General features: G+C 62.5%; 44 protein-coding genes. 28 read left to right on the plus strand and 16 right to left on the minus strand.

Annotation, left to right across the window (positions count from 1 at the left end; translation table 11 throughout):
• The first annotated feature begins 379 nt into the window (after window positions 1–379).
• Complete coding sequence (locus IAE38_RS17005) at window positions 380–2,491, plus strand: putative bifunctional diguanylate cyclase/phosphodiesterase (RefSeq protein WP_201163224.1); 2,112 nt, start codon at window positions 380–382, stop codon at window positions 2,489–2,491.
• 14 nt (window positions 2,492–2,505) lie between these two features.
• Here IAE38_RS17005 and IAE38_RS17010 read toward each other — a convergent pair whose 3' ends face one another.
• Complete coding sequence (locus IAE38_RS17010) at window positions 2,506–3,330, minus strand: aldo/keto reductase (protein WP_201218382.1); 825 nt, start codon at window positions 3,328–3,330, stop codon at window positions 2,506–2,508.
• Between the two features lie 246 nt (window positions 3,331–3,576).
• Here IAE38_RS17010 and IAE38_RS17015 point away from each other — a divergent pair, with 246 nt between their 5' ends.
• Window positions 3,577–4,455, plus strand: a complete 879-nt coding sequence (locus IAE38_RS17015; RefSeq protein ID WP_201218383.1) for a DMT family transporter — start codon at window positions 3,577–3,579, stop codon at window positions 4,453–4,455.
• 110 nt (window positions 4,456–4,565) lie between these two features.
• Window positions 4,566–6,824 (plus strand): catalase/peroxidase HPI, encoded by a 2,259-nt coding sequence (gene katG, locus IAE38_RS17020; protein ID WP_201218384.1) that lies wholly within the window; start codon window positions 4,566–4,568, stop codon window positions 6,822–6,824.
• Window positions 6,825–6,860: 36 nt separating this feature from the next.
• Here the strand turns inward: katG and IAE38_RS17025 are convergent, their stop codons facing one another.
• On the minus strand, window positions 6,861–9,053 hold the full coding sequence (locus tag IAE38_RS17025; protein WP_201163220.1) for a TonB-dependent siderophore receptor: 2,193 nt from the start codon (window positions 9,051–9,053) through the stop codon (window positions 6,861–6,863).
• Between the two features lie 195 nt (window positions 9,054–9,248).
• On the opposite strand from IAE38_RS17025, the gene pssA reads away from it, so the two are divergent.
• The 4 genes from pssA to IAE38_RS17045 all read left to right on the plus strand — a co-directional run bounded on the left by pssA (window position 9,249) and on the right by IAE38_RS17045 (window position 14,986).
• Window positions 9,249–10,577 (plus strand): CDP-diacylglycerol--serine O-phosphatidyltransferase, encoded by a 1,329-nt coding sequence (gene pssA, locus IAE38_RS17030; protein WP_201218385.1) that lies wholly within the window; start codon window positions 9,249–9,251, stop codon window positions 10,575–10,577.
• 102 nt (window positions 10,578–10,679) lie between these two features.
• A complete protein-coding gene (locus IAE38_RS17035; protein ID WP_201218386.1) occupies window positions 10,680–13,226 on the plus strand; it encodes a bifunctional diguanylate cyclase/phosphodiesterase in 2,547 nt (848 codons plus the stop codon).
• A gap of 126 nt (window positions 13,227–13,352) precedes the next feature.
• Window positions 13,353–14,489 carry a GGDEF domain-containing protein gene (locus IAE38_RS17040; RefSeq protein ID WP_236404130.1) on the plus strand — a complete coding sequence of 379 codons (1,137 nt, stop codon included), beginning with the start codon at window positions 13,353–13,355 and terminating at the stop codon, window positions 14,487–14,489.
• A gap of 209 nt (window positions 14,490–14,698) precedes the next feature.
• Window positions 14,699–14,986, plus strand: a complete 288-nt coding sequence (locus IAE38_RS17045) for a hypothetical protein (protein WP_201163216.1) — start codon at window positions 14,699–14,701, stop codon at window positions 14,984–14,986.
• A gap of 47 nt (window positions 14,987–15,033) precedes the next feature.
• On the opposite strand, the gene IAE38_RS17050 is transcribed toward IAE38_RS17045, so the two are convergent.
• Both IAE38_RS17050 and IAE38_RS17055 read right to left on the minus strand, forming a co-directional pair.
• Window positions 15,034–16,191: a mechanosensitive ion channel family protein gene (locus tag IAE38_RS17050; protein ID WP_201218388.1), complete on the minus strand. Its 1,158-nt coding sequence runs from the start codon at window positions 16,189–16,191 to the stop codon at window positions 15,034–15,036.
• Between the two features lie 128 nt (window positions 16,192–16,319).
• Entirely contained in the window at window positions 16,320–17,870 is a 1,551-nt protein-coding gene (locus IAE38_RS17055) for a sensor histidine kinase (RefSeq protein ID WP_201218389.1), read from the minus strand.
• A 285-nt stretch (window positions 17,871–18,155) separates the two neighbouring features.
• Between IAE38_RS17055 and IAE38_RS17060 the strand changes: the two genes are divergently transcribed.
• Window positions 18,156–18,380 (plus strand): hypothetical protein, encoded by a 225-nt coding sequence (locus IAE38_RS17060; RefSeq protein WP_201163213.1) that lies wholly within the window; start codon window positions 18,156–18,158, stop codon window positions 18,378–18,380.
• 58 nt (window positions 18,381–18,438) lie between these two features.
• Window positions 18,439–19,548 (plus strand): Gfo/Idh/MocA family protein, encoded by a 1,110-nt coding sequence (locus IAE38_RS17065; RefSeq protein WP_201218391.1) that lies wholly within the window; start codon window positions 18,439–18,441, stop codon window positions 19,546–19,548.
• Between the two features lie 41 nt (window positions 19,549–19,589).
• Here IAE38_RS17065 and IAE38_RS17070 read toward each other — a convergent pair whose 3' ends face one another.
• Window positions 19,590–21,341 (minus strand): glycoside hydrolase family 15 protein, encoded by a 1,752-nt coding sequence (locus IAE38_RS17070; RefSeq protein WP_236404138.1) that lies wholly within the window; start codon window positions 21,339–21,341, stop codon window positions 19,590–19,592.
• Between the two features lie 228 nt (window positions 21,342–21,569).
• Here IAE38_RS17070 and IAE38_RS17075 point away from each other — a divergent pair, with 228 nt between their 5' ends.
• On the plus strand, window positions 21,570–21,854 hold the full coding sequence (locus tag IAE38_RS17075; protein ID WP_201218392.1) for a DUF6555 family protein: 285 nt from the start codon (window positions 21,570–21,572) through the stop codon (window positions 21,852–21,854).
• A gap of 26 nt (window positions 21,855–21,880) precedes the next feature.
• On the opposite strand, the gene IAE38_RS17080 is transcribed toward IAE38_RS17075, so the two are convergent.
• Both IAE38_RS17080 and IAE38_RS17085 read right to left on the minus strand, forming a co-directional pair.
• Window positions 21,881–22,210 (minus strand): hypothetical protein, encoded by a 330-nt coding sequence (locus IAE38_RS17080; RefSeq protein WP_201218393.1) that lies wholly within the window; start codon window positions 22,208–22,210, stop codon window positions 21,881–21,883.
• 30 nt (window positions 22,211–22,240) lie between these two features.
• Window positions 22,241–23,527 (minus strand): MFS transporter, encoded by a 1,287-nt coding sequence (locus IAE38_RS17085; protein ID WP_201163210.1) that lies wholly within the window; start codon window positions 23,525–23,527, stop codon window positions 22,241–22,243.
• A gap of 335 nt (window positions 23,528–23,862) precedes the next feature.
• Between IAE38_RS17085 and IAE38_RS17090 the strand changes: the two genes are divergently transcribed.
• The 4 genes from IAE38_RS17090 to IAE38_RS17105 all read left to right on the plus strand — a co-directional run bounded on the left by IAE38_RS17090 (window position 23,863) and on the right by IAE38_RS17105 (window position 26,971).
• Window positions 23,863–24,096: a PLDc N-terminal domain-containing protein gene (locus IAE38_RS17090; RefSeq protein ID WP_201218394.1), complete on the plus strand. Its 234-nt coding sequence runs from the start codon at window positions 23,863–23,865 to the stop codon at window positions 24,094–24,096.
• 9 nt (window positions 24,097–24,105) lie between these two features.
• A complete protein-coding gene (locus IAE38_RS17095) occupies window positions 24,106–24,276 on the plus strand; it encodes a hypothetical protein (protein ID WP_201163208.1) in 171 nt (56 codons plus the stop codon).
• 30 nt (window positions 24,277–24,306) lie between these two features.
• Window positions 24,307–24,831 carry a hypothetical protein gene (locus tag IAE38_RS17100; protein ID WP_201163207.1) on the plus strand — a complete coding sequence of 175 codons (525 nt, stop codon included), beginning with the start codon at window positions 24,307–24,309 and terminating at the stop codon, window positions 24,829–24,831.
• A 109-nt stretch (window positions 24,832–24,940) separates the two neighbouring features.
• Complete coding sequence (locus IAE38_RS17105; protein WP_201218396.1) at window positions 24,941–26,971, plus strand: hybrid sensor histidine kinase/response regulator; 2,031 nt, start codon at window positions 24,941–24,943, stop codon at window positions 26,969–26,971.
• Window positions 26,972–27,023: 52 nt separating this feature from the next.
• Here IAE38_RS17105 and IAE38_RS17110 read toward each other — a convergent pair whose 3' ends face one another.
• The 3 genes from IAE38_RS17110 to IAE38_RS17120 form a co-directional block, all read right to left on the minus strand.
• Window positions 27,024–28,229, minus strand: coding sequence for a zinc-dependent alcohol dehydrogenase (locus IAE38_RS17110; RefSeq protein ID WP_201218397.1), 1,206 nt, complete (start codon window positions 28,227–28,229; stop codon window positions 27,024–27,026).
• Window positions 28,230–28,311: 82 nt separating this feature from the next.
• Window positions 28,312–29,490: a PAS domain-containing sensor histidine kinase gene (locus IAE38_RS17115; protein ID WP_201163204.1), complete on the minus strand. Its 1,179-nt coding sequence runs from the start codon at window positions 29,488–29,490 to the stop codon at window positions 28,312–28,314.
• Window positions 29,487–30,296: an alpha/beta fold hydrolase gene (locus IAE38_RS17120; RefSeq protein ID WP_201163203.1), complete on the minus strand. Its 810-nt coding sequence runs from the start codon at window positions 30,294–30,296 to the stop codon at window positions 29,487–29,489. The genes IAE38_RS17115 and IAE38_RS17120 overlap by 4 nt, the downstream gene beginning before the upstream one ends.
• A gap of 198 nt (window positions 30,297–30,494) precedes the next feature.
• Here IAE38_RS17120 and IAE38_RS17125 point away from each other — a divergent pair, with 198 nt between their 5' ends.
• Complete coding sequence (locus IAE38_RS17125) at window positions 30,495–32,093, plus strand: histidine kinase famiy protein (protein WP_201218398.1); 1,599 nt, start codon at window positions 30,495–30,497, stop codon at window positions 32,091–32,093.
• Between the two features lie 41 nt (window positions 32,094–32,134).
• On the opposite strand, the gene IAE38_RS17130 is transcribed toward IAE38_RS17125, so the two are convergent.
• A complete protein-coding gene (locus IAE38_RS17130) occupies window positions 32,135–32,542 on the minus strand; it encodes a response regulator (protein WP_201163201.1) in 408 nt (135 codons plus the stop codon).
• 163 nt (window positions 32,543–32,705) lie between these two features.
• Window positions 32,706–33,401 carry a type 1 glutamine amidotransferase domain-containing protein gene (locus IAE38_RS17135; RefSeq protein ID WP_201218399.1) on the minus strand — a complete coding sequence of 232 codons (696 nt, stop codon included), beginning with the start codon at window positions 33,399–33,401 and terminating at the stop codon, window positions 32,706–32,708.
• Window positions 33,402–33,597: 196 nt separating this feature from the next.
• On the opposite strand from IAE38_RS17135, the gene pstS reads away from it, so the two are divergent.
• The 9 genes from pstS (at window position 33,598) to nahK (ending at window position 44,092) form a co-directional block, all read left to right on the plus strand.
• On the plus strand, window positions 33,598–34,629 hold the full coding sequence (pstS, locus tag IAE38_RS17140) for a phosphate ABC transporter substrate-binding protein PstS (protein WP_201163199.1): 1,032 nt from the start codon (window positions 33,598–33,600) through the stop codon (window positions 34,627–34,629).
• 66 nt (window positions 34,630–34,695) lie between these two features.
• Window positions 34,696–35,661 carry a phosphate ABC transporter permease subunit PstC gene (gene pstC, locus IAE38_RS17145; protein ID WP_201218400.1) on the plus strand — a complete coding sequence of 322 codons (966 nt, stop codon included), beginning with the start codon at window positions 34,696–34,698 and terminating at the stop codon, window positions 35,659–35,661.
• A complete protein-coding gene (pstA, locus tag IAE38_RS17150; RefSeq protein WP_028634299.1) occupies window positions 35,661–36,554 on the plus strand; it encodes a phosphate ABC transporter permease PstA in 894 nt (297 codons plus the stop codon). Before pstC ends, pstA begins: the two co-directional genes overlap by 1 nt.
• A gap of 75 nt (window positions 36,555–36,629) precedes the next feature.
• Entirely contained in the window at window positions 36,630–37,391 is a 762-nt protein-coding gene (pstB, locus tag IAE38_RS17155) for a phosphate ABC transporter ATP-binding protein PstB (RefSeq protein WP_042141089.1), read from the plus strand.
• A gap of 93 nt (window positions 37,392–37,484) precedes the next feature.
• Window positions 37,485–38,177, plus strand: coding sequence for a hypothetical protein (locus IAE38_RS17160; protein WP_028634297.1), 693 nt, complete (start codon window positions 37,485–37,487; stop codon window positions 38,175–38,177).
• A complete protein-coding gene (locus IAE38_RS17165; RefSeq protein WP_201218401.1) occupies window positions 38,177–38,776 on the plus strand; it encodes a hypothetical protein in 600 nt (199 codons plus the stop codon). Before IAE38_RS17160 ends, IAE38_RS17165 begins: the two co-directional genes overlap by 1 nt.
• Window positions 38,777–39,038: 262 nt before the next feature.
• Complete coding sequence (locus tag IAE38_RS17170) at window positions 39,039–40,223, plus strand: porin (protein ID WP_201218402.1); 1,185 nt, start codon at window positions 39,039–39,041, stop codon at window positions 40,221–40,223.
• 127 nt (window positions 40,224–40,350) lie between these two features.
• Window positions 40,351–41,514 carry a nitric oxide-sensing protein NosP gene (gene nosP, locus IAE38_RS17175; RefSeq protein ID WP_201218403.1) on the plus strand — a complete coding sequence of 388 codons (1,164 nt, stop codon included), beginning with the start codon at window positions 40,351–40,353 and terminating at the stop codon, window positions 41,512–41,514.
• Window positions 41,444–44,092 (plus strand): hybrid sensor histidine kinase/response regulator NahK/ErcS', encoded by a 2,649-nt coding sequence (gene nahK / locus IAE38_RS17180; RefSeq protein WP_236404132.1) that lies wholly within the window; start codon window positions 41,444–41,446, stop codon window positions 44,090–44,092. The genes nosP and nahK overlap by 71 nt, the downstream gene beginning before the upstream one ends.
• Here nahK and IAE38_RS17185 read toward each other — a convergent pair.
• Window positions 44,089–44,754 carry a response regulator transcription factor gene (locus IAE38_RS17185; RefSeq protein WP_028634292.1) on the minus strand — a complete coding sequence of 222 codons (666 nt, stop codon included), beginning with the start codon at window positions 44,752–44,754 and terminating at the stop codon, window positions 44,089–44,091. The genes nahK and IAE38_RS17185 overlap by 4 nt on opposite strands.
• A 58-nt stretch (window positions 44,755–44,812) precedes the next feature.
• On the minus strand, window positions 44,813–45,373 hold the full coding sequence (locus tag IAE38_RS17190) for a PQQ-dependent catabolism-associated CXXCW motif protein (protein ID WP_201218405.1): 561 nt from the start codon (window positions 45,371–45,373) through the stop codon (window positions 44,813–44,815).
• 150 nt (window positions 45,374–45,523) lie between these two features.
• Here IAE38_RS17190 and IAE38_RS17195 point away from each other — a divergent pair, with 150 nt between their 5' ends.
• The gene (locus IAE38_RS17195; protein ID WP_028634290.1) at window positions 45,524–46,162 is read left to right on the plus strand and encodes a response regulator; all 639 of its coding nucleotides are present in this window, start codon (window positions 45,524–45,526) and stop codon (window positions 46,160–46,162) included.
• 6 nt (window positions 46,163–46,168) lie between these two features.
• Here the strand turns inward: IAE38_RS17195 and IAE38_RS17200 are convergent, their stop codons facing one another.
• Window positions 46,169–46,828, minus strand: a complete 660-nt coding sequence (locus IAE38_RS17200) for a pentapeptide repeat-containing protein (RefSeq protein ID WP_201163194.1) — start codon at window positions 46,826–46,828, stop codon at window positions 46,169–46,171.
• A 61-nt stretch (window positions 46,829–46,889) separates the two neighbouring features.
• The gene (gene exaA / locus IAE38_RS17205; RefSeq protein WP_033728068.1) at window positions 46,890–48,785 is read right to left on the minus strand and encodes a quinoprotein ethanol dehydrogenase; all 1,896 of its coding nucleotides are present in this window, start codon (window positions 48,783–48,785) and stop codon (window positions 46,890–46,892) included.
• Between the two features lie 252 nt (window positions 48,786–49,037).
• On the opposite strand from exaA, the gene pedF reads away from it, so the two are divergent.
• The 3 genes from pedF (at window position 49,038) to IAE38_RS17220 (ending at window position 51,245) form a co-directional block, all read left to right on the plus strand.
• A complete protein-coding gene (gene pedF / locus IAE38_RS17210; protein WP_201218407.1) occupies window positions 49,038–49,499 on the plus strand; it encodes a cytochrome c-550 PedF in 462 nt (153 codons plus the stop codon).
• Between the two features lie 62 nt (window positions 49,500–49,561).
• The gene (locus IAE38_RS17215; RefSeq protein ID WP_236404141.1) at window positions 49,562–50,272 is read left to right on the plus strand and encodes a quinoprotein dehydrogenase-associated SoxYZ-like carrier; all 711 of its coding nucleotides are present in this window, start codon (window positions 49,562–49,564) and stop codon (window positions 50,270–50,272) included.
• Between the two features lie 37 nt (window positions 50,273–50,309).
• Window positions 50,310–51,245: a quinoprotein relay system zinc metallohydrolase 1 gene (locus IAE38_RS17220; protein ID WP_201218409.1), complete on the plus strand. Its 936-nt coding sequence runs from the start codon at window positions 50,310–50,312 to the stop codon at window positions 51,243–51,245.
• Window positions 51,246–51,422: the final 177 nt, after the last annotated feature.

Raw genomic sequence — 51,422 nt, forward strand, 5'->3', positions numbered from 1 at the left:
ACGGGAGCGGGCGGCTTTGGTTACTTTGGCCAAGACCAAAGTAACCCGCCGTAAGGGCGGAAAGGTGACTAAGCGCAACTTGCGCGAATGAATAGTTGCGCGGTGTCCGCGCCTACACTGAATAAGTTCACAACTCAGCGTTCAAGGCGGAAAACTTTTTGTCGTGGCTATACGGACCGGACACAGGGTGGACACGTGTACGGGGAAATGATTGACACGGTCAGGCCCCCACCGCCACTCAACGCAACCCGCCGCTGGGCAGGCCAAATGGCCACCACCCTTCACAAAACCTTCATTAACGGCATAATGCCATCATTGATCAAAGGCCGGCCCCAGCCGCCAGTCAACGCTCGCCCTCCCCAGGCCCAGGTAAAAACCCATGCCGCTAGCCGCAAGCCCCGACGCCATGTACCGGCTGCTGATCCAGAGCGTGGTCGACTACGCCATCTACATGCTCACACCCGAGGGCCTGGTCGCCAATTGGAACCCCGGCGCGCAGCGCGCCAAAGGGTATAGCGCCGATGAGATCGTCGGCCAGCATTACTCAGTGTTCTACACCGAAGCCGAACGCAGTGCCGGCGCACCCACGCATAACCTGGCGCAGGCCCGCAGCACCGGGCGTTTCGAAGAAACCGGGCTGCGCCTGCGCAAGGACGGCAGCGCCTTCCGGGCGCATGTGGTCATCGACGCGGTGTATGACGATGAAGGCAACCTCGTCGGGTTTGCCAAGGTCACCCGCGACATTACCGAGCGCTACCAGCAAGAGCAGGCGTTGCTGCAGGCCAAGGAGCTGGCCGAGCAATACAGCCAAGAGATGGCCAGGCTCTCGCAGTTTCTTGACTCGGTCATCGCCAATATCCCCGCCAGTGTCATGGTGCTGGGGCTGGAGAGCCAGCGCATTCTGCTGGCCAACCAACAGGCCCTGCGCCTGTTCGCCGGGCCGCAACAGCCCATGGTTGGGCAGTTGCCAGCAGACTGCCTGGCACCTGGTGCTGCGGCCTATGTACAGCAACAGCTGGCACGTGGTGCCCGCAGCACCAAAGGGCATGCGGCCGAGACCCGGGTTGACACCGCCTGTGGCCCACGCATGTTGCGCAGCCGTACCCTGCTTAGTCAGAACCGGGAAGGGCAGGCCGACTACGTGCTGTTCGTGGCCGAAGACGCCACCGAGCAGCTGGCAGCCCATGCCCAGATTCACCATATGGCTCATCATGATGCGCTGACCGGGCTGCCCAACCGCACCCTGTTCAGCCAACGGCTGGGCCAGGCACTGCTGCGCGGTGCCGAGGCGGGTAAGCTGACGGCTGCCCTGTGCCTGGATCTGGACCACTTCAAGAACATCAACGACTCGCTGGGCCATGCCTTTGGCGACAAACTGCTGCGGGTCTTGAGCAAGCGCCTGCGCCGAGAGTTGCGCGAGCGCGACACCCTGGCGCGCCTGGGGGGTGATGAGTTCGCCATCGTGCTCACCGGCTTGGATAGCCGTGAGGCCGCTCACAATACTGCCCGGCGCCTGATCAATGCGATCACGCCGCCGTTTCAGATCGAAGGGCACCAGTTCAGTGTGGGGGTGAGCATCGGCGTTGCCATCGCGCCAGATGATCACCAGCACGCCGACCAGTTGCTCGGCTATGCCGACATGGCGCTGTACGAGGCCAAGCGCAACGGGCGTAACCGCTACGAGTGTTTCGCCGTGCAGCTGGATGTCGCGGCGCGCCAGCGCCGCCTGGTGGAAACCGACCTGCGCACGGCCTTGCACCTGGGCCAGTTGCAGCTGCACTACCAACCCGTGGTAGATCAGCTGACCAGCAGCGTGACAGGCTACGAGGCATTGCTGCGCTGGTTGCACCCAACGCGCGGCATGGTGATGCCAATGGACTTCATACCCATTGCCGAAGAAACCGGGCTGATCCATGAGCTGGGCACACGGGCGCTGAACCTGGCCTGCCAGGAAGCAGTGCGCTGGGACAGCGAGCAGACGGTATCGGTGAACCTGTCGCCCGTGCAGTTCAAGAACGCCAACCTGGTGCACACTGTGGCGTTGGCGCTGGCGGACTCAGGCCTGCCCGCGCAGCGCCTGGAGCTGGAGATTACCGAGTCGGTGCTGCTGGGCAACAGCGACGAGAACGTGCGTGTACTGCGGGCGCTGAAAGACCTGGGCGTGTCCATTTCGCTGGACGACTTCGGCACGGGGTACTCGTCGCTGGGTTACCTGCGGTCGTTTCCGTTTGATCGGATCAAGATCGACAAGTCGTTCGTGCATGACATGTGCGACAGCCCCGAGGCCATGTCGATCATCCGCGCCATCACTGGGCTGTCCAACAGCCTGATGATCAAGACCACAGCCGAAGGCGTCGAGTCGGAAGAGCAGCGCAAGCGGCTGGCGGCCGAGGGCTGTTCGCACTTGCAGGGCTACCTGTATGGCCGGCCCGTGCCTGCCAGCGAGCGTTTGAAGCACATTGACGTGGCGGGCTCGCCGCAACCCGCCTGAGCGCCAGCGTGCCGTTAGCTGTTCCAGTCCGGCGCGAACGCTGGGCTGACCACGCGTTGGTCCTTGGGCAGTGCGGCGATTGCCGCCCGGTCTTCGTCATCGAGCTGCACCTGAAGTGAGCCCAGGTTGGCCAGCTGGTTTTCACGGCTGCTGGCCTTTGGAATCACCGCCACCCCGTCCTGGTCCAGCAGCCACTTCAGCGCCACCTGGCTGGGCAGCACCCCGTGCTTGCGGGCGATAGCCTGGATGGCCGGTTCTGCTGCCGCCTGGCCGCGGGCCAGCGGGGTATAGGCGGTGAGCAGCAAGTCGTTGCTGCGGGCGTAGTCCAGCAGCGCCTGCTGGCCGAGCAAAACGTGGTATTCCACCTGGATGGCCGAAAGCGGCGCACCCAACGTCTCGATCACCTGGCGTAGCAGGCCCAGAGGGAAATTGGCTACCCCGATGTGGCGCGCCTTGCCCTCTTCGCGCAGCGCTACCAGGGTTTCGATGCTGCGCGCCAGGTCCCAGTCCTTGCCCGGCCAGTGGATGTGGAACAGGTCCACGTGCTCGGTGCCCAGCGCTCGCAAGCTGGCTTCGAGCGACTGGCGCATGGCCTTGGGCGACAGGCTGTCCCACCACACCTTGGTGGTCAGGTGGATCTGCTCGCGCGGCACGTTGCTGGTGCGCAGTGCCGCGCCCACATCTGCCTCGTTTTCGTAAGCGGTCGCGGTGTCGATGTGCCGGTAGCCCAACTCCAGCGCTTGAACAACCGCCTGGGTGGAGGCGGTGCCTGTCATCGGCCAGGTCCCCAGGCCGACTGCCGGCAGGGCCAGCCCGTTGTTGGTGGTGAGCGTGTGCATTGAAGAATCCTTGTATGAACACTGGGTGCCTGCCCGATGGTGAGCGATAGGCAGGCCACGGGCCACGCCGGCAGGCGGCAAAGTGGTCGATTAACGCACACAAATTGACCTGGGCCGGCCCTGGCGGCAATTGAACTTCCTTCTCGTCGCGCATCTCTTCTAGAATCCCAGTGCTGCCCCCGCACGGCATTGCCCGCGCGGCATTCAAACGGCGCCGCCTGGTGTGGCGCCCCCATCGAGAGAGCCATGAGTTCCAGCACCCCGCTGTCCGGCGTCAACCAACCCCTGCGTGGCATCGCGCTGGTGGTCGGGGCCACGTTCCTGTTTGCCAGTCACGACGCACTGTCCAAGTTTCTCGGCGGCCTTTATCCGATCGTCATGGTGGTGTGGGCCCGCTATGTGGTGCACACCCTGTTGATGGCCGGCATCTTCCTGCCCAAGTCGGGCCTCAATGTGCTGCGTACGCGCCGCCCGGTGCTGCAGACCCTGCGCGCCCTCAGCCTGCTCAGTACCAGCCTGCTGTTCACCACTGGCTTGCAGTACCTGCCATTGGCCGAGGCCACGGCGGTCAACTTCCTCGCCCCGGTGCTGGTCACCGCATTGTCGGCTCCCCTGCTCAAGGAGCGGGTAACGGTAGGGCAGTGGGTGGCCGTGGTGTTGGGCTTCATCGGCGTACTGGTGGTGGTGCACCCGGGCGGGGCCATGTTTACCCCGGCCATCCTGTTCCCGTTCGGTTCAGCGTTGGGCTTTTGCTTCTACCAGTTGCTCACGCGCATTCTGGCGGCGCACGACAGCCCCACCACCAGCAACTTCTACGCGGGGCTGTGCAATACACTGGCAATGAGTGCCCTGGTGCCGTTCTTCTGGGAAACACCGCGTTGGGACCATGCGCTGCTGATGCTGGCCCTGGGCGGCTTCGGGATGACCGCCCACCTGCTGCTGACCCAGGCGTTCCGGTTCGCAGCGCCGGCGCTGCTGGCGCCCTTCAGCTACTGCCAGATCGTGTTCGCCGGCCTGCTTGGGGTGCTGTTCTACAGCCAGGTACCCGACACCCTTAGCCTGGTGGGCATCATGGTCATCTGTTTCAGCGGCCTGGGGGCGGCCTGGATGCAGCGGAGCAAGTAGTCGAGAGCGTCAGGCTATTGCCCCGCAATAGCCATTCTATTAGACCTCTGCACGGCCTCGGCTAGGCTTTCGGGTGGGAATCTGGACAACCGACCTGAAGGTATCCGCAGATGTCGAACGAACCGAAATGCCCGTTCCATCAAACCGCCGGTGGCGGCACCACCAACCGTGATTGGTGGCCGGACCAGCTGAACCTGAGAATACTTCACCAACACGCCTCCCTGTCTGACCCCATGGGCGCTGATTTCGATTATGCCAAGGCATTCAAGAGCCTGGATTTCCAGGCGCTGAAGGCCGACCTGACAGCGCTGATGACCGACTCGCAGGACTGGTGGCCGGCCGACTTCGGCCACTACGGACCGCTGTTCATCCGCATGGCCTGGCACAGCGCCGGTACCTACCGCACCGGCGATGGCCGCGGGGGTGCGGGCTCTGGCCAGCAGCGCTTTGCGCCGCTCAACAGCTGGCCCGACAACGTCAGCCTGGACAAGGCCCGGCGCCTGCTGTGGCCAATCAAGCAAAAATACGGCAACAAGATCTCCTGGGCCGACCTGATCGTACTCACCGGCAACGTCGCCCTCGAATCGATGGGCTTCAAGACCTTCGGGTTTTCCGGTGGCCGTGCGGACGTGTGGGAGCCAGACGAAGATGTGTACTGGGGCTCGGAAAAGGTCTGGCTGGGCGGCGACACCCGCTACGGCAAGGAACAGGCCAAGGCCCAACCTCCCGGGGAGGGCGACCTGGTGGCCGAGCCGGCCAAGCACGGCGAAGAACAGAGCCGCGACCTGGGGGGTGAGCGCAACCTTGAAAACCCCCTGGCCGCCGTCCAGATGGGGCTTATCTACGTCAACCCGGAAGGCCCCGAGGGCAACCCCGACCCGGTCGCCTCAGGCCGTGATATCCGTGAAACGTTTGGCCGCATGGCCATGAACGATGAAGAAACCGTGGCACTGATCGCAGGCGGCCATGCTTTCGGCAAGACCCATGGCGCCGGCCCAGCCGACAACGTCGGGGCCGAGCCCGAAGCTGCGGGCCTGGAGCAGCAAGGCTTCGGTTGGGCCAGTACGTTCGGCACCGGCAAGGGCGGCGATACCATCACCAGCGGCCTGGAGGTGACGTGGACGTCTACCCCGACCAAGTGGAGCAACGAGTACCTCACCAACCTGTTCGCCTTCGACTGGGAACTGACCAAGAGCCCGGCAGGCGCGCACCAGTGGCGGCCGAAAGATGGCAAGGGCGCCGGCACTGTGCCCGACGCCCACGACCCGGCGAAGCGCCACGCGCCGATGATGCTCACCTCGGACCTGGCCCTGCGCTTCGACCCCGTGTACGAGCCTATCGCCCGGCGCTTCAAGGACAACCCTGACCAGCTGGCGGACGCTTTCGCCCGCGCCTGGTACAAGCTGATCCACCGGGACATGGGGCCGCTGGCGCGTTACCTGGGCCCGGAAATGCCTGCCGAAGAGCTGCTCTGGCAAGACCCCATCCCCAAGGTGGACTACCCGCTGATCGATGCGCAGGACATCGCTGCGTTGAAAACCCGGATACTGGCCAGCGGCCTGGCGGTGGGGGACCTGGTGGCGACTGCCTGGGCGGCGGCCTCTACGTTCCGCGGTTCGGACAAGCGTGGTGGCGCCAACGGCGGGCGCTTGCGCTTGGCTCCCCAGAAAGACTGGCCAGTGAACCAGGGCACCGACAAGGTGCTGGCAGCGCTGGAAACGGTGCGGGCTGAATTCAATGCCGGCGCCAAGCAGGTGTCGATGGCAGACCTGATCGTGCTGGCGGGCGTAGCAGCGGTGGAGAAGGCGGCGGCTGACGCTGGCCACAGTGTGACCGTGGCCTTCCGCCCCGGGCGCGCTGATGCTTCGCAGGCGCAGACAGATGTGGAATCGTTCGCCGTGCTGGAGCCGGTGGCTGATGGCTTGCGCAACTTTCTCAAGGCCCGCTACAGCGTCAAGGCCGAGAAGCTGCTGCTGGACAGGGCACAACTGTTGACGCTTACAGCGCCGGAACTGACTGTGCTGGTAGGCGGTTTGCGGGTGCTGGGTGCCAACCACGCTGGCAGTACCCAAGGGGTGTTCACCGACAAGGTCGGTGTGTTGAGCAATGATTTCTTCCGCAACCTGCTGGACATGGGGGTGGAGTGGAAGCCAACCTCAGCGGACAACGAGGCCTTCGAGGGCCGCGACCGCAGCACCGGGCAGGTGAGGTGGACGGCCAGCCGGGTCGATCTGGTGTTTGGCTCCCATGCTCAGTTGCGGGCGTTGAGCGAGGTGTATGGCAGTAGCGACGCGCAGGACAAATTCGTTCGGGACTTTGTTGCAGCGTGGGAGAAGGTGATGGAACTGGACCGGTTTGACCTGCGGTAGCTGAGGTGTTGGGGCCGCAAAGCGGCCCCAGCAGCATCAGAAGCTGTATTTCCCCGTCAGCATCAGGTTGCGTGGCGCGCCGTACACATCCCCGCCGTAATACACCGAACTCGAAATCGCCGAGTAATAGGTGCGGTCGAAAATATTGTTGGCGTTGAGCTGCAGGTCCAGATGCTCGTTGACCTTGTACCCTGCCATCAGGTCGGTGGTAGCGTAGCTGCCTTGCTGCAGGCGGTAGCTCGCCCCGGTCGCCGTCGTGAAGTCGTTGTACATGCGGCTCTGCCAGTAGACGTTGCCCCCGACGCGCAGCTTCTCCAACGGGCCCTGGAACCTGTAGGTTGTGGAAACCTTGAACAGGTGTTCAGGCATGTCGGTGTCGAAGCGCTGGTTTTCGTTCTGCGGGTTGGACGAGTCTTTCACGTAGTGCGTACGGGCATAGGTATAACCGGCGCCCACCTGCCAATTGGGCAGCAGTGCACCCTGCAGTTCGAAATCGACACCCTGGCTACGGATTTCACCGGAAGCCACATAGCAGTTGTTGGGGTCCGCGCAGCCTGCCAGGCCCGCCCCGGTGACCTGAACGCCGCGGTTCTCCTGGTCTACCCGGAACACCGCCACGCTCGCGTTCAACGCACCATCGAAGTATTCGCCTTTCAGCCCGATTTCATAGTTCTTGCCCACCACCGGCTTGAGGATGCTGCCAGCGGTGTCCTGGTAGCTTTGCGGGTTGAAGATATCGCTGTAGCTGACATAGACCGAGTGGTGATCGTCCAGTTCGTAGATCAGGCCGCCGTAGCGGGTCACATTGCGGGTGACCTTGTAATCGGCTGCCGAATCGTCCTTGCTGTCGTAGTCGTACCAGTCCAGCCGGCCGCCCAGGATCAGTTTCAGCGGGTCGGCTAGGCTCAGGCGAGTGGTCAGGTAGACGCCGTCCTGGGTGGTGACTGCCCGGCTGCTGCCAGAGCGTTGAAAATCAGGCTTGCCAGCCTCCAGCGGCCAGTACATGTCATACGGCGCATAGTTTTTTTCCTTGAGGTCGGCGACCCGTCGGCTGGCGCCCACCACCAATTCGTGCGTACGGCCAAATGCGTCGAATGGGCCACTCACGAATGCGTCCACCCCGGCCTGCTTCTGGTCATGCCTGGACTGATAAACCGTTCGCGCCAGGCTCAGGTCCTCAGCCCAGCGCGACAGGTATGACCCGGAAAAGGTGGCCTGCTGGTCGCTGTAGTTGGCGTTGACCTGCAACTGCCAGTCATTGGCCAGGCGCTGGCGCAGTTCTGCAAACACGGTGTCGATGTTCTGGTCCTTGTCTTCCCAGGATGTGCCAGGGTTGTAGGAGCGTGGCAGGTTCAGGTGATGGCCATCCAGGCCAACCATGGAGGCACCCCAGAAATAGTTGGTCTTGTCCTTCTGGTGCGAGAAGCCGAGGGTGAGGGTGGTGTCCTCGCTCAGGTCGGCCTCGGTCACGGCGTAGAACAGGCCGTGGTCCTCGTCGACATCGTCCACGAAGCTGCCATTGTCACGGTACGAGGCCACTACCCTGCCACGCAGCGTGCCGCTGTCGTTCAGCGGGCTGGAGGCATCCAGTTCGCCGCGGTAGTCGTCCCAGCTGCCGGCGGCGCCGGTGAGGGTGAGTTTCTGTTCTGCCAGGGGGCGTTTGCGCACAAGGTTGATGGCCGCAGAGGGGTTGCCGGCCCCGGTCACCAGGCCGGTGGCGCCTCGCACGATCTCCACGCGGTCGAACATCGCCAGGTTGGGTTGCGAACCGACGGTCCAGCCGCTGTAACCGCTGGGGATACCGTCATACATCAGGTTGTCGATGTCGAAGCCGCGGGCCGAGTAGGTTTGCCTGCCGGGGCCACTGGAGAAATCGAGGAACAGGCCCGGCGTGTTTTTCACTACATCGTTGATGCTGGTCATGCCCTGGTCATCCATGCGCTGACGGGTAATGACAGTGGTGGCCTGAGGTGTTTCACGCAGGGTCAACGGCAGCTTGGTCGCAGTGGCCATGGCGCCGGTGGTGTAAGACTGCGAGCCCTCAGTAACGCTGCCCAGCTGGGTATTCACGATCTCGGTTGCGCCAAGCTCCAGGGTACCGGGTTTTTTGTTTTCCGCCGTCTTGCTGCCGTCGGCAGCATGCGCAGGTGCAAGAGTAGCCAGGCAGATGGCTGCGGCCAGCAGACTACGGGCATGGCCAAAACGACGTGATGAGGCCGGGTGGTTCATGAAAGATGCACCAAATGGAAAATAAGGAGCGAATGAGAATATTTGCTACTTAACATGTCAAGCGTCTCGTACCCAAATCGGTCAGAATTTTGGAGTTGGGTGAATTACTGAAGCTGCGCCTCACCCACGCGGGGTGGACCGTTACGCGATTCCTGTGCAAGCTGGGGGCACAGTTGGCCGCGAAGATGACCGCACGTGAACCCCGAAACCTTTTTGGATGCCCTTTCCGGCATAGCGCTAACCCCCGACGCGATACAGGTGCTGCCCGATGCAAGGGCCTACCGTGACTGCCTGCTGGCGCGTATCGCCGCCGCTGAGCGGCGCATTGTCATCGTGGCGCTGTACCTGCAGCAGGACGAGGCGGGGCAGGCAGTGCTCGATGCGCTGTACCGGGCCAAGGCCGCCAGGCCAGCGCTGGACATCACCGTGGTGGTCGACTGGTTCCGCGCCCGGCGCGGCCTGCTGGGTGCTGGGCGGCAACCCGGCAATGCCGCCTGGTATCAGGCCCAGCGCCAGTTGCAGGGCCTGGACGTACCGATTTACGGCGTGCCGGTGCAAACCCGTGAGCTGTTCGGGGTGTTGCACCTCAAGGGCAGCATCATCGACGACTGTGTGCTGTACACCGGCGCCAGCCTGAATAACGTCTACCTTCACCACTTTGACCGCTATCGCCTGGACCGTTATCACGTGTTCCAGTCGCCGGCCCTTGCTGATGCCATGGCCGGCCTGGTGCAGCGCCTGCTACACCCTGTGGCCACACCGCGTCTGGACCTGCCCGAGCCGCCCGCCACAGGCAGCCTGCGCAGCGACATCCGCCGCCTGCGGGCGCGGCTTCGGCGGCTGGTGTATGAGGCTGTACCCAGTCGCCCGGGGCAGGGCATGCGGGTTGTTCCGCTGCTTGGCGTGGGCCGGGGCAATACCTTGAACCGTACGGTGTGTGCGTTGCTGGCCGTGGCGCAGCAGCGCATTGTCATCTGCACCCCGTATTTCAACCCGCCCAGGGCGGTGATGCGGGAAATCGACCAGGCCCTGGCGCGGGGCGTCGAGGTGGAGCTGATCGTGGGCGACCGCACGGCCAACGATTTCTACATCGCCCCGGGGGAACCGTTCAGCGCCAGCGGTGCGTTGCCTTACCTGTATGAAGACAACCTGCGGGCCTTCGCCCGCCGCCGGCACGTGTGCCTGGCCAGTGGGCAGTTGCAGATCCGCATCTGGAACGACCCCGGCCATACCTTCCATGCCAAGGGCATGTGGGTAGACCAACGCTACTCATTGCTGACCGGCAACAACCTGAACCCGCGTGGCTTCAACCTGGACCTGGAAAACGGCCTGCTGATCGACGACCCGCAGCAGCAATGGCTGGCGCCACGGGAGGCGGAACTGGCCGCACTGCGCCGGTTCGCCCCCGCTATCGGGTCGGCAGATGAACTGGGTGTCAAGGCCGATCACCCCAAGCCCGTGCGCAAATTGCTGCGCAGGCTACGCTATAGCCGGTTGGAACCGTTGATCAAGCGGGTGCTTTAGCGGCCAGCAAGGGTGTAGTGCGCAGGCCGGTGGTCAGTTGTTGCGATCAACGTGATGGGCTGTGAGTCAACCCTGTGGACCTCGGCTAAAGGCGCTCACGGAATGGAAGCAACGTTTGGCAATGATTCGCCGCGCAGTCACGTGGTTCGCCAGCTGATCCTGGCGTTTTCCGGCCTGCTGTTGCTGGCCCTGGTGCTGGGCATGGTGTCGCTGTACCGCATCGCACAGGGGCTGGACGAGCGGGAGCTGGTGCAAAGCCGCTTCCACGCCGAATCTGCGCTGGTGCAGTTGCAGAAAAGCGAGCGCAGCTACCTGTGGACCCACGCGGCCTGGCAAGCGGCCTACGACCACCTTGTGGTGGCGGTAGACCCCCATTGGGCGTTCGAGGAAGACAACGTCGGCGCAACGCTGTTTACCGAGGACGGCTATGAGGGCGTATTCGTTCTCGATGACGACGGTACACATTACGCCGTTGTTCGCGGGCGCCTCAGCGATCAGGGCCTGGAGCAGTACAGCGCCAGCAGTGGCCGTATCTTACAGCAGGCCCGGGAGGCCGTGCAGCGCCAGCAACCGGCGTCCGGTTACCTGGTATTCGCCGGCCAGCCAGCGCTGTTCACCGCCGCAGTCATTCGCCCACCAACACTCCCTCACCACCTGCCGGCGCCTAAAACCGTGCTGGTGTTCATTCGGGTGCTGGCGCCGGCGGTTCTGGGCCAGCTCGGGCAATCTGTCGGGCTGGCTGAGTTTGCGGTCACTGCTGGTGCCCAGCCACCAAAAGGCAAAGGGCACCTGCCGCTGGAGGCGAGCGGCCACAGCCTGACCTGGCACATCGAGCAGCCTGGCAGCGCGTTGATCCGCGCGGTGTTTGGCCCCTTGATCGTGGCGGTGCTGATCATCGTCTTGATCATGGCGCTGTTTGCCCGATATGCCATGCGCACCAGCGCCGGCATCGACCGCAGCCACCGGCAGCTGGCGGCGTCCAAGCAGGCACTCGAGGCCAGTGAGGCGCGCTTCAAGGCCGTGGCCGAAGCGGCCTCCGACTGGATATGGGAAACCGATGCCCAGCAGCACCTGACCTACTTGTCCCCACGGTTTGCCGAATTGACCGGGCACCCTGCAGAACACTGGTTGCAGAAGCCCGTCAGCGAGCTGTTCGATTGCGAAACCGGGCATGTCGAAACCTGGCTGCATGGCCTGGGCGCCAGCGAAGCCACGGGCAGCTTGCGTTGCCAGTACCACGACCAGGCCGGGCAGCGGCGCGAGTGCCGGGTAGCCGCCAAAGCTATCATCGAACACAAGATCTGCAAGGGCTTTCGTGGCACCTGCACCGACATCACCGACGAGGTCACGGCCCACGCCCGTATCCAGCATCTGTCCCAGCACGACCCCCTGACCGGGCTGCCCAACCGCAACAAGTTGTTCCGTTTTCTGGAAGACGCCGGCAAGGCTTCCCAGGCGGTGTTGATGCTGGACCTGGACAATTTCAAACCCATCAACGACAGCCTGGGCCACCCGGCAGGGGATGCGGTGCTGATCGAAGTCGCCGCCCGGCTCGGCCAGGTAACCCGGGCCACCGATCTGGTGGCACGCCTGGGGGGCGACAAATTCGTCCTGGTGTTGGCAGGGCCCGGCACACGCGAGGAGGTGGACCGCTTCTGCGCCCGCGTCATCGAGGCGCTGAGGCGGCCGATGGCGATCGACCAGCACAGTGTACAGGCCGGAGGTAGCCTGGGGGTCGTGCTGTCTGCCGATTACCCTGGCACCCCCAGCGACCTGATTCGCTTCGCCGACGTGGCCCTGTACGGTGCCAAGCAGGCGGGCAAGAGCACCTGGCGCTATTTTTCGCCGCAGATGAACACCGCGCTGCTAGACAAACGCGTGCTGGAACAGGAACTGCGCGAAGGCATACCGCTTGGCGAATTGAGGTTGCATTTTCAGCCACGCTTCAAGGTCGATGGGGTAACCGTCGCCTCCGCCGAAGCGCTGGTGCGCTGGCACCACCCGCGCCTTGGCTTGCTAGCGCCGGACCGCTTCATCCCGTTGGCCGAGGAGTCGGACCTGATCGTGCTGCTGGGCAACTGGGTACTGTATCAGGCCTGCGGTCTGGCCCGAGCCTGGCCGCTGGACATATTGGTTTCGGTCAACATGTCGCCCGCCCAGTTCAGCCGCAGCGATGTGGTACGGGACGTTGCCGAAGCGCTGCGCAGCACCGGGCTGCCGGCGCACCGCCTGGAGCTGGAAATCACCGAGAACGTGATGCTCAACGACGTGGAAGGCGCCCTGCACACCATGAATGCGCTGAAGGAGCTGGGCGTACGTCTGAACATGGATGACTTTGGTACGGGTTATTCATCCTTGGGCTACTTGCGTACTTACCCGTTCGACAGCATCAAGATCGACAAGCGCTTCATCCAGGCGCTGGGCAAGCGCAGCAGCGATCGCAGCGTGGTGCAGGCAATCATCAACCTGGGTAACGCAATGGGCATGACAGTCACGGCCGAAGGGGTGGAAACGCCGGAGCAGTTGGCCATGTTGCGGGACGATCAGTGCCATGAAGTGCAGGGTTTTCTGTTAAGCCGACCGATCGAGAACGAGGCGTTCGTCCGGTTGATAGCAAATAGCCATGTCAACACCCCGAAAGGTGCCTAGAATCGCGAAAAACCTTTGCGTGCAACCCGGTGGCCCCCTCTGAAAAGCCATCCAGAGCGCATACAATCGCCGCTTTCATGACCACTCACACGGGCTACACCTTTCATGGCGCTTGATCCACCGACCATGCTCACGATTTCCATCGCCCTGGCTGCGGCGGCGGCGCTTTACCTGGCCATCGAGTGGCGCAGCGTTCGCGAGCAATCATTGCTGTACTGGAGCGCGGGCTTCGCCACCATCACGGTTGGCTGCACCCTCGCCTTGATGCGTGGCATCGGCCTGTTGTTCATTGGTATCTGGTTCGCCAACGGCTTGCTGGTGGTGGCCCACGGGTTGTTTTTGCTGGGGGTGTTGCGCTTTACCCAAGACCGCGTGTCACGGGCATGGCTGGTGATCGTGGTGATCTGGTTCGCGTTGCTGATGCTGCCGGCCGGGCCGGAGTGGTCGAAGGTGATGCTGATGGCCAACTCGTTGCTGGTGGCGTCGCTCACGCTCAAGGCCAGTTCACTGTTGCAACCCCATGGCCAGTCGCTGAGCGTAGGGGCTGTGCAGTTGCGCTATGTGCTGCTGATTCATGGTTTGTTCTACGTGATCAAGGCCATCATCGCCATTGCGCCAGGAACGTTGATAGACCTGGCCACCTTCGGTGGGCTGATCATCCAGGTCTCGCTGGTGGAAGGGGCCATGGCGATCATGCTGATTGCCTTGTCCATGACCGGTACGGTGCGCTACCGCCGCGAAGAGCGGATTGCCCGGCTGGCGGCGCGTGATCCACTCACTGCGCTCTATAATCGGCGTGCGCTGGAGGTGAGGGCAGGGCCATTTTTCAAGGATGTAAGCGCCGTGCGGCCTGGGGCTTTGCTGTTGATCGATATTGACAACTTCAAGTTGGTCAATGACCTGCATGGGCACATCGCAGGGGACCGGTTACTGGTGGCCCTGAGTGAGATGATCCGTGCGGTGCTCCCGGAGCGCTCGTTGGCGGCGCGGCTTGGGGGGGATGAGTTCGTCATTTTGCTGAGTGGGGCGAGTAACGAACGGGTGCTGGAGCTGGGGGGAATGCTGCGCGAGCAGTTCCAGCAATACGCGCGTGTGACCGTCCCTACAACAGAGGCGGTGACGTTGAGTATCGGGGCCAATGTGTTCGACCAGGCGCCGGTGAGCCTGGCGGCGCTGATCGAGCAGGGCGATGTGGCGTTGTATCAGTCCAAGCGTGGTGGGCGGGACAGCATTCGGTTCGCCGAGCGCCAGGTCCAGGCCTGAGCCAGCGCTCTCTTGCGTTCTTAGCGATTGGAGCGTGGATTAACTGGGGCCTTTAAGCCAGCGCAACGGGCGCTGGTGCATAGGCATATCGCGTGCGAGTGCTTCATGCGTTTGGTCTGGATTGCGTGAAAAAAGCCGGCTGAATGCAACGTCGCTCAGTCCTACGTGTACACAGGCTTATCTGTGTAGCAGATATGAGGTGTATCACCATGGCTAACAATCAAGACATGCCAGGCACTCAGGGCGGCAAGGCAGACACTCATGGCACCGACCAAGACCGTGATCGTAGCCCCGACACTGGCCATCAAGGCGGGCAGATGCCCGGTCCGGACGTCACGAAGACCCCCAAACCCGATTCTGACCAAGGCCGTCAGGGTGGAGTGGGGACCGGCGCAGGGGGGGCCGCAGGCACCGCAGAGATGGATGACGAGGAAATCGGCCGGCAGGGCGGGCACGCCGGCCAGCAAGGTGGCCAGATGAAGGATGATCAGCGCTGAAACTGAGGTGCGCGGCCGAGGCGGCCAGTGCCGCCCCGGCGTTCTTGTCACCTTGCGTTGAATGAAGCCGCGCGCTCTCTGTTCCCTGTGTACGTCTGTTCCCTGTCCCGCACGTTGCCAGATCCTGTCGCCTCCTGCGGCAGCGCAGTTACCTTGATGGCCCGCACAGGTACGGCAAATGCGGCGCCGATGCTGGAGAACTTTTCCAGCAGTTGAAAGTTGATGGCCTGCTGGATGTCCATGTACAGGTTGTAGCCCGGGTCCTTGACGATATACACACACTCGAATTCCAACGCTTCCTTGCCGAACCCGCGCAAATGAGCACGGTCGAAGCGCACCTGTTGCTGAGCCTTGATCGCCTCTTCGACAATGGCGGGCGCCTGTTTGACCGCCTCGGTCGGGGTGTCGTACGACAGCCCAAATTCGAACACGATGCGCCGTTCCTGCAAGCGCTTGTAGTTCTGGATGGTGCTGCCAATCATGTTGGCATTGGCCATGACGATCTGTTCACCGCCCAGGCTGCGGATGCGGGTGGTTTTCAGCCCTACATGCTCTACAGTGCCCGCCAACGGGCCAATGACGATGAAATCCCCCACTTCGAAGGGCTTGTCCACGGCAATCGACAGTGAGGCGAACAGGTCGCCCAGAATGTTCTGCACGGCCAGCGCAACGGCAATACCGCCCACCCCCAGGCTGGCAACGAACGCGGTGATGTTCACCCCCAGGTTGGACAGCATGGCCAGCAGCACCACCGACCACAGCAGCACGCGCGCGCCCCAGGCCGACAGTGTCGCCAGTGCACTGCCCTGGCTGGTGCCGTCGGCGCCGTTGTGCAGGAAGTAGCGGTCCAGCCCCAGGCTGATGGCGCGGTTCACCCACAAGCCGATCTGCAGGGCCGCTACCACGAACCACAGGCTGCCCACCCGGCTAAGCCACCGTTCAGGCAGGTCCAGCATGCTCAGGCCTACCAGCAGTGAAGCGAGGAACAGCAAGGAATTGCTGGTCCCCGACAGCACCCTCGCCACAACGTGACTCAGCGCCCCGGAGTGCTCCGACCAGCGCTGGACCCGGCGCAGTAGAAAACTGATTGCCGCCCGGGATACCAGGAAGGTGAGTACGGCGACCGTGACCGCCAGTAGCAAATTGAGTATGGAGATACCGAACAGCGTGGTGTCGGTGAACAGTGTGATGATGCGATCGCTCATGAAAGGCTTGCCTCCTCCTACTGTGGTTTCGACGGCTTCGCGTGCAGCGCGAAATACATGCCTCGCAGTGCTTGGTCAGAATTCGGTGCGATGGGTTCGATCGAATTGTCGAAAACCGAGGGACGGGGCTAGAGCTTGAAGCGCACCCGTATCGTGCTGAACGGGGCTGAAGCATCAATACGGATAGCTTGCGCGCCATAGCCCGAATAGCTCTTCACCAGCCGCATGCCCAACCCCGTTCCACTGGGTTTTGGGTAGGAATCGGGAAAACCGTCACCCTCATCGGTGACCACGATTGCAGCATCTTTGCCATCGCGGGTGACGTTGACCGTAATGAGGCCTCGGCCATACTTCAGCGCGTTGGTAACCAGTTCCGAAACTACCAGCCCCAACGGCGCCATCCGTTCTGAGGACAGTTGGAACGTCTCGATCTGCAGTTCGATCTTGCGCTCTGCAAACGCCTTGCCGATATCCCCAACCAGCCCGCTCAAGTACTCCGACGCGCTGACGCCCTCGCAATAGGCATTCTGATAGAGGCGTTCGTGGACGGTTGCGATGGTGAGTACACGGTTGGCTGCGATTTGCAACTGGGACTGGACGGCTTCTTCGTTCGAAAGGTTGGCCTGCAAAATCAACAGGGTGTTAACCAGGTGCAGGCTGTTTTTAACCCGATGGTGGATTTCCTCCAGGTGTAAACCCTTTTCAGTCAGCTTTACGTTCTGCGCGTCGATCAAAGCCTCTAGCCGGGCTTCCTGCTCGTGGCGTTCCGTGATGTCCCTGGAAACGGCAATGATCTTGTCGATGTGGCCTTGTGGGTCGAGAATGGGGGCCGCTGTCACGTCCCACCACCTTGGTTCGCCCTTGGCGGTTGGGCAGAAGGATTCGAACCGTACAGACTCACCCGCGGCAACCCGTGCGAGTGCATTATCCACCACAGGCCTGGAGCCTTCCGGCCACAGGTTTACCCAAGGCTGGCCTGACACGGTGTCCAGGCTGTCAATCTGCATGCGGCACAAGCCCGCTGCATTGAAAAACTCCACCCTGCCGTCCCTTGAGAGGATCTTGACGCAGTCCGGGCTGGCATTGAGGACGCTCTCTGAGTAGGCCGGGGAGGTTTTTGATTCGAACTGAACAGCAAGGCGCTCGATGGCCATGGAAATGATATTGGCCAGGCCTTCCAGGAAAACGACGTCACTTTCGATGAAATCGTCGCCATCGCGGCTGTCTGCCTCCAGGATGCCGAACGTGCCCGTCACTCCTCGGACGGGAACATTAATGGCACGTTCAATCCCATACTCCCTGAGCAATGAGGGGGTTCTGAACCGCAGCTCCTCGCCCAGGTGGTTCGAGATGACGGGGCGGTTGGTAGCGAACGCGTAACCCGCCGGGCTGGCTTCGTCGGCCCCTACCGTTGCAGTACCAATGTCTGCGGCCTTCCAGCCTACACCATTGGCCAGCACCAACAGCGGTTCGCCAGGCACCGGCCGCAATACCTTTGCGAACAGCGTATCCATCCCTTTCGCGGCTATTTCACAGGCCTGGTCCAGAAGCTGATCAAGGTCTGTCAGCTTCAGCGACTGCACACCAAAACCGACCACCAGTTCATGCTGTTTGCGTAAGCGTGTGTGGGAGATCTGCAAGGCGGCACGAATGATTTCGTCAGTCGACAATTCGGGCATGGGGTGCATCCGGCATAAGGCAGGTGGGGAGATAGACAACAGTTCTTGGCATGGAGGGGTAGTGCACAGCCACATTGCCTGGGCCACAGCGCAGTGGCCAAATCATGCGGGAATTTACACGCATGGCGGCAAAAGTAACAGCGCTGCTTGGGGCAAAGCCGACTGAATGCGCCAGGTAGCCGCCCAGCGTTGTGCCTGTTCAACAAAACCAACTGTTCAGAAAGATAAAACTATCGCGGTTCTCTGCGCTCTTCTGAAAGACACCCTTCACTCTGGAGATGCCTGATGAAAGACAACCACCCCCATGTTGGCGACAAGGTACCGCGTCCACTGTCCTCTGAAGAGGCGCAACAAGGTGAACAGGTCCCAGACCCGATACTCCAGCGCCCCGACCCCGATACCGAGGTGGTCGACAAAGTGATCACCCCAACCTCGATCAAGGAACAGGAAGCGCAAACCGAGGCCATCGAGCGCCGGTTGCAGGATGTGGAAAAAAAGGTGGGCCGCTAGGCGGGCGATTGGTCTGCAGTACGCAACCCACCTGATCGCAATAACGAGGAGGACTGTCATGCCTGATACACCCAAAAAGATTCGCTACGGCGTGGTTGCCGGCGGCTCTATTTCCCAGGGTGCATTCATGCCGGGGGTCGGCCAGACCGATAACTCGGTGATCACCGCGCTGGTGACGGGTGACCCCGAAAAAGCCCGGCAACTCGGCGAACGGTATGGGCTGCGTACCTATGCCTACGAGGAGTATCCGGCACTGCTGGCGGCCGGCGAAGTCGACGCCCTCTATATCGCAACGCCGAACTTCCGCCACCGTGAGTTCGTGATCCCGGCTCTTGAGGCGGGCATCCACGTACTGCTGGAGAAACCCATGGGTACCAGCGAAGCAGACTGCCAGGCGATGATCGATGCCTCAGCGCGCACAGGCGCCAAGCTGATGGTCGCTTACCGGCTGCACTGCGAGCCCGGCACCTTGGACATGATCGAACGTGTGCACAAAGGCGATTTCGGCGACCCCAGGCTGTTTACCTCGATTTTCACGCAGCGGGTCAAACCCAGTAACCACCGTGCCCAGAATGGCTTTGCCGCAGGGCCAGTGCCAGATATGGGCCCTTACCCGCTGAACATGGTGCGCCAGCTGTTCAACGCCGAGCCCATCGAGGTGGCGGCAATCGGTGTGCAGTCACCGGGTAGCGCTGTGAACACCTGGGACACCGTCACCGTTAGCCTGCGCTTTCCGGACGAGCGTCTGGCACAGTTCACGGTGAGCTACACGCTGCCAGACACCGAGCGTTTCCAGTTGCTGGGCAGCAAAGGGGAAATCGAGGCCTCACCGTGCTTCGGCTACGGCGAGGGGGTGGCGATCAGCTACCGGGCGACAATCGACGGCGAAACCCGCGTGCATGTGAACCCGGTCGTGGACCAGTTTGCAGGTGAAACCGCCTACTTCTCCGACTGTATACTGCGCGACCAGGCGCCGGAGTCGGACGGGGTAGAGGGGCTGCGCGACGTGCGCGTGATCGCGGCCATCGAACGGGCATTGCAGACGGGGCAGCCGCAGCAGCTCGAACCCCTGCCGGCCCGCCAGCACGCTCGCCGCCGCGAACAGCACAGGGCCTTCCCGCTCGCCGAAGTGCCGCCGATGGTGGATACCGAATCGCCCACCGAATAATCAGCCGCCTGCGCGCCACGTTTGGCGCGCAGGCGGGGTTTTCAGCAGGGTGGGCGTCGACCGCTCAGCGCCAGGGCTGCGCGCAGTGCCGCCAGATGTGTCAGCCCTTGTGGCAGGTTACCCAGGTAGTTGCCCGAGTCGGGGTCTACCATTTCCGAGTAGATGCCTGCGCCGTGGCCGAGGCCCTCCAGTGCCGCGTGAAAGGCCTTTTGCGCTTCAGTCTCATGGCCAAGCAGCACCCAGGCTTCCACCAACCAGAACGAGCAGGCGAGGAAGCAGCCTTCCTCGTCACTGGCCCCGCTGTAGCGATAGTGGAAGGGGCCAGTGCCCAGAGACTGCTGTACCGCATGCAGGGTGCTGCGCAGGCGCTCTCGCTGCGGGTAGCCAAAACGCACGGCTAGCGCAATGCCTGCGTCAAGGCGTTCACTGCCGGGGTAAAACACATAAGCCTGCAGCCGCTCGCTCCAGCAATGGCTTTCTACCCACTCCTGGATGCGACCCCGCTCGCGTACCCAGCGTTCCCGGCAGGTGGTGGGCAGATGCCCGCCGTCGGCCAGCTCGATGGCGCGGCTAAGGGCCTGCCAGCAACTGATCTTGGACAAGGTGTAGTGCCGTACCTCATGCAGCTCCCAGATACCGGAATCGGGCTGGCGCCAACAGTCTGCACAGTCGTCGGCCAGGCGCGCCAGCAGCGCTGCGCTGACGTTGTCGAGGATATTGCCGCATTGAATAAAGCAGCTGGTGGTCTCGAAAATGTCGCCAAACACGCCGTGTTGCAGTTGATTGTGTGCGTCATTGCCCACTACAGGCGGCGATTGCTTGTAACCGGGTAGGTCTATGGGGTGGATGCCGTCACCGACGTGCCCGTCGAGAGTGTAAAAGACACGTGCGCCATGCTCGTCCAGCCGACGCAGCAACCAGGTATAGGCAGCCTTGGCTTCAGGCTGGGCACCAATGCCCAGGAACGCCTCGATGGTGTAACCGGCGTCCCGTATCCAGGCGAAGCGATAATCGTAGTTCTTGAAGCCGCCGATACGCTCTGGCAGCGATGTGGTCGCCGCCGCCATGATCGACCCACTGGGCGATGACAGCAGCAGTTTCAGCGCCAGCGCATTGCGTACCACTACCGCTTCGTAGGGGCCCTGGTAATCCAGGCCCTGGGACCATTGCCGCCACTCCCGGTCAGAGCCATCGATGCGGGCATCCACCAGACTCAGCGCAGGCACCACCAGCGGCTCGTCGTAACCGGCGATAAGGCCGAGCACCGTCCGCTGGCCAGCCGTGATCTCCACGGTGCCTCGCACGCCGAGGTCATCCTTGCGCTGTACATCCACCCGGTCATCGTGCAGGAACATGCCCAGAATGTGCCCGGCATGGAATACGCAGCCATTATCGTTGGGCGAAAGATAGGGGCTGACAGTATCGGCCTGGGTGCCGAAATCGATGGCCACGTGGAATGCCACCGAGCCTTCGATACCTTCGATTCGCCTGGCCAGTTCCGCCCAGGGCAGCCGCCCGGCCGGGCCGCTGTTAAGCGACTCAGTCAGCCTGGCCCTGCCGCTGCTGGTGATGTAGTCGGTTTCCAGCACATTACTGCCCGGCCGGTAGCGCCGCTCAGCCACATAGGGCTGGCTTGGGGTAATGGCAAAGTGGCCCCCGGTGGTCGGCGCCAGCAACCTGTCGAACAAGGGCGGTGAGTCCATGTGCGGCACGCACCACCAATCGATGGAGCCGTCCAGGCCGACCAGGGCCACTGAGCGCCCGTCGCCAAGTGCTGCGTAGTGTTCCAGCAAAAGCCAGCCCCCGGCATCGCGCTGGGGTTCCCCTTGTTGCGTCAGGCTTTTCGTATCGTCGTCCACAGGCAAGCTCCAACGTCAGTCGTAGTGCTGGGACTGGATGGTTGTGCGAAGAGTTCTAGGCTTCAGACGCAAAGCCACAGGCATGACCAATGAGTCAAAATAAATGGAATCTTTTGCTCGGCTGTTCGCTCCATTAGGCTGGGTTTGATGGAGAAGAGTCCAATGGCAGGGCAGCAACTGTATGTGATCGAGTATGAGCTTCACGGGGACTTCCGCACGTTCATCATTCGCCTTGAGCGCATGGATAATAGCGAAGCTTGGCATTGGGCGAGTTGCGATGCCGGAGTCGGGATCATTCCCCGGTTTGGGCAGCACACCATCAAGAAAGTCAGCCGCCCGATGGCTGAGCGGTATGGCTTGGCCAATGTGAAATGGCGGTTGTCTGGCACAGGCCCTGAATTCGTGGCGCCTGCGGTGGACATGAAAAAGTTTGCTGTTAGCAAATGAGGATTGTAGGTGCGGGTTACGCGCGCTCACCGCGTAACTTGATCGATTCCCACGGTGCGTCGGAGGGTTCGTAGCGCTTTGCCATGCGGGCCCAGAGGGTGGGCCCAGATGGTGGGCGCGGGGCAGAGGTTGCCAGCGCATGGGTGAAAGATGTTGGAAGACACGTTTTCAGCGCCCAGTACCGCCTCGACCACGGTGCGCAAGCGTTCGGTATCGGCTTCGCTGTTGACCAGCACCGGGGCCAGCAACTGGTAATCGATTTCGGCGCCGACCCCGTAACTGGCAGCTTGGCCGGCGACGATTTCGCGGTTGCGACGCTCCACCAACGCGCGGATTCTCGGCTCTTCCAGTGACACGGGCCTTGGCGCCTCAGGGCTCATAATGGTTCAAATCGGAGCCCGGCCCTTCCTTGCCATTCGGCGATACAACACCACCGTCGAGCACAGCGCACACAGTGCAGCGAACGCGACCCAGTAAGCAGGCGCAGCCTTGTCACCGGTTTCATGGATCAACCAGGTCGACATGGCCGGCGTGAACCCGCCGAACAGGGCCGTAGCCAAGCTGTAGGCCAGGGAGAAGCCCGCTACCTTCACTTCGGCAGGCATGATTTCCGTGAGCGCCGGGATCATTGCACCGTTGTACATCGCATAGAGGAACGAGAACCACAGCAGTACCTCAAGCATGTGCGCGAAGCTTGCCGCCTGGGCAAGGTAAGACATTGCCGGGTAGGCGGTGAACAAGGTGAGCACGGTCATGGCAATCAGCATCGGTTTACGACCGAAGCGGTCGCTGAGCGTGCCACCGATTGGTAACCAGATAAAGTTGGACACGCCTACCAGAAGCGTCACCAGCAACGCGTCGGTGGTGCTCAGGTTCAGTACAGTCTTACCAAAGGTAGGAGCGTACACGGTGATCAGGTAAAAGGTACTGGTGGTCATGGCGACCATCAGCATGCCCGCGACGACCAGCGATGAGTTGCGGCCGAGGGTGGCGATCACCTGCTTCATGGTCGGGCGATGCTGACGCTTCTCGAACGCTTCGGTTTCTTGCAGGTTACGGCGCAAGAAAAAGATGAACGGGATGATTAGGCAGGCAACGGCAAATGGAATTCGCCAGCCCCACTCGCTGATCTCGGTCGGCGCCAGACTTTGGTTCAGTCCGTAACCCAACGCAGCAGCGACCACGATGGCGACCTGTTGGCTGCCGGATTGCCAGCTGGTGTAGAACCCTTTGCGACCCGGTGTAGCCATTTCAGCTAGATAGACCGACACACCGCCCAATTCAGCACCGGCGGAGAAGCCTTGCAACAAGCGGCCAAGCAGCACAAGCGCGGGTGCCCAATAGCCTATCGTGGCGAAGCCAGGGACCAGGACGATAAGCAACGTGCCACTGGCCATGATGGACAGCGTGACGATGAGACCTTTGCGGCGGCCAACATCGTCGATGTAAGCACCCAGAATCACTGCCCCCAATGGACGCATGAGGAAACCGGCGCCAAACACGGCGAAGGTCATCATCAGCGAGGCAAATTCGCTGGAGGCTGGGAAGAAAGCTGAGGCGATTTGGGTGGCGTAGAAACCGAACAGGAAGAAGTCAAATTGTTCGAGGAAGTTACCAGATGTGACACGTAAAACCGCCGCGGCTTTGGACCGGGCGGGAGGGGAAGCAGGCATACACGGTTCTCCAGCACAAATCTATTGTTGTTGAGCGATCAATCGCCTCGAGTATGCTGGACACATCCTGAAATGCTTAATGAAATATTCTGTTCACGGTCGCGCAGGGCGCACAGGTGCTTCACGCGACAGGAGAGGGAGCAGGCTCTTGTACCGCTTCGCGAAAGTCATCGCATGCGCGTTGTGCATTTCAGGGGCGGTTCGCAAGCGGGTTTGATCCAGTGCATCCACGCCCACCCGTCCACCTTGGAGGAACCAGGCTGAACTTCAGGGTGCGCATGGGCTTCCTCTACATAGGAGGTCGGGATCGCTGGCCGCCAACTGAGGGCGTGATCATGACTGAGCCTGTGACCTACTTCTGGATTGCCCTGGCGGTGATCATTCTTCTGGTGGACCTGTGGGCCATCGTCAGCGTGTTTCGCAGTGACAAGGCAGACACCACCAAGGCGCTGTGGGCACTCGTACTGCTGGCGCTCCCGGTTATCGGCCTGGGGATATGGGGTGTGTGGGGCCCGCGTGGCATAAAGCGCGGCACCGGGCCCTCCTCGCCGGAACACAGCAAAGGTTGAGGTGGCAGTATGAGCAAGCTACGTGACGAGCAACGCAAGGGCGCGGATCTGGCCAAAACCAACGGTGAGCAGGAGCGCGACAACGATGCTCACCGCCCTGAGGGTTCAACCGGTACCTCGCAGGATTCAACAGCGCAGAAAGCCGCCCGGGAAACACCCCGGAAAGCACGTAAACAGTAATGAGTCGCCAGCACACCAAGGAGCTGTAACGTGCCACGTATTATCACCCCGGCTACGCCTGAGACTGACCTGGAGGAGCAAAACGCGCGCATGTTCGGCTCCCCCAAGGAGCGGCTGGATTTTTACAGGCAGGAAATCCAGTACGAAACCAGTATCCTCGCTAACCGGACAGATGCGTACTTGGCGGCTCAGTCATTTCTGGTCATCGCGTTTGTCTCGGCAATGGGTAACCTGAACGAAAGCTGGGGTGAGATGTTTACCCTGGTCGTTCCTCCGTTTCTGGCACTGCTCGGTGTGCTCAGCTCACTTAATGCGTGGCCGGGTATTCGCGCAGCGTTCAAGATCATCGAACACTGGCAGCTCAAGCAAAGCCATTTACTGCGCAGCGAGCCCATGATGGGCCTGGCCTACGATGAGTCTCCACTGTTCAGTGAGGCGGAAACCTCCCGAGCCGGGCATCGTAAATCGCTGTTGTTCTCACTGCGTACACCGTGGATTTTCCTCGCCTGCTGGGTGCTGCTGGGCGCATACGCCCTGTTTATTCAGCTGGCTTAGCGCCAAGCCCTTTTCAACCCCCGTGTGTCATGCCCATCATGTGCACCTGCAGCACGCGGGCCGTGGCGCCCTGGCTGTGCTGACCCTTCACGATGTTCGAGGTCGACGCATGGAACAACAACCCGCTGGCAGCGCTGCCAGGGGCCAGGATGACGCTGCTCAGACGGCCGAGCGGCTGCAGCTTGCGCTTAGCGCGGGCGCAATCATCGGTACTTGGGTGTGGGACATCACCAACGACCGGGTAACCGCTGACGAGCGCTTTTCCCACTCGTTCGGCTTGCCACTTGCCAAGTGCCTGGCGGGTATGCCGTTGGTCGAGGCATTCGACTCCATCTATCCCGAAGACCGTGAGCATGTGGCCGATGCCATTCAGGCCGCCATGGCCTGCGGCGGTGCGTTTCGCTGCGAGTACCGCGTACGTCATGACGATGGTTGCTACCGCTGGGTAGAGGCCAGCGGGCGGGTTGAGTTGAACGGGGAGGGGGCGCCGGTGCGCTTCCCGGGTGTGCTGATGAACATCGAGTCACGCCGCGCCGCCCAGGCCGAGCGCGACCGGGTCATGGCCATGCTGCGCACCTTCACGGCTGCGGTGCCGGGTGTGGTGTATGCCAAGGACCGCCAGGGGCGGATGCTGGTAGCCAACCATGGCACCACCGTGCTGATCGGCAAGCCACCTGAGTACTACATCGGCAAGACCGACCTGGAGTTCCTCGAAGACAAGCAGCAGGCGCAGCAGGTGATGGAAACCGATCAGCGCGTCATGGCAGCCGGCAAGGCCGTGGAGGTCGAGGAGCGCGTGGATATGCCTGATGGCTCTGCCACCTATTGGCTGTCGTTGAAAGCGCCCCTGCTTGGCGACGATGGCGAGGTGATCGGGCTGATTGGTTCGTCCATTGATGTCACGGCCCGCAAGCAGGCCGAGGCCCAGTTGCTGGAGCTCAACCGCACGCTCGAAGCACGCATCAGTCAGGCGGTGGCCGAGCGTGAAGAAGCTGAAGCAGCCCTGCGCCAGGCGCAGAAGATGGAGGCAGTGGGGCAGTTGACGGGCGGGATCGCCCATGACTTCAACAACCTGCTGGCAGGTATCTCGGGAAGCCTCGACTTGATCCGCGCGCGTTTGGGGCAAGGGCGTATGGACGATGTCGAGCGTTACCTCACCGTGGCCCATGGTGCTACCCGCAAGGCAGCGGCACTGACTCACCGGCTGCTGGCATTCGCCCGCAGGCAAACGTTGCTGCCGGTGGAAACCGATGTGCATGCATTGATTGGCGGTATGGAGGAGTTGATCCGCCGTACTGTGGGGCCTTCGATCACGCTCGAGGTGCGCCTTGAGGCCTTGGCCAGCACTTGCCTGGTAGACCCGGCCCAGCTTGAGAACGTACTGGTCAACTTGTGCATCAATGCCCGTGACGCACTCGCCGGCGCGGGTTGTATCAGTATTCATACTGAAGACCAGCATCTAGAAGACGGTGCCGACCCTGAGTTGCAGGGTGGCGACTACCTGTGCATCTGCGTGGCCGATGGGGGTACAGGCATGGCCCCGGACACCCTGGCCAAGGCCTTCGAGCCGTTTTTCACCACCAAGCCCGTAGGGGCGGGTACGGGCTTGGGCCTGTCGATGGTGTATGGCTTTGCCAAACAGAGTGGCGGGCAGGTGCGCATCGAGTCCACCGAGGGGGTGGGTACCCGGGTTTACCTGCAGTTGCCCAGCCATGGGGAGCCGGGCCATGTGGCCATGGCACCCCCGCCCAGTGCCACCAGCCACCGCGCAGTGCCCGGGCACACGGCGCTGGTGGTGGATGATGAAGCCTCGGTTCGCATGTACGTGAGCGAGATCCTCAATGGGCTGGGGTATGTGGTGATCGAAGCAGCAGACAGCCTGGCAGGTTTACAGTTGCTGCGTTCTGACACGCGCATCGATGTGCTGATCACGGACGTGGGCCTGCCGGGTGGGCTGGATGGCAGAAAAATGGTCGAAGCAGCCCGGGCTGCACGGCCAGGGCTGCCGGTGTTGTTCATGACTGGCTATGCCCCTACCGAGCCTGCAACCGTAGGCTGGCCGGGGCAGGCGGGGGCGGTGTTGAGCAAGCCGTTCACGCTTGATACGCTCATCAAGGCGCTCAACACCCTAAGCCTGTAGTTTCTGGTAATGGTTGGGGCCGACAGGCGGCCCCGGTCAGCCAACCCTTCGATCAAGCCGACATGCCGCTCGCCGATACGCTCGCCGCCGCACCAGGCACCAGAATCACCTTGCGGCAATCGTCTTTTTTCTGGTCGAACAGCTTGTACGCCAGGGTGGCCTCTTCGAGCGCCATGCGGTGGGTAACGATCTGTTCCGGCTGCAACCGGCCTGCCTCGATGTACTCGAGCAATTCCGGCAGATATTTGTGCACGTGGGTCTGGCCCATCTTGAAGGTAAGCCCTTTTTCGAATGCGTCGCCGAACATGAAGCCGTGGATGAACCCCGCATACACGCCTGGCACGCTCACCACCCCACCTCGGCGCACGGCAGCAATGCACTGACGCAAGGCCTTGCCGTTGCTGCCCTCGATCTTGAGGGTGGTGAGTACCGCCTCGGCAGTGCTGCCTTTGGCTTCGAAGCCCACCGCATCAATGGCCGCGTCTACGCCGCGCTTGCCTGGGGTGAGGCGGATGATGCTGTCTGCCGGGTCATCATCCTGTTCGTAGTTGATCGGCACCACACCGTAGGCATCGCGGGCAAACGCCAGCCGGTAGTCGTTGTGATCGACCATGAAGATGGTCTGCGCGCCCAGCATGCGGGCACAGGCCGCGCTCAGCAGCCCCACAGGCCCGGCCCCGTAGATGGCCACTGTCGAGCCCTGGCCTACCTGGGCGTTGGTCACGGCCTGCCAGGCCGTCGGCAGGATGTCGGAGAGGAACAGCACCTTGTCGTCCGGCAGCGCCGTGGGCACCTTGAACGGCCCCACATTGGCCTTGGGTACCCGCACGTAATCCGCCTGGCCGCCCGGTATGCCGCCATACAGGTGGCTGTAGCCAAACAGGGCTGCCCCTGGCGGGATCACTTTTTTATTGATGATGGCGCCGCGCCCAGTATTGGTGGTTTCGCAGGCGGCGAACAGGTCGTGCTGGCAGAAGAAGCAGTTGCCACAGGCAATCACGAAGGGGATGACTACCCGGTTCCCGACCTTCAGGTCTGTAACGCCGGGGCCTGCCTCTTCGACGATACCCATGAATTCATGGCCGAAGATATCGCCGGGTTCGGTTTGCGGAATCCTGCCGTGGTACAGGTGCAGGTCCGACCCGCAGATGGCCGTGGCTGTCACGCGCAAGATGACGTCGTCATCGGCCTGGAGCGTTGGGTCTGGAACCGTATCGACCCGGACATCCTGCGCGCCGTGGAAGGTCAGTGCTCTCATGGTTCAGCTCCTGCAAGGTCGGTTGTGCAGTTCAGGGTTAACCACGGCGTGAGTATAGTTCAGCTCCCGGCGCGCACCGGCCTCAGCAGGCAGCCGCCCCGACTGGCAGGCGGATGGTGAAGGTGGTGCCGTACACCGCATCGGAACTGACGGTGACAGCGCCCCCATGCGCCTGGGTTATCTCGCTGACGATGAACAAGCCCAGGCCGATGGAGCGCACCGGGTCGCGGTGGCTGCTGGCGCGCGTCATGGGGGCGAACAGCGTTGGCAGCGAACGCTCGGGGATGCAGGGGCCATGGTTGTGCACGGCGATCACGGCCGCGTGGGGCTGCAGGTCGGTGGTCAGGGTGATGGGATGGGCGAGGTCCCCGTACGCCACGCTGTTGGCAACCAGGTTGCCAATCATCTGCTGCAGCCGATCACCGTCGATGTCCAGCTCGCCATGGCCTCGGGACAGGTGGCGGATGTGGGCGTGGGTAAAGGCCACGCGCAGCTCGTTGACGCTTTGATCCACGGTTCTTGGCAGGTCCGTAGGGCTGCGCCGGATGGTGATGCCTTCGCCGATACGCACCGAGGCAAAGTCGAGCAGGTCGGCAATCATGCGCCGCGCCCGTTCCGAAGAATGGCTGATGCTGCTCAGCAGGCGCCGCTCCTTTTCCCGGTGCTCGCCGCGCTCCAGCAACTGGGTGGCCATCTTGATCGCCGTCAGCGGGTTTTTCAGGTCGTGGCTGGCGATCGCCACCATCTGTTCGGCAAAGGCCGCGCGCCGCTGGGCATCATGGTAGGCGTCGGCAAGCTCCTGTTTGGCGTGTTGCAAGGCCGCTTCTGCTTCAGTGGTCTGGGCCAGCAACTGTTCGGCCCGGCGGCGGGCAGCCAGCAGCTCACGCTCATAGCGGTCACGTTCGATGGTGCCGAACAGGGCCATTTCGTGAAATACGCCATGGGCGTGCTCGCGCCGCACCCCGTTGAGCAGCATGGTGATGACATGGCCGTCGCGGTGGAGCACTTCAAGTTTTACCTCCGCCACGGAGCCCTGCATTTTCATCAAGGGCGCCCAGTGGGTCTGGTGAAAGATGCGCCCGCCCATGGTCAACAGCTCTTGAAACCTGCGCTGCAACAACGTTTCCAGCGAGTGCCCCAGCCAGTTGCAGAAGGTCTGGTTGGCCCGCACGATAACGCCGGCTTCGGTAGTGACGACCAAGCCGCAGGGGGCGCCTTCGTACAGCTGCTCTACAAGCGGCAGGGCGTCTTCGGGGGTCATTGGCCGAGCGCCCAGGGCTGCAAGAACGCGTCCATGGCCTGGGAGCAGGCAGTAGGTGCGCTCATATGCGGGCAGTGGCCGATGTTCTCGATCAGGCACAGCGTACTGTTGGGCATGACCGCATGCAGATACTCACCCACCGAAACGGGGGCGATCAGGTCATCGTGGGACTGCAGGATCAATACCGGCGTGGTCAGGCCGGCAATGTCCTGGCGATTGTCCGACAGGAACGTGACGCGGGCGAAGTGCCCTGCGATTTCTGGGTCGGTACGGCAGAAGCTGTTGGTGAGCTCATCGCCCAGCGCCGGTTGCCCGGGGGCACCCATGATCACGGGAGCCATGGTGCTGGACCAACCCAGGTAATTGCTGTCGAGGGTGTCGAGCAGGCTTTGGATATCGGCCTGCCTGAAGCCCCCTATGTAGTCGCCGTCATCGATGTAGCAGGGGGACGGCCCGACCATTACATGGGCAGTGATGCGCCCTGGCTGCTTGCGGTCGGCCAGGGCGCCGATCATTGCGCTGACCGAATGGCCGACCACGATCACCGGGCCTTCGGCGAAGGCATCGATAACCTCGTTGAGGTCCTGGGCGTAGCCCTGCAGCGAATCGTATTTGCGGCGGTCGTAGGCGGTGAGGTCCGATTGCCCGGCGCCTACCAGGTCGTAGGTCACCAGCCTGAAGCGCCCGTGAAAGTGGGGCAGCAGGTACTTCCACATGGACTGGTCGCAGCCGAAACCGTGGGAAAACACCAGGGTGGCTGGGCCGCTACCGGTGACCTGTACGTTGTTACGCAGCGCTAGATTCATGAGATTCCACGGGCAGCAGCATCATGCTTGTTGGGTGTCGGGCTTGGCAGCTCATTGTGCAGGATAGGCCAGGCGCGAACGAGTCGACAGTGGCTGTTCGGCATAAGTTTCGTAAACGCGGAACGCCGAATGAGCAACTTGGGCTGCGCCGTTGTCAAGAGTTGACGATTTGCACCACCGCTCATTCAGGAGAGTCCCGTGACGGACAAGAAGGCACGCGTCAGCAATCAGGCTTCCGGGGATATCTCCAAGCTGCCGCACGACATGTTTTTCGCGGCGGTGCAAACCACGCGCATGCCGATGATCGTGACCGACCCCAACCGCGAGGACAACCCGATCATCTTCGCCAACCGCGCCTTTCTGGACATGACCGGCTATGCCAGCAGCGAGATCCTGGGGCGCAATTGCCGTTTTCTACAGGGTGACGAAACCGAAGTGGCAGTGGTGGATGCCATCCGCGACGCCATCGCCCGTCGGGTCGATATCGCCACGGAAGTGCTCAACTACCGCAAGGACGGCTCAAGCTTCTGGAATGCCTTGTTCATTTCGCCGATTTTCAACGAACGGGGCGACCTGATCTATTTCTTCGCCTCGCAGCTGGATGTAAGCCGTCGGCGCGATGCCGAGGACGCCCTGCGCCAAGCGCAGAAGATGGAAGCCCTCGGCCAGCTCACTGGCGGTATCGCCCATGACTTCAACAACCTGCTGCAGGTCATGGGCGGCTACATGGGCCTGGTCGCCAACGAGACCGACAAAGCCCAGCCCGACCTGAGCCGCATTCGCCGCAGTGTGGGCCACGCGCAAACCGCCGTGGACCGGGCCAGCACGCTGACCAAACAGCTGCTGGCATTCGCCCGCAAACAGAAGTTGCACGGCAGGGTGCTTAACCTCAACCACCTCATTGATGACGTGCGCCCCATCATCGAGCGCACCTTCGGCGGCGAAGTGACGGTGGATTACGACCTGGATCCGCAACTGCGCAATTGCCGTATCGATGGCACCCAGGCCGAGGTTGCGCTGCTGAATATCTTCATGAATGCGCGGGACGCCCTGATCGGCCGCAAACGGCCCCACCTGTTCATCGAAACCCGCAATATCCAGGTGAGCGATATCAACCAGTCCTTTGATGGGCTGTTGCCCGGCAGCTATGTAAGCATCTCGATTACCGACAATGGTATCGGCATGCCAGCCAGCATCCGCGACCGGGTGATGGACCCGTTCTTCACCACCAAGGAGGAGGGCAAAGGCTCCGGGCTGGGGCTGTCGATGGTGTACGGGTTTGCCAGGCAGTCCGGGGGCGCTGCGCGTATTTATACCGAAGAAGGCGAGGGCACTACGTTGCGCTTGTATTTCCCAGTGGATGAAGCAAGCCCGGTGCAGGAAAAGCCCGTAAAGCTTGCGGAGCGCAGCTCGGGCACAGAGCGTATTTTGATTGTCGAGGACCGCCCGGACGTCGCCGAACTGGCCAAGATGGTGCTGGAAAATTATGGCTATGACGCAGATATGGTGCTTAACGCGCGCGAGGCGTTGAAGCTTATCCAGGCGGGTGAACGCTACGACCTGCTGTTCACCGACCTGATCATGCCAGGTGGCATGAACGGGGTGATGCTGGCGCGGGAGGTGCGCCGCCTGCAGCCGCAAATAAAGGTGCTCCTGACAACGGGTTACGCAGAGAACTCCATCGAACGCACGGATATTGGCGGGTCGGAATTTGATGTGATTTCCAAGCCCTGCCAGCCACATGATTTGGCAAGGCGGGTAAGGCAGGTGTTGGACGGGCCAACTGGGATCGCCTGAGAATTCATCAGCGCCCTGCATGCCAGGGCGCTGATACGGCATCACCTCAATGGCTGTGCCAGCGGTTTTACTGAGCGCGATAACTGGTCGCTGACCACACCAATGAAATGGTCAAGCGTCCACGGCTTGGGCAGAAACACAGCACCCAACGGCAGCGCCTGGCTTGAGGGGTCGTGATAGCCACTCATGACCACGATACGCGTGTCCGGCTGCTGCTTGCCGACCTGGCGTGCCAGCTCCAGCCCGTCGACGGTACCGGGGGTACGTACGTCGGTCAGCAGCATCGAGAAGGAGGAATGCGAGGTCATTTCCAGGCCTTCCTGCGCGGTTTCGACGCTGGTGACCGTGGCGCCGAGGTCTTCAAGTGCGATGGCAATCAGTTCGCGAATGATGGGTTCGTCCTCGACCAGCAGGACAGTCGGACATCTTGGAAGCTCGCACACTTTCATGGCAGTACTCAGGCTAGGCGCACTCAGGTTTTAGAGGGGACATCCGTGTTGGCTCGCAAGGCAACGCGCGAGCGATAACTGTGCGCTACCCGTCTGACCACCGCCCCTGAGCAATAATTCCGTAAACGTTTGCTTCAAGGGCGCAAGTGCCAGGGCTGTGAGGTCAGGCGCCAGGTTCCTGTGCCAGCCGGGCAAGCAGCGCCTTGGCTGCGGCTTCGGAGGATGCGGGGTTTTGGCCCGTGACCAAATGCCCATCCTCGACCACATGGCTGGACCAGTCAGCCCCTTTGGAGTAGGCACCGCCTTTGGACTTGAGCATGTCTTCGACCAGGAACGGCACCACATCGGTAAGCCCTACAGCCGCTTCTTCGCTGTTGGTGAAGCCCGTAACCTGCTTGCCTTTCACTGCAGGGTGCCCGTCAGGCGCCTTGACGTTCTTCAGCACCCCGGGTGCGTGGCACACAGCAGCAATCGGCTTGTTGGCTGCATAGAACGCCTGCAGCAGGGTGATCGAATGCTTGTCTTCGGCCAGGTCCCACAACGGCCCATGGCCACCTGGGTAGAACACAGCATCGAAGTGGTAGGGGTCCACCTGGTCCAGGGGCACGGTATCAGCCAGGGCCGCCTGCCCCTCGGCATCGCGGGCAAAGCGCCGGGTGGCATCAGTCTGGGCATCGGCCTCGTCGCTTTTAGGGTCCAGGGGTGGCTGGCCGCCTTTGGGCGAGGCGAGGGTCACATCGGCGCCATTGTCGATGAATACATAATAAGGAGCGGCGAACTCCTCCAGCCAGAAGCCGGTTTTCTTGCCGGTGTTACCCAGTTGATCATGGGATGTCAGCACCATCAGGATTTTCTTCATGCAGGGCTTCCTCCAGGTAAGGGCGCGCAGCGCCAAACGCGCTGCCTGAAGAGTGGGAGTTCGGTGCGCCGGCAGCGTTCCATCGATGTGCCCAGGGCCTCGCCGGTGCCTTGGCAGGCGGGTTGCCACCGGATGGTCACAAAGCTGTAACACAGCTGATGCAAAGTGTGCCGGCCATCACACGGAGCGCTTTTCCATGATACGCCTGATGAAGTCTGCTGCACTCGCCGTTGCGGTCTCCCTTTGCGCCACCTCGGCATCCTTCGCCGCAGAAAATGTCCGCCTGACCGGTTCGGGCGCCAGTTTCCCTGCACCGATCTACCTGACCTGGTTCAAGGACTTCAGCAAGAAGACCGCTGGTGTCACCGTTGATTACCAATCCAAGGGTAGTGGCGCAGGCGTTCAGGACTTCCTGAACAAGACCGTCGATTTCGCTGCCAGCGACTCGGCCATGAGCGAAGCGGACATCGCCAAAGTAGGCGAGGGCGTGCAACTGCTGCCCATGACTGCCGGCGAAATCGTTCTGGCCTACAACCTGCCAGGCAACCCCAAGGGCCTGAAACTGCCACGTGATGTGTATTCGAACATCTTCCTGGGCAAGATCACCCAGTGGAACGACCCACAGATCGCCGCGGCCAACCCTGACCTGAAACTGCCAGCCACGCCGATCACCGTGGTGGTACGTGCCGACTCCAGCGGCACCACCGCCGTCTTCACCAAGCACCTGTCGGCCATCAACCCAGACTTCAAGCAGGGGTTGGGTGAGGGCAACACCGTCAACTGGCCCGCCACCGACAAGTTCATCAAATCGCCTAAAAACGATGGCGTAACCGCCACCGTTCGCCAGACCCCAGGCGCCATCGGCTACATCGAGTACGGCTTCGCCAAGCTGGCCAAGGTCGACTTCGCCCAGCTGCAGAACAAGGCCGGCCAGTATGTGGTACCGACCGCCGAAAGCGGTGCAGAAGCCCTGGCTGCCGTGAACATGCCGGAAAACCTGGTGGCCTGGCTGCCTGACCCGGATGGCGCCAAGTCCTACCCGATCACCTCGTACACCTGGATGATCTTCCGCAAGGACAACGGTAACCCGGCCAAGGCCAAGGCCATGCGTGAAATGGTCGAGTACAGCCTGACCGAAGGGCAGAAGATCGCCGACTCCATGGGCTATATCCCGCTGCCACCGTCGGTTGTCGAGCAAGTGCGTAAAGCGTCCGCCAACATCCAGTAACACCCAGGCGCTCCCGGCGTGCGTGTACCGCGCCGGGGGTGTTGCACCCTGTCCCGGAACCTGCCAATGAACACACCCTTTGCCATACCGGATAACCCAGACTCCGCGTGCCAGCCACCGTCGACAAAAGACTTTCTGGTGGACCGCACCTTCCGTGCGCTCGCCCGTATTGGCGTGGTGCTGGTGCTGGCGCTGGTCTTCGCGCTGGTTTATGAAGTGGGCCGCAAGGCACTGCCCGGCATCGAAAAGCACGGTTTCGACGTGCTGTTCGGCAGCGTCTGGGACGTCAACCAAGGCAAGTACGGCATTCTTCCTGCCATTTGGGGCACGCTCTACAGCGCCCTGATTGCATTGCTGATCGCAGGCTTCTTCGGCGTCAGCATGGCTATTTTCCTGACCCAGGACTTTCTCCCTGCCAGGCTGGCGGCGGTGTTTCGCACCATCGTCGAGCTGCTGGCTGCCATCCCCAGCGTGGTCTATGGCCTGTGGGGCATCTATGTGGTCATCCCGGCCATCCGCCCGCTCACGGCGTGGCTGAACAGCGAGCTGGGCTGGATCCCCTTCTTCGGTACTTCACTGAGCGGCCCTGGCCTGCTGCCAGCGGCACTGGTACTGGCAATCATGATTCTGCCGACCATCGCGGCGGTGTCCCAGGACGCGCTGACCAGCGTACCGATGAAGACCAAGCAGGCCGCCTACGGCATGGGTACTACCCATTGGGAAGCGATCCTCAAGGTGATGGTGCCCTCCGCTGCAACCGGCATCTTCGGTTCACTGGTGCTCGGCCTGGGCCGCGCCCTGGGGGAAACCATGGCACTGGCCATGCTGGTGGGTAACGCCAACACCATTTCCCTGTCGCTGTTCGCCCCGGCCAATACCCTGGCTGCACTGTTGGCGCTGAACTTCCCGGAGGCTGGCCCCAACGAGGTGGAAGTGCTGATGTACGCCGCCCTGGTGCTGATGTTCATCGCCCTGTTGGTGAACGTGCTCGGCTCGATGATCATGCTCTACGCCCAGCGGGGTAATAAATGATGACTGACCTCTCTACCCCTGTTGCCGCGCTGCCCAGCCTGCAGCGCAAGCTCGAAGGCCGCGCCCTGCGCAGCGTGCTGCTGACCAGCCTGGCATGGTTCGCCGCCCTGGTGGCCAGCGTGCCGCTGATTTCGGTGCTGTACATGCTGATCACCCGCGGCGGTGCGCGGCTCAACCTCGAAGTGTTTACCGAGTTGCCGCCCACCGGCTTCGAAATGGGCGGCGGTTTCGGCAACGCCATGGCCGGTACCTTCGTCATGGTCGGCATCGCAGCCGCCATCGCAGTACCGGTGGGTATCCTGGCTGCGGTGTTCCTCGCCGAACTGGGCCCTGACAGCAAGCTGGCCAACGCGGCACGCTTCGCGGCCAAGATGCTTACCGGCCTGCCGTCGATCTTGGCGGGTGTGTTCGCCTACGCCCTGGTGGTCATGACCACGGGCACCTATTCGGCCCCGGCCGGTGGTGTGGCGCTGGCGGTACTGATGCTGCCCATCGTGGTGCTCACCGCCGAAGAAGCGATGAAGATGGTACCCAAGATCATGAAAGACGCTGCCTACGGCATGGGCTGCACCCGTGCCCAGGTCATCTGGAAAATCGTGCTGCCCACCGGGCTGCCGGCGATTCTGACCGGCGTCATGCTGGCCGTGGCACGGGCTGCGGGCGAAACCGCACCGCTGCTGTTCACCGCGCTGTTCAGCAACTACTGGATCTACCACGACGGCAGCCTGGCGGTGATGAACCCGACTGCGTCGTTGGCCGTGCTCATTTACAACTTCTCCGGCATGCCGTTCGACAACCAGCTCGAGCTCGCCTGGGCGGCCTCGCTGGTACTGGTGATGATCGTGCTGGTAATCAACATTCTTAGCCGAGTTTTCGGCAAGCCCAAGTATTGAGAAAGGGAGCATTCGACCGTGAACGTATCCACCGCCCAAAGAGCCGCTCCCTTGGCCAGCGAAGCCCCTATCGTAATGGACTGCAAGCTGGACAAGATTTTCTACGGCAATTTCATGGCCGTGCGCGACAGCCACGTGCCTATCCGTAAAAACGAGATCACCGGTTTCATTGGCCCGTCCGGCTGCGGCAAAAGTACCGTGCTGCGCAGCCTCAACCGCATGAATGACCTGGTGAAGGGTTTCCGCTTCGAAGGCCACGTACACTTCCTGGGCCAGGATGTGTACGGCAAGGGTGTTGACCCGGTCGTGGTGCGCCGCTACATCGGCATGGTGTTCCAACAGCCCAACCCGTTTTCCATGAGCATTTTCGACAACGTTGCCTTCGGCCTGCGCCTGAACCGCTACAAGGGTGATATCGGCGACCGCGTGAAACACGCCTTGCAAGGGGCCGCGCTGTGGGACGAGGTGAAAGACAAGCTCAAGGTCAGCGGCCTGTCGTTGTCCGGCGGCCAGCAGCAACGCCTGTGCATCGCCCGCGCCATTGCCACCGAGCCTGAAGTGCTGTTGCTCGACGAGCCTTGCTCGGCCCTGGACCCGATCGCCACGCGCCGGGTAGAAGAACTGATGGTGGAATTGAAGAAGGACTACACCATCGCCCTGGTCACCCACAACATGCAGCAGGCGATCCGCGTGGCGGATACCACCGCGTTCTTCTCGGTGGACATCACCCAGGGCACCCGTACCGGCTACCTGGTCGAGATGGGCCCGACAACCCAGATTTTCCAGAACCCGCGTGAGCAACTCACTTCCGACTACATCAGCGGCAAGTTCAGCTGACGCTGATGAGCTTCAGGCAGCCGGGTGCAGGGGCCAGGAAGGCGCCTGCACCCGGCTGCATGTGTGTCACTAAAATGTAACCAGGGATAACCGATGGCAGCCATACCCCGACTTGATCTTTCAGCGATAGAGCGCGCACTGCGCGAGGTGCAGGGGCACTTTGCCGAACTCAGCCGGCACTTTACCGAACCCCGCGACCCGTTCACCGACGAGGTGCTGCTGAATGTGCTTGAAGGCTATGCGCTGATTGACGACTATGTCGCTCGCGGTATCGACCTGTTCGACCTGCAGCAGTTGAACCTGATGCTCGAAATCAATGCCACCGTGCTGTGCGGCAGCGACCCTGAGCGGCGCAAGGAATTCGCGCCGCACCTGGCCGCCACCGAGGCGCACTTTTTCAACAACGTCGAAGGCGGCATCAAGGACCTGTACAACTGGTACTGCTCCTACGGCAGCGACTCGATCTGGAAACGTGCAGCGGGCGTTTATGTGCGCATCCTCAGCAAGCCGCAGTTGTTCATCGAAGGTAACAACCGCACCGGTTCGCTGATCGTCAGTTACCTGCTGATGCGCGCAGGGTTACCACCGTTCGTGCTGTCGCTGGACAACGCCGAGGGCTACTTCAACCCGTCCTCGGTCATTCGCAACTCCGCCAAGCATGGTGTGAAAGCTTTGTACGAATTGCCCAAGATCAAGAAAAAATACGCTGCCTTCCTTGAAGCTAAGGCACCTGCCCCTGGCAAGTTCTTCCTGCGTGGGGCGCATGCTCATGGGGGCAGCCGCTGATGGAGCGTATTTCAATGCTGCAGCGAGGCCAACGGGCCCTGGCGCGTACACTGCGCCGCCCACAGGTGCGTATTTCGTTCGACATCGACGACACGCTGGCCTGCCAGCCGGACCATGCGGCGGCAGAGGGTAGCCGCTTGCCCGCGTTTGTCCACCGCTGGTGGGGCGAGCCGCTGCGCAAGGGCACCCGCGCGCTCATCCGTGACTTGCGTCGGCAGGGCTGCAGCATCTGGATCTACACCTCGTCCGGCCGCACGCCAGCCTACATCCGCCGCTGGCTGATGCTGTATGGCATCCGCGTCGATGGCGTGGTCAACAGCGACCGACACCAGCAGGTGCTGGCTGACAAGGGCCTGACCCTGGCGCCATCGAAGTTGCCGTCGGCGTTCGATATCGACCTGCATGTCGACGATTCCGAAGGCGTGCGCCTCGAAGGCGTAGACCACGGTTTCCGCGTGGTGGTGGTGTGCCCCAAGGACCGGCACTGGGCACAGAAGGTGCTCCACGCAGCCGGCGAGGTGCAGGCGCAATTGGCCTGGCAGCAACCGCACAGGTTCCCAAGGCCGGTATCCCAGCGCCCCTCGGCCCTGGTCTCCTGACGCCAACGCTTGCCAGGCGGTGCTTGCCTGGTACTCCTCATGTATGTCCTGCCCCCGGCCTGCGCAAGTGCCAGGCCCTGCCTGCTACCCAGGCGTAGGCCTGAAGTGCCGAGACCTGGCTTAGGCCGGTCCTGGCACTGAATCATTGCGCCCGGCAAGGCTGCCCAAAGCCCACGCCAATGCCCTCCAAAGCAGCGTACCCTGCGCCCATGCGGCTTCTGATAATCGCCTCCGACAACCCGTCCCCGTTCCGGAGCGCGCCATGTACAACAATAAGAACCCGCACCCCCGTCTGCTCGCAGCTGCCACGTTGAGCGTTGCAACGCTGTGCCTGAGCGATGCCGCCAGTGCCGAAATAATGCTGTATGACAAGGACCAGACCACGTTCTCTACCGATGGCTATATCAATGCCTTCTACGTCAACAGCAAGGTCGACCGTGAAGGCGAGCAGTTCGACCGCCGCCAGTCGCGGGTAAAGATGGGGTTTCTGCCCAACTACCTGGGCTTCAACATGGGCAAACAGGTGGATGACCTTAAGCTCGGTGCACGCGCTTCGTTCTGGGTCAGCATCAATGACAGCGAAAGCAACGGCACCGATACCGCCATCGATGTCAGGCAGTTCTACGGCACCGTGGCCAACCCGGCGTGGGGTGAAGTGTTGATCGGTAAGGACTTCGGGCTGTTCGCCCGCTCCAACATCCTGCTGGACGAACTGCTTGCCGGCTACGGTCAGGTCAGCGACACGCTCGGGCTGGTGGACGGTGGCGGTGTCTCGTTCGGCAATATCGGCAGCGGCTACCCGTACCCGTTCCCAACCTCGCAGATCACCTACCGTACGCCGGTCATGCAGGGGCTGCGGGTAGCGGTGGGCATCATGGACCCGGTGGACACCAACGACAGCAGCCCGACCGGCAAGGCCTACCAGAAAAACCCACGTACCGAGGCTGAAATCACTTACCAGTTCGACCTGGGCGGTGCGCAGGTCTACAGCTGGCTCAACGGCAGCTACCAGACCTCCGACAACACCGACGCCGACGTGAACGCCGTGACCTCCAAGGGGGTTGGCTATGGCGTACAGGCCAAGATGGGTGGCTTCTCTGTGACCGGTTCAGGGTTCCAGGCCAAAGGCATCAACCCGTTCTTCACCAACAATGCGGGGGAGCCGGTGCTGCGCAACGTCGACAGCGATGGCTACTTGTTGCAGGCGTCGTACAAGCTGGGCAAGAACCGCCTGGCGTTGTCCTACGGCAAGACCAAGGACGACGGCAATGGCGCGGTGGGCAGCGGCGCAGATTACCAAACCCGCGGCATTGCGCTGTTCCATGACATCAACGACAACCTCAAGCTGGTGGCCGAGTACAACCAGTTCTCTATCGATGGGCATGGCACCAGCGCCCAGAACGAAGACACCGACACCTTTGCCGTAGGTGCGGTACTCACCTGGTAAGCAGCCGGTTAAGCGCGGCAGCCGCAACTACAACCATCGAAGCCCCCACCCGCTACCCAAGTAGCATTCGTGCCCCGGCGCGGGCTTCGTACACTGACCGTTCAGCCAGCCCATGCCGGAGACCACGATGCAGCAGGCGCACAACGAGGGCGTGGTCAGCGCCATGTCCCAGGCCAGCGATGCCCGCCTGGCCGCCCAGGAACTGGCGCGTCAACTGCTGCATCCGCACCTGGGGTTCGTGCTGTTTTTCTGCACGGCCGAGTACGACCTGCCGACGCTGGCCGAAGCCCTGGAGCAGGGATTCGGCGGCATTCGCCTGGTGGGCTGCACCAGCGCCGGTGAGATCACCCCGCAAGGCTATGGGCGCAATTGCGTCACGGCGGTCGGTTTTGACCACCGCCACTTCTCGATCGCCGCAGAGTTGATCGACGAAATGGAGCGCTTCAGCCTGATCGACGCCCAGCAGACGGTCGAGCGGCTGGTGAGTTGCTGTCGCAGCAACACCCTGGCGCCTATCAAAGGCCACAGTTTTGCGCTGACTTTGCTCGATGGGCTGTCCAGCCGTGAAGAGACGGTGCTGGCAGCCTTCAGCGCAGCCTTGGGTGACATCCCGCATTTTGGCGGGTCGGCCGGGGACGACAACTACCTGACCCGTACCCACGTGTACTACGCCGGGGCATTTCACACTGGGGCAGCCGTAGTGGTGCTGTTCAACACCTGGCTCGATTTCGAGGTGTTCACCACCCACCACATCCTGCCCCGGCAGGACAAACTTGTGGTTACCGGCGCCGATAGCACCCAGCGTAGGGTCTACGAACTGAACGCCGAGCCTGCCGCCGAGGAATATGCCCGGCTGATCGGTGTGCCGGTGGCGGCGCTGGACCACCGTGTATTCGCCGCCCACCCCTTGGCCGTGCGCATGCACGACCAGCATTACGTGCGGGCCATCCAGCAGGTGCACGCCGACCTGAGCCTGAGCTTCTACTGCGCTGTGGAAACCGGCATCGTGCTGACTGCCATGACCCCAGGCCCGCTGTTGCCGAACCTGCATCAGCTGTTCGAAGGCTTGCAGCAGCGCCTGGGCCCGCTGTTGCTGACCATTGGTTGCGACTGTTTTCTGCGCCGCCTGGAGCTCGAGGGCCAGCGCGGCCTGGAGCCGGTCGGGGCGTTTCTGCGCGAGCAACGGGTGATCGGCTTCAACACCTACGGAGAACAGTTCAATGGCATGCACATCAACCAGACCTTCACCGGCGTTGCCATTGCCCGCAATCACCCCCCAATCGGTCGATGAGCTGCACGCCGAAATCGCTCGGCTGCAGCACGAAAACCACAAGCTGCAGCGCATCAATGGTGCGCTGATCGAGCGCATCGAAACCGGTGCCACGCGGGGCAACGGCCCGTATGCGGCGTTCCAGCACTCGGTGGTGCTGGCCGAACAGGTGCGCGAGCGTACCGACGCCCTCAACCAGGCCATGGCCGAGCTCAAGGCGGGCAACCAGTTGCTCAGCGAGGCCCGTTTGCGCGCCGAAACGGCTCACCAGCACTTGGTCGATGCCATCGAAAGCATTTCGGACGCCTTCGTGCTGTTCGACCTCAACCTGCGCATGGTGCTGTGCAACAGCCGCTTCAAGGCATTCTGGGCCAACCGACGGGTACGCATCATGGCCGGCATGCGCCTGGCCGAAGTCAGGCGGTTGATGGCCAGCAGCGGGTTGTTCAGTGAAGAGCCGCGCGGCCATGCTGAGGAGAACGTGCTGTACCGTCAACACAACGGCCGCTGGTTGCAGGTGAGCGAGCGGCCTACCTGCGACGGTGGACGGGTGATCCTGTTCACCGATATCACCGAGGTCAAGCAGAGCGAGACCCTGCGCCGCGAGCAGGCCTTGGCGCAGAAATCGCACCTGTTGCAACGGGCGGTGGACAACCTGTCCCAGGGTGTGGCCATGGTCAATGCCGAGGGCGTACTGGAGCTGTGGAACCGGCGTTTTCTGGAGCTTAGCGGCCTGGCACCGGTGGCTGCACACCGCCCCTTCGCCGACGTGATCGCCGACAGCGAATTGCGGCTGCTTACCCCCGACAGCCGTGATGCGCACGGGCGCGTGCTGCACGAGTGCGAACAACGCCTGTTCGGCGGCCGCATGCTGGAGATCCGTACCCACCCGTTACCCACCGGCGGGTTCGTCAATACCTTCACCGACATCACCGAGCGTTACCAGCATGCGCAAGCGTTGAGTGAAAGCGCCCGCTGGATCCGCCTGATCACCGACCATGTGCCGGCCCTTATCGCTTACCTCAACGCTGACCTGGTCTACGAGTTCACCAACAAGGTGTACGAGCAGTGGTACTGCTGGCCCAGTGGCCTGATGTTGGGCCAGAGCCTGCGCGAAGCCCACAGCGAGCAACACTGTCAGCGCCTGGAGGCCTATGTGGCACGGGCCCTGGCTGGGGAGAGCGTCACGTTCGAGTTCGCCGAAACCAACACCAGCGGCCAGGAGCGCTACATGTTGCGCTCCTATGTGCCCAACCGCCTGGCGGGGGGGGAGGTGGTGGGTATTTTTGTGCTGATCCGCGACATCACCGAGCGGCGCAATACCTCGCAGGCATTGCACCAGGCCTACCAGCACCTGGAGCTGCGCGTGCGCGAGCGCACCGCCGAACTGACCTCGCTCAACGGCCAGCTGCTGCGCGAAATCGACGAACGCCGCCGCGCCGAAGCACGGCTGCAAGAAGCCAAGCGCGAGGCCGAGCAGGCCAACCTGTCGAAAACCAAGTTTCTGGCGGCTGTCAGCCACGACCTGCTGCAACCGCTCAATGCCGCACGGCTGTTCACCGCGGCCTTGCTCGAACGCCGCGACCCACAGGCCAGTGCGCACTTGGTGCGCAACGTCAGCAACTCGCTGGAGGACGTGGAGAACCTGCTGGGTACCCTGGTAGACATTTCCAAGCTCGACGCCGGGGTGATCAAGGCCGATATCGCGCCCTTCGCCCTGGCCGAACTGATGGACAACCTGGCCGCCGAATACGCCCAGGTGGCGCGCAGTGTAGGCCTGGCGCTGCACTTCGTGGGCTGCTCGGCGGTGGTGCGCAGCGATATCCTGCTACTGGCGCGGGTGCTGCGCAACCTGCTCAGCAATGCCATCCGCTACACCCCGACGGGCCGGGTGGTGCTGGGTTGCCGTCGCTTGCGCGACCGGGTGCGCATCGAGGTCTGGGACAGCGGCATCGGGATCGCAGAAGAGCACCTGGAGGAGATGTTCCAGGAGTTCAAGCGCGGGGCCGTGCAGCGGCCCGACCAGGACCGTGGCCTGGGGCTGGGGCTGGCGATCGTGGAAAAGATCGCGGGCATTCTGGGCCACCGCATCGTAGTACGGTCATGGCCTGGCAAAGGGTCGGTGTTCGCCGTGGAGGTGCCGTTGAGCGCTGCTGCACCCAAAGCTCCGCTGGCCCAGGCCGTGTGCGAGCCGATGCTTGAATGCCTGCGTGGCGCCCAGGTCTGGGTGCTGGACAACGACGCCGCCATCTGTGCCGGCATGCGCACGTTACTGGAGGGCTGGGGGTGCCGGGTGGTTACCGCGCTCTCGGAGCAGGACCTGGCCCGCCAGGTGGACAATTTCCACGCCCATGCCGACTTGCTGATTGCCGATTACCACCTGGACAACGACTGCAACGGTGTGGATGCGGTGGCGCGCATCAATGGGCGCCGGGCACGGCCACTCCCAGCGTTGATGATCACGGCCAACTACAGCAATGAGCTCAAGCAGCAGGTACGCGAGCTGGGCCACACGCTGATGCACAAGCCGGTGCGGCCCATGAAGCTGAAAACTGCCATGACTCATTTACTGGCCATGCATCAGCCCCCGCGTGCCTAGCGGCGCAGGTAGTCGGTAAAGTCGATGTCCCCGGCACTGAGAATGGCCTGTACCCGGTTGTGCACGTTGAGCTTGCGCAAGATGGCCGAGACGTGGGCCTTTACCGTGGTCTCGGCAATGTCCAGGGTGTAGGCGATCTGCTTGTTCGACTCGCCCTTGGTCATGCGTTCGAGCACCAGCAACTGCTTGCGAGTCAAGGCTTGCAGCATCTCAGGCGGGAAACTGGGGGCATCGCTCAGGCGCCGGCTGGTGGTGCTTTTTTGCGCACGAATGATGTCGGGGGGCAGGTACACGTTGCCGTTGAGGATCTGCTCGATGGCCTCGATCATCTGCCCGCGCGGGGAGGACTTGGTGATGAACCCTACCGCACCGTAGGTAATGGCCTGCAGCACGATCTGCTTGTCCTGTTCGGCGGACACGATCACCACCGGCGTGGTGGGCGCCTCGTTGCGCAAGGTGATCAGGCCGTTCAGGCCGTGCATGCCCGGCATGTTCAGGTCCAGCAGGATCAGGTCGAGGTCGTCATGCGCCTGGGTCAACGCCAGGGCGCTGTCCAGGTCGGCGGTTTCCATCACCTCGGTGCCCTGGAAACCGTCGCTGATGACGTTGTGGATGGCTTCTCTGAACAGCGGGTGATCGTCGGCGATCAAGATTTTGTACATGGCCTTTTCACCTTTTTGTTATTGGATGGCCCGGGCACGCTCAGGCATGGCGGCAGTTTCAAGGGAACGGCACAGGTTGCGCGGGTTGCATGGGCAAATTGGCCTGCTGCCACGCATCCAGGCCGTCGCGGTACCAATAGAGCGTGCGGTACCCCAGCCCTGCAGCGCGTTTTACCGCGTTCCAGCTCAGCCAGCAATCGGACCGGCAATAGAACACCAGCGGTTGCTCAGCCTGGCCGGCGGTGGCCCGTTGCAGGTTGTGAGCGAAATAGGCCTGCCAGACCGGCGTCAGCTGCCCATCGCCTGTGTTGGCCAGCCACAGGCTGCCCGGCAGGTTGGCGTGGGGCTCATCCTCGATGAAGCGGCCCTGGAGCCACTGGCGGCGGTAGACGTCGATCAGCACAGGGCGTGGCTGTTGGTTCAGCAAGTGCTGCAAGGTGGCAGTGTCAATGACTGTGCCACCTGCAACCTCCTGGGGCGTAGGGCTGCGGTACAAGGTGGCGCGGTAGCCATCGGGCGTAAACAGCGCGGGCGTTTCGGCGTTGGCGCCGACCGGCGGGAGGCATGACGCGGCGGCGGCCAGCAGGAGGCAGGGCAGCCGGGGCAGGGCACGTGGCATGGTCAGATCCTTCTTGTTATAGCGCCATTACATGCCAGGGCGGCGCAATTGTGAATGCGACGATCAGACGGCCTGGGCAGTACCAAAGTAGTAGCCAACACCCGGCCGGGCGGCCCTACGATGGCCAAAAAGCCGCGCAGGAGTGTCGCCATGAATATCGTGCTGGTAGATGACCACGCTGTGGTCCGCCGTGGCTATGCCAGCCTGCTGCTCGCAGCGTTCCCCGCGCTGCAGGTGCGCGAAGCGGCCAATGGTGAAGAGGCGCTGGCCCGGGTGCATGAGCAGGTGCCCAACCTGGTCATCATGGACTTTGGCCTGCCGGGCATCAGCGGCCTGGAAACCCTGCGCCGCCTGCGTCAACGCCTGCCTCAGTTGCGGGTGCTGTTTTTCAGCCTGCACGACGAACCCCTGATCGTGCGGCAAGTGCTGGATGCGGGCGCAATGGGTTATGTGACCAAGCAGGCCGATCCGCACGTGCTGGTGGAGGCTGTGCAGCGGGTCATGGCCGGGCACGCCTACATCGAGCAGCCGCTGGCCACGCAACTGGCCTGCGCATCCCAGCCAAGCGCCCAGGACCCACGGTTGCAGCGCATGACCCAACGGGAACTGGAGATTTTCATGATGCTGGCCAATGGCACGCCGACGCGGTCCATCGCAGGCCAGCTGTGCATCAGCACCAAGACCGTCTCCAACCACCTCACATTGCTCAAGAGCAAACTGCAGGTCAGCTCCCATGCCGAACTGGTGCACCTGGGCATCCAGCTGGGCGTGGTAAGACTAGCCGGTTGACGGGGTTCAATGGTCCCAACTGTCGGGGCAGCCGCTGCAGCCTTGCATGTCGGCATCCTGGAAGTTGCCATAGTGCTGGCGGGCACCGGTGAGGTCGGCGCGGGCGAGGTTGCTTTGGCCGAGCTTGGCCTCCTGCAGGTTGGCATCGTTGAGGTGGGCACCCTGTAGGTCGGTTTTGCTCAGCCAAGCCATTTCCAGGTCGGCGGCCTGCAGGTTGGCTTGCTGCATCTTGGCGCCGGTCAACCGCGCGAACTGCAGGTAGGCCGCGCTCAGGTCGGCTTTTTCGAACTGCGCGCCCTGGGCGAACAGGCCCCAGCCCTGCACGGCCATCAAGCGTGCCCCGCTGAGGTCAGCCAGGCGCAGGTTGCTCTGCTGCAGGCTGGCGCGGGTCAGGTTGGCGCCTTGCAGGCGGGCTTTTTCCAGGTTGGCGAGGTCCAGCCGGGTATGGCGCAGGTCGGCATCACGCAGGTCGGCACCGGCCAGGTTCATCTTGCGCATATCCTGGTTGGCCAGTTTGGCGCCGCGCAGGTTTGCACCGGGGCACTGGCTGGCTTCGGCGATCACGCAGCCGTTGATCACCAACGGTTCATCGCCACCGTCGTCGTCCGCCTGGGTGGCGAATGCGGGGCTCAGGGCCAGCAGCAGGGCGAGTGGCAGGTAGTTCATGGTCGAGGTCTCCTGGCTTGCAGAGGCATGACGGGGGCAGGCATGCCCGCCCCCTGCAGGGTCAACGCTGCGCGGTCTTGTTGTCCCAGCTCGGGATCTTGAACACCCAGAACGACCCACCTTGTGCCACGGGTTTGGTCAGCTCGGCCATGTCGCCACCCCACAGCGGCACCGCGCCGCCGTAGCCCACGGTAACGCCGATGTACTGCTCGCCATCCTGTTCCCAGGTGATGGGCGGCGAGACGATGCCGCTGCCGGTCTGGAATTTCCACAGTTCCTTGCCGGTCTTGGCGTCGAAGGCTTTGAAGAAGCCGTCGCCGGTGCCGGTGAACACCAGGTTGCCCTTGGTCGCCAGCACCCCAGCCCACAGCGGCAGGTGCTCCTTGTGTTCCCACACCAGCTTGCCGGTGGTGGGGTCCATGGCGCGCAGGGTGCCGACGTGGTCTTCATACATGCGCTTGATGCGGAAGCCCATGCCCAGGTAGGCCGAGCCCTTCTTGTAGTTCACTTCCTCGGTCCAGTATTCCTCTTTCCACTGGTTGCCGGGGATGTAGAACAGGCCGGTGTCCTGGCTGTAGGCCATGGGGTTCCAGTTCTTGCCACCCAGGAACGGTGGCGAAACCTCGACCGGTTTGCCTTTGGTTTCACCCGGCAGCGGTTTGGCTGGGCGCTGGCCGGGGTTTTCCACCGGGCGGCCGGTCTTCAGGTCGATGTGGCTGGCCCAGGTGATGTTGTCGACGAAGGGGAAGGCGTTCTGCAGCTTGCCGTTGTTGCGGTCCACCACGTAGAAGAAACCGTTGCGGTCGGCGTGGCCAGTGGCCTTGACCACCTTGCCGTCCTTGTCCTTGTAGTCGAACAGCACCAGCTCGTTGTTGCCAGAGAAGTCCCAGGCATCGTTAGGGGTGTGCTGGTAGAACCATTTCACCTCGCCGGTGCTGGGGTCCACGCCCACCTGACCAGAGGTGTACAGGCTGTCGAAGTCGTGCGGGTTGCCGTCCTTGGAGGTACGTGCCCAGGTATTCCAGGGGCCGGGGTTGCCGGCGCCGACGATGATGGTATTGGTCTCGGCATCGAAGCTTGCGCTTTGCCACGGTGCACCGCCGCCATGGCTCCAGGCTTCAACCTTGCCGGTCTCGGTGGTGGGGTCGTCGGGCCAGGAGGGCGCCTTGACGTCACCGGTCGGGGTGCTGTCCTTGCCGTTCAGGCGGCCCATGTGGCCTTCGACGAAGGGCCGCATCCACACTTCTTCGCCGGTTTCCGGGTCGCGGGCGAACAACTGGCCCACCACGCCGAACTCATCCCCGGAACTGCCGTGGATCAGCAGCACCTTGCCGCTGGTCTTGTCCTTGATCAGCACCGGTGCGCCGGTCATGGTGTAGCCGGCGCTGTGGTCGCCGAACTTCTTGTTCCAGACCACCTTGCCGGTGTTCTTGTTCAGCGCGATGACGCGGGCATCCAGCGTGCCGAAATAGATCTTGTCGCCGTAGATGGCGGCGCCGCGGTTGACCACGTCACAGCACGGGCGGATGTTGTCTGGCAGGCGATGGTTGTAGGTCCACAGGCGCTTGCCGGTCTTGGCGTCGAGAGCGAACACCCGCGAATACGAACCGGTGACGTACACCACGCCGTCGCTGACGATGGCCTGGGACTCCTGGCCGCGCTGCTTTTCGTCGCCGAACGAGTACGACCAGGCCGGCGTCAGCTTGAACACGTTCTTGTCGTTCACCTGGGCCAGTGGGCTCCAGCGCTGGGCATTGGTGCCCATGCCGTACTGCAGCACATCGGTGGTGGTGAGGTGGTCGTTGGCGATGTCTTCCCAGGTCACGTTCTTGGTGGCAGGTGCCGCGGGTGGGGTGGCCGCCGTGGCCGCTGTCCCCATGGCCAGGCTCCCGGCCAGCAACAGGGCCCGCACGCTCAGGGCCAGGGGGGAAGGGGCGGGTAGCGATCTTGTTGTCATGGTTGCAATTCCCTGTGGAGTTTTGGCCAGCACAGGGTGGTCCTGCGTGAGGCCTGGGCATAGGGAGAAAGTCCCGGTGAACACGGGAAAACTTCCCATTGCCCACCTCTTTTGGCCCTTCGCCACAAGCCCTACTACCAACGGACGAGGCCCCGGCCACCAAAGCAGCATTCGGGCCTTGCAGGGCGGTTTCTAGTATGGCGGCACGGCCTCTGTGGTTGAGGCTTTGCGTGCAACCGTGAGGGCATAACAATGAAAACCAAACGCAACGTCGTGCTTGCTTCAGGCCTGTTGGTCGGCGCGCTGGTGGCCGGAACGGCCTGGGCCCATGGCAATGTAGTGCCCGAGGCCGTGGAAACCAAGGGCCTGACCCCGGTGAAGGATACCGGCGCCGCCCTCGACGATAACGGCTGGGCCACGGCCAACCCTTACCGCACCTCCCCCGAGCACGACAGGGCGGTGGAGATCGGCGCTTCTGCCTACAACCAGAACTGCGCGGCTTGCCATGGCCTGGAGGCGAAATCCGGTGGCATCGCCCCGGACCTGCGCATGCTCGATGCCGGTGATGCCGGGGACGAATGGTTTGTGGAGCGCGTGCGCAACGGCGCCGTACGCGATGGCCGGGTGTACATGCCAAAAATGGCTGACTACGTGAGCCAGGAAGCCCTGTGGGCCGTGCGTACCTACCTCGACAGTGTTCACATCGAGGAGTGACGGCCATGCGGCTGGTCGGGCTGCTGCCCACATTGCTGCTGTGCTGCCTGGCAAGCGCCGCCATGGCGGACGACAGCCGCGGCAACGCCGACCCGGTGCCTTCGGTGATGTGGGCCTTTTACCACAAGCAACTGCTAGGGCAGGGCGCGTTTGTCTTCGATGAGCGGGTCAAGCTGCTGGCGCCGCCGTTTGCCGAAGATGCCCGCCAGGTGCCGCTGGAAATCGACGCCCGGGCGCTGGGTGCGGAGGTAGTGCGGATCATCGCCTGGGCCGAGCTCAACCCCTTGCCCCGCATCGTCGACTTCGAACCCGGCCCGGGCGTGCTGCCGTGGCTGTCCATCCGTATCCGCATCGAGCAGGCAACGCCGTTACGCGCGGCGGTACTCACCCGCGACGGTACCTGGCATGTGGGCTCGGCCCTGATCGACGCCGCCGGCGGTGGCTGTACAGCACCCAGCGTGGTGCGCACGCAACCCGGCTGGGAGGAGCACTTGGGTGAGGTACTGGGCGGGCGTTACCCACGTGGGGCCGGCGACCGGCTGCGGGTGGAGGTGGCGCACCCGATGGACAACGGGCTGGTCAGTGGCATCCCTGAATTCTTCATCGACCATGTCGAGTTGCAGGACGCCGAGGGCCAGGTTCTTGCCACGCTGGCGCTGTACCCGGCGGTGAGCGAGAACCCCAACCTGGGCTTTGATCTGCAGGGTCACGGGCTGACCCGGTTGGTATTGCAGGACAACAGCGGCAACCGCTTCGAGGCCGCTGTGCCGTGATGCCATGCCTGGCTTATGACTAACGGGGGAAGCCGTCATGCGTTGGATGCTATTGCTGCTGGTGAGCCTGGGCTTGCCCGCCCTGGCCGACCTGCAATACCGGCTGGCACCCCGGCAGATCGCCCAGGGCACCTGGTTGCTGGAGGGCAGTACCGACAATTTTGCTAAGGACAATGGCGGCAACGTGGTCAACACGGCCTTCATCGTCACTGACAGCGGCGTTGTGGTCATCGACACCGGGCCCTCGAAGCGTTATGGCGAGGCGCTGCGCCAATCCATTGCCAGCATCACCGACAAACCTGTGGTCGAGGTGTTGCTGACCCATCATCACCCCGACCATGTGCTGGGCAATCAGGCCTTTGCCGACGTGCCCATCAGGGCCTTGGCAGGCACCACTGAACTGCTGCGCCAGCAGGGCGATGCCATGGCCGAGAACATGTATCGGCTGGTCGGGGACTGGATGCGCGGCACCGAAGTGGTGCTGCCAGCACACGTGCTGGAACCTGGGCTGCACACTGTGGGAGGCCACCGCTTGCGCCTGCTGGGGCTGGCAGGCCACACCGGTGCCGACCTGGCGATTTTCGATGAAACCACTGGTGTGTTGTTTGCGGGTGACCTGGTGTTTTATCAACGCGCCTTGACCACGCCCAGCAGCCCAGGGCTTGGCACCTGGCTGCAAGACCTGGACACCTTGCAGGCGCTGCCCTGGAAGCAGCTGGTACCGGGCCATGGTCCGCTGGCCAGCGATCCGCAGCCTTTGGTGCAGATGCGTGATTACCTGGGCTGGCTGGATGGGCTGATGCGCGAGGGTGCCGCGCGTGGGGATGACATGACCGAGGTGATCCGCACACCAATCCCTGAACGGTTCGCCGGCATCCGCCTAGCCCGGTATGAGCTGATCCGCAGTGTCAGCCACCTGTACCCCCTGTATGAACGGCGGGCACTACAGCGTGTGGATATCAAACCCGATTAAGCGGGTTGATCGGTACCAATGCGAGAGCAACGGTTTTGCATAAACCCAAAGTTGGCGCCCCCCCTGTGGGATCAACTGTCTTCCACAAGATCTCAAAGTCGGCGCAATCACTGTGGGAGCGGGTTCACCCGCGAACACCGGCGAAGCCGGTGCCATGCACCGCGCTGCCTGCTTCGC

Origin of the sequence: Pseudomonas sp. S32, assembly GCF_016648095.1 — a bacterium.
GTDB lineage: Bacteria > Pseudomonadota > Gammaproteobacteria > Pseudomonadales > Pseudomonadaceae > Aquipseudomonas > Aquipseudomonas parafulva.

Excerpts from the sequence above, each read along its gene's own strand:
- IAE38_RS17005 (WP_201163224.1), top strand. The coding sequence starts at position 380 with ATGCCGCTAGCCGCAAGCCCCGACGCCATGTACCGGCTGCTGATCCAG.
- IAE38_RS17010 (WP_201218382.1), bottom strand. The coding sequence starts at position 3,330 with ATGCACACGCTCACCACCAACAACGGGCTGGCCCTGCCGGCAGTCGGC.
- IAE38_RS17015 (WP_201218383.1), top strand. The coding sequence starts at position 3,577 with ATGAGTTCCAGCACCCCGCTGTCCGGCGTCAACCAACCCCTGCGTGGC.
- katG (WP_201218384.1), top strand. The coding sequence starts at position 4,566 with ATGTCGAACGAACCGAAATGCCCGTTCCATCAAACCGCCGGTGGCGGC.
- IAE38_RS17025 (WP_201163220.1), bottom strand. The coding sequence starts at position 9,053 with ATGAACCACCCGGCCTCATCACGTCGTTTTGGCCATGCCCGTAGTCTG.
- IAE38_RS17035 (WP_201218386.1), top strand. The coding sequence starts at position 10,680 with ATGGAAGCAACGTTTGGCAATGATTCGCCGCGCAGTCACGTGGTTCGC.
- IAE38_RS17040 (WP_236404130.1), top strand. The coding sequence starts at position 13,353 with ATGCTCACGATTTCCATCGCCCTGGCTGCGGCGGCGGCGCTTTACCTG.
- IAE38_RS17045 (WP_201163216.1), top strand. The coding sequence starts at position 14,699 with ATGGCTAACAATCAAGACATGCCAGGCACTCAGGGCGGCAAGGCAGAC.
- IAE38_RS17050 (WP_201218388.1), bottom strand. The coding sequence starts at position 16,191 with ATGAGCGATCGCATCATCACACTGTTCACCGACACCACGCTGTTCGGT.
- IAE38_RS17055 (WP_201218389.1), bottom strand. The coding sequence starts at position 17,870 with ATGCCCGAATTGTCGACTGACGAAATCATTCGTGCCGCCTTGCAGATC.
- IAE38_RS17060 (WP_201163213.1), top strand. The coding sequence starts at position 18,156 with ATGAAAGACAACCACCCCCATGTTGGCGACAAGGTACCGCGTCCACTG.
- IAE38_RS17065 (WP_201218391.1), top strand. The coding sequence starts at position 18,439 with ATGCCTGATACACCCAAAAAGATTCGCTACGGCGTGGTTGCCGGCGGC.
- IAE38_RS17075 (WP_201218392.1), top strand. The coding sequence starts at position 21,570 with ATGGCAGGGCAGCAACTGTATGTGATCGAGTATGAGCTTCACGGGGAC.
- IAE38_RS17085 (WP_201163210.1), bottom strand. The coding sequence starts at position 23,527 with ATGCCTGCTTCCCCTCCCGCCCGGTCCAAAGCCGCGGCGGTTTTACGT.
- IAE38_RS17090 (WP_201218394.1), top strand. The coding sequence starts at position 23,863 with ATGACTGAGCCTGTGACCTACTTCTGGATTGCCCTGGCGGTGATCATT.
- IAE38_RS17095 (WP_201163208.1), top strand. The coding sequence starts at position 24,106 with ATGAGCAAGCTACGTGACGAGCAACGCAAGGGCGCGGATCTGGCCAAA.
- IAE38_RS17105 (WP_201218396.1), top strand. The coding sequence starts at position 24,941 with ATGGAACAACAACCCGCTGGCAGCGCTGCCAGGGGCCAGGATGACGCT.
- IAE38_RS17110 (WP_201218397.1), bottom strand. The coding sequence starts at position 28,229 with ATGAGAGCACTGACCTTCCACGGCGCGCAGGATGTCCGGGTCGATACG.
- IAE38_RS17115 (WP_201163204.1), bottom strand. The coding sequence starts at position 29,490 with ATGACCCCCGAAGACGCCCTGCCGCTTGTAGAGCAGCTGTACGAAGGC.
- IAE38_RS17120 (WP_201163203.1), bottom strand. The coding sequence starts at position 30,296 with ATGAATCTAGCGCTGCGTAACAACGTACAGGTCACCGGTAGCGGCCCA.
- IAE38_RS17130 (WP_201163201.1), bottom strand. The coding sequence starts at position 32,542 with ATGAAAGTGTGCGAGCTTCCAAGATGTCCGACTGTCCTGCTGGTCGAG.
- IAE38_RS17135 (WP_201218399.1), bottom strand. The coding sequence starts at position 33,401 with ATGAAGAAAATCCTGATGGTGCTGACATCCCATGATCAACTGGGTAAC.
- pstS (WP_201163199.1), top strand. The coding sequence starts at position 33,598 with ATGATACGCCTGATGAAGTCTGCTGCACTCGCCGTTGCGGTCTCCCTT.
- pstC (WP_201218400.1), top strand. The coding sequence starts at position 34,696 with ATGAACACACCCTTTGCCATACCGGATAACCCAGACTCCGCGTGCCAG.
- pstA (WP_028634299.1), top strand. The coding sequence starts at position 35,661 with ATGACTGACCTCTCTACCCCTGTTGCCGCGCTGCCCAGCCTGCAGCGC.
- pstB (WP_042141089.1), top strand. The coding sequence starts at position 36,630 with ATGGACTGCAAGCTGGACAAGATTTTCTACGGCAATTTCATGGCCGTG.
- IAE38_RS17160 (WP_028634297.1), top strand. The coding sequence starts at position 37,485 with ATGGCAGCCATACCCCGACTTGATCTTTCAGCGATAGAGCGCGCACTG.
- IAE38_RS17165 (WP_201218401.1), top strand. The coding sequence starts at position 38,177 with ATGGAGCGTATTTCAATGCTGCAGCGAGGCCAACGGGCCCTGGCGCGT.
- IAE38_RS17170 (WP_201218402.1), top strand. The coding sequence starts at position 39,039 with ATGTACAACAATAAGAACCCGCACCCCCGTCTGCTCGCAGCTGCCACG.
- nosP (WP_201218403.1), top strand. The coding sequence starts at position 40,351 with ATGCAGCAGGCGCACAACGAGGGCGTGGTCAGCGCCATGTCCCAGGCC.
- nahK (WP_236404132.1), top strand. The coding sequence starts at position 41,444 with ATGGCATGCACATCAACCAGACCTTCACCGGCGTTGCCATTGCCCGCA.
- IAE38_RS17185 (WP_028634292.1), bottom strand. The coding sequence starts at position 44,754 with ATGTACAAAATCTTGATCGCCGACGATCACCCGCTGTTCAGAGAAGCC.
- IAE38_RS17190 (WP_201218405.1), bottom strand. The coding sequence starts at position 45,373 with ATGCCACGTGCCCTGCCCCGGCTGCCCTGCCTCCTGCTGGCCGCCGCC.
- IAE38_RS17195 (WP_028634290.1), top strand. The coding sequence starts at position 45,524 with ATGAATATCGTGCTGGTAGATGACCACGCTGTGGTCCGCCGTGGCTAT.
- IAE38_RS17200 (WP_201163194.1), bottom strand. The coding sequence starts at position 46,828 with ATGAACTACCTGCCACTCGCCCTGCTGCTGGCCCTGAGCCCCGCATTC.
- exaA (WP_033728068.1), bottom strand. The coding sequence starts at position 48,785 with ATGACAACAAGATCGCTACCCGCCCCTTCCCCCCTGGCCCTGAGCGTG.
- pedF (WP_201218407.1), top strand. The coding sequence starts at position 49,038 with ATGAAAACCAAACGCAACGTCGTGCTTGCTTCAGGCCTGTTGGTCGGC.
- IAE38_RS17215 (WP_236404141.1), top strand. The coding sequence starts at position 49,562 with ATGGCGGACGACAGCCGCGGCAACGCCGACCCGGTGCCTTCGGTGATG.
- IAE38_RS17220 (WP_201218409.1), top strand. The coding sequence starts at position 50,310 with ATGCGTTGGATGCTATTGCTGCTGGTGAGCCTGGGCTTGCCCGCCCTG.